The sequence below is a fragment of the Thiomicrorhabdus arctica DSM 13458 genome, assembly GCF_000381085.1.
Lineage (GTDB): Bacteria > Pseudomonadota > Gammaproteobacteria > Thiomicrospirales > Thiomicrospiraceae > Thiomicrorhabdus > Thiomicrorhabdus arctica.
The window spans coordinates 288,357-346,027 of the sequence record NZ_KB905899.1; the positions used below are offsets into that span (position 1 = coordinate 288,357).

Genomic DNA, 57,671 nt, shown 5'->3' on the forward strand with positions numbered 1-57,671 from the left:
CTGTTCTTCCTAAGCCAATTCTTGCGTCAGTAAACGCTCGAAGTATCCGCCAGGGGTTTTCAACGGCTTCATCTGATGTGGTGGGGGGAGTTGATAAAGTTTTAGATTTCATACGCGCCCTTTTGGCAATGATTTTAAAGCGTGCTTAAAGACATTTGGGATGTCGTCAGGAAGAATGACTTGGTCAATATCTCTAAAAATAGCCATATCCATTAACCATTTTTCAAATTCAGGCGCAGCTTTTAACCCAAGCACTCGACGTGCGTAGAGTGCATCGTGAAAAGAGGTGGTTTGATAGTTGAGCATAATGTCGTCAGACCCAGGAATGCCCATTACAAAAGAACAGCCAGCAACGCCTAAAAGAGTAAGGAGATTATCCATGTCATTTTGGTCGGCTTCAGCATGATTGGTGTAGCAGACATCGCATCCCATAGGAAGGCCTAATAGCTTGCCACAAAAGTGGTCTTCTAATCCTGCACGGGTAATCTCCTTGCCGTCAAATAAGTATTCGGGCCCAATAAAACCCACAACCGTGTTCACTAATAGCGGTGAAAATTTACGGGCAACTGCATAGGCTCGTGTTTCGCAGGTTTGCTGGTCGAGCCCATGATGCGCATTGGCTGAAAGAGAGCTACCTTGGCCTGTTTCAAAATACATGACATTATTACCAACCGTGCCACGGTTTAAAGATAGAGCGGCTTCCTGAGCCTCCGCGAGGGTATTTAAATTAAAGCCAAAACTGGTATTTGTCGCCTCCGTTCCGCCAATGGACTGAAAGACTAAGTCTACTGGCGCACCCAGTTCAATAGCTTCTAATGTATTCGTTACATGGGTGAGTACGCAGGATTGGGTTGGAATTTGATAGGTTTGAATGACCTCATCCATGAGCTTCATCAATTTCACTGCTTGCGCAACACTGTCCGTGGCAGGGTTAATTCCGATGACCGCATCACCACTGCCATAAAGCAGGCCATCTAAAATGCTGGCGGCGATGCCATTAACATCATCGGTTGGATGGTTGGGTTGCAAGCGCGTTGATAGGTGATTTGGTAAGCCAATCGTATTACGAAAGGCCGTCGTGACATGGCATTTTTTAGCCACCAGAATTAAGTCTTGATTACGCATTATTTTACTAACAGCAGCGGCCATTTCTGGAGTAACGCCTAAGCAAATCTGTTTAAGAACTTCAGAAGTGGCCTTATCACTGAGCAGCCAGTTACGAAAATCACCAACTGTTAAATGAGAAATTGTAGAGAAAGCCTGTTCATCATGCTCGTCCAAGATTAAACGCGTAATTTCATCCGTTTCATAAGGAATAATAGTTTGGTTTAAAAATGTTTTAAGAGGTAAATCAGCGAGCGCCATTTGAGCTGCTGCACGATGTTCAGCTGACAGAGCGATCACTCCAGCGAGACGGTCTCCAGATCTTGCAGGAGTCGCTTTAGCCATCAAATCGCCAAGGTTTTTAAATTGGTAGCGATGCTTTCCTAAGGTGTATTGGTAATTTTGGCTCATATAGGCTTTACTCGAAAACGTTAAGGGGAATAAAAGTTGCTTGCCTATTTATAAGCGAGAGTTGTTCCTTTTGATTATCGAAATTTGGCAAATGATAAAAAGAATATATAAAACAATAGGTTATTTGGGTAGTATTTGAGACTAAATATTATTGTCAAACATTGCGAGCTATAAAATGAGTAGTGATGAAATAAGTAGTGCACTAAACAGGTGCGTATTGAGAACAGATGATCTGGATCAGCAAGCCGATAGCCTGACAAATTGGTTACAAGAATATGATCAAATGAGTGAAGGCTGTTTTTATGGTAGTGTGGACAAGTTAACTAGCCATAACTTTCATGTTTTTAAAGAAGAAACCAGCAGAGCATTACGTCAGCAATGTCAAATATGGACAGATGCGATTTGGTTTGGTATTCCACTAGAAGAGGATTTGAGTTTTCGGATTAACGGGCAGAATTTAATGCCAAATAATTTGGCAACTCGATCAGGAGATCAAGCCTTTGAGTTGGTTACTCCCGAAAACTTTCAGATTTATGGAGTGGTTCTTGAAGGTGAGCTATTAAACCGAATGGCTACTTTACAAGGAGTTGAATTAAGAGAATGGGATGTTTTTAAAAACCCAACGCTTGAACTGGCACCTCAAAAACTGATGATGTTAAAGTCATGTTTGGGCACCATTATGGATGATTCCTCTCATAAAATGGATTCGTATGTTCGAGAAGACTTGTTGATGACCTGCCTACTTCATGCTCTGCCTAATGAATCAAGCTCGCCAAAACTCCTTCCTAGCTATCAGCATCGTAAAGTGGTCGTGGAACGTGTAAAAGAGTATATGAAGAGTCATCAACAATTACCGGTCACGATTACAGAGCTATGTCAAATTGCTTATGTGAGTCGTCGCACATTGCAATATAGTTTTGAAACTATTTTGGGGTACAGTCCTTTACAGTTTTTGCGGTTGACACGACTGAATCAAGTTCGAAGAGCCCTAAAAACTGCGGATAAAGATAGTACGGTGACCGAAACTGCTGAAAAGTGGGGGTTCACCCATGCTGGACAATTTAGCCATGATTATAAAAAAACATTTGGGGAGTCTCCATCACAAACTCTTCGAAAAGCCTTATAAATTTTGATGATAATCCAAGTCGAAAAGGTAATATTCTTATTCATTATGAGTTTTGAAAATGTCCTTATAATTTATAAATGGGTGCGGCCTTTATGATTAGTCATGTCTAAGCTGCCATTTGTCATTTTTGGGAATGTTGTAGAAGGGGTTTTTGGACTCTTATTTACATATTGCTGTAGATGCTGATGGGTAAAATGATCGTAACGCTTAACCATCTTGTAGTCAGACCATCTACCCCAACTCTTGAAGTATCTCTAAAGGCGTTCCTCTTTGGACATGTCAGGATTTGCCCAAGTATGTCGTAAGTCATGTCACAACAGCTTCTCATCACCTATCTTTAGCCCTTTATTAGGTAAGATTAATGATTCTAAATACGTAACTTTACAAGTTAGCTGTTTGTAAGATATTATAAGAAACAGGAAAACAAAATGGAGTTACATAATCATGCCCTTAAACGTCGCACCGATTGTAGATAACTGGTACTGTCATCTGGACAAAGGTCAGCGCTTTCGCGTGGTGGCCATAGATGAATCTGCACGCACGGTGGAGATGCAGGATTTTGAAGGTACATTGTTTGAGTACGACTTTGATATATGGTATCAGGAGGATCTGGAATTTTGCGAGGCACCACTAAGTTGGGCCGGTGCTGAGGACGTCGGTAATATCGACGACTACGGTACTGAAATCACTGATACAAAAGCTTCCGACTGGACTGAAGCTGCAGATGACTTTTCACCGAAATCGCCACACCGAAAATAGATGCTAACCCGTGTCAAGTTCTGTACCAGGAAGGCAAACCTTAGTTGACCGAGCTTGCATCAGCGCCATGGAGTTGCTTACGGTTGTGACCGGAGGATCTGGTGTTTACTTTTTGTCTTCTAATGACATCTATTGCTACTTGAGAGAGCGGAACGACAAAAGATTGTTCACTCTTCAGAAAGGTCATCTCCTTCGATATAGATAATACCCTGTGAGAGATCAGCTTGTGCCCAATGAAGTAGGGTGGTTATTGATTTTCTAACTCCTTCCACTCGCCACGTTATCCTTCAGGTCTACGTCGGTCATGAATAAGAATTAATTTATTGTTTAAAAATGTATATATTTTTATTTGAATCTTTATAAAAAAACTGCAAAACAATAGCGTCTGGGATTATTTACAAGAATGCGTTTTTATCTATTGACAGGAAGGGGGGTGGCCTATAAAATACGCCACTTCTCGGAGTGTAGCGCAGCTTGGTAGCGCACCTGTTTTGGGTACAGGTGGTCGGGGGTTCAAATCCCTCCACTCCGACCATATTCTTATCAGCATGTATAAAAATAAACTTTTTCTGCAAGCTGGTATACAAAAGGTTCCACAAAACGTCTAGTGCTCAAAGCTGTTGAGCATCGCCTTTCTAAGGCGAATGGACGGAACCCTATCTACAGTTAGTATCTACTATGGCGGGCGTAGCTCAGTTGGTAGAGTCCCGGATTGTGATTCCGGTTGTCGCGGGTTCAATCCCCGTCGCTCGCCCCATTTTATTCTTTTTTTTATTTCCATTATTATTTTTACACACATTCTGTGCTGTATTTCTATAAATCCAATTCTACTGTTTTTGCCGTTAAAATTTAACTAAGATCGCTTATCAGAACCCCTGTATTAGAATGTCGTTTCATGAATGGTGTATGTTGAAGTTTTTCTACTGGATCTTTAGTATAGTGAGTGCACCGTGTTTGTGTAAATTCAAAATGCGAGATAGCCTTTTAAAGAGTCCAATTTTAACCTCAGCGCAACTTGGGAAATCTGATGCAAGAAAATATGAATTTTGATGAATCTATTGTCATACACACAGCAGAGATGGAATGGCTTGGTAGTCCTTCAGAAGGGGTATTACGCAAACCTTTAGAGCGAGAGGGCACCGAGTCAGGGCGTACGACCAGTCTTGTTAAGTTTATGCCTGGTGCGGCCTTTTCTCCGCATAGTCACCCATTAGGCGAAGAGATACTGGTTTTAGAAGGTGTTTTTTCGGATGAAACCGGTGATTTTCCCGCAGGTACTTATTTTAGAAATCCGCCAGGTTCAAAACACCAGCCGTTTTCCAAAGAGGGATGCATTTTATTCGTAAAGCTAGACCAGTTTGATCCATTAGACTTAGAGCCTGTGAAAGTCCAAACGGATTTTAATCCTTTGAATCAAGGATTAGGCGGCTTAAAAGTGATGGGGTTGCATCAGTTTGGGTCTGAAAGTTGTGCGTTGGTTTTTTGGCCAGCAGGTGAACATTTTCAGCCACATACTCATTGGGGTGGGGAAGAAATTTTAGTCTTAACGGGTGAGTTAATTGATGAAAACGGCCATTATCCAAAAGGCACTTGGTTACGCAGCCACATTTAAGTAAGCATTATCCTTATGTAGAACAAGACACGCTTATCTGGGTGAAGACAGGGCATTTATAGTGCATGATAGGTGGAGTGAGTGTGAAGTTTTTTTAAGGTTTTGCGGTTAATGATGAGTACTAAAATGTCTTATAAATGTTTGCGAATTGAAGTAAGGCCTGATGATAGAACTCTAATTTCACCTCTGACTTCTATAAGCGCCTGACCTTCTGAATTAATGCCTAAATAAAGCCCTGTGGTTTCCTTTTCGGGTGAGATGAAGCGAACGGTTTCATTCACTTCAAATAGGTCATGTGCTTGCCAGTGTTCATTGAGTTCAAGCTGCGAGTAATTTTGTAACCCCGCTTGTTGGATTTTATGAAAGAAGCGTTCAAATAACGCATCTAAATCAAACGGTTCAACGCTGCTTGAACCGTCTATCACACCTGATCTGCCTCGATTAATGCCAATGCCGATTATCAGCGCACGGTAGTCCTTTTTTAAGACTTGTTCAATCAACATGCCCGCTACTTTCCCTTGATCGTTAAAAATATCATTAGGCCATTTCAAATAGAGAGGGGCAGTGGTGAGTTCATTCAGACTTTGATGCAGTAAAGCTGCAATATGTAAGCTTAAAAGACCTGACAGTTCAAAACCCGCCTCCAGCGGGTAAGCTAAAGAGAATATGGCAGAATCTTGATTTGTGACCCAACGACGTTTTTGTTGGCCATAGCCTGAGGTCTGAATTTTGGTCGTGCAAAAAATAGGCTTAATGGGTCTGTTTTCAGTAACGTAATCTTTTAAGTATCGACTGGTTGAATCGACCGTTTCCAGCGAAATAACTTCATAGGAGGCTTGCATAAGGTTCAACTTAACGTGGTTGCTTTTAGTGTGTGCTTATTCTGTGTAATTCGTCTAAAGAAGGTTGTTCGATGATTATCATCGAACAATGAATTAGTTTATCCATTCTACCAGGCCTGGTAGTTTTAAGGCTCTTCGTTCAAGTTAAGGTTAGATTGTAATTGCTTTTCATGTTGCTCAATATCCCAAGGTAATAACTCCGCAGAATGATGCAGTTTGTGCAGGTAGTGTTCAAAGTGATTCAATATATCTGTAATCATATTGTGACGACTGTAGCCGTATACATCATAAGCTTCACTGCCTCCTCTTAAAAAGACCTCTGCACGGTAATAATATTCATGATCATCTTCAGCTGCGGCTTCGGTTGCTTTTTCTGAAACTGAGATGGATGCCGTTTCCATTGGAAGTTCCGATAAAGCAAATCCAGGGATTATGAATTCAGATAAACGGACTTCATAAATAAAGGCCATTTGCTCTGACTTAATGACTTCTATACGGGTTCTCAGGGGATCGTTCTCCATATAAACGTTTGACTCCCAGCCACGACGTTTGAGTTCGGCTTGAACCGTTTCCATGCTTTTATGAACAACGTCTTTAATAAAGCTTGAAACATCCTCTTTATCAGGGTAGTCCACAAGCTTTGCAAGGCGATCCTTCCAATTTGTACCTTCTTTTTCTAAGACTTTACCACTATTACGCACCGCGTTTTTTAAACTCATTTCTCGATGGGTTTCAAGAACGAGTGCACGCCACATGCCTATCATGGCAATGATCATAATAATTGCAAAAGGCAAAGCACTGACAATGGAGGCAGTTTGTAGGGCTTTGAGTCCACCAGCCAAGAGTAAAACCGAAGCCACTGCACCTAACAGGCTCGCCCAGAATACACGTTGCCAGATAGGCGTGTTAGAGCTGCCGCCAGAGGCAAGCGAATCAAGAACCAAGGCTCCTGAGTCGGCTGAGGTGACAAAGAATGTGATGATTAAAATCACCGCCAAAGTTGACATAATACCACTGAGCGGTAAGTGCTCGAATAGCTGGAATAGTGCGATGGCATTATTGTTTTGAACAGCCTGAATAAAACCATGGTACCCCTCTTGCATGATTAAGTGTAAGGCGGTATCTCCAAACACCGAAAACCACAGAAAGGTAAACAGGGTGGGTACTAACATTACGCCCAGGACAAATTGACGAATGGTGCGCCCTTTACTTATTTTGGCAATAAATAAACCAACGAAGGGAGCCCAGGCAATGGTCCATGCAAAGATAAATATGGTCCAGTTTCCAATCCAATCGCTTGATGAGTAGGCTTGCAAGTTAAAGGTACGCTCAACGATATTACTGAGGTAACTGCCGGTATTTTGCAAGAATGTCTCTAAGATGAAGATAGAAGGTCCTGCCATAAACACAAATAACATTAGGGCAACCGCTAAGCCAATATTGATTAAAGAGAGTCGCTTAATACCTTTATCCATGCCTGCCACAACCGAAATAACGGCCAAACCGGTAATAATGATGATCGCTAAAATTTGGACAGAGGTGGAGATTGGAACGGATGGAATAAGATAATGAATTCCCGTGTTAATTTGAGTTACGGATAAACCAAGCGTGGTTGCAAGTCCAAAGACGGTTCCCAAAATAGCAAAGGTGTCCACGCCATGTCCAATAGGACCATAAATCCGGTCACCAATTAATGGATAGAGCGTTGAACGCATCGAAAGCGGTAAGTTATGTCTAAAGGAGAAGTAGGCTAAGCTTAACCCAACGAGGCCGTAAATAGCCCAAATATGAAAACCCCAATGGAAAAAGGCAATTTGCATCGCTTCCTTGGCAGCATCTACCGTTTCCGCAGCACCGTTTGGTGGTGAGGCAAAATGTAAGACGGGCTCCGCAACCCCAAAGAACAATAGGGCAATACCATAACCCGCAGAAAACAGCATCGCAAACCAGGCCAGAAAGGTGTATTCGGCTTCAATATGGTCTGGGCCAAGTTTAATTTTACCCCATGGCGAAAGTGCAATGACAACAATAAAGACCAAAAACATGGCGACGGCCAGCATATAGAACCAGCCAAAATTTTGAGTAATGCTGGCCAAGATGCTTGCAAAGAATGTGCCAGCCAATTCAGGGTTACTGAGTGTGCCAATTAGGAATAATAATATGACGACAATCGCTGGAATAAAGACAGGAAGCAGTAAGGTTGATGCAAAAGCTGGTTTTGAAACAGACATATGGATGCGCGCTCTTTTAACGAAAGTAACCCTAGCCTAACAAAAAAAGTCGATTTACCCTAGTAAATATTGTGTTAAATTACGAGCTTATTACTGAAAATTACCTCTTTAACTAAGATAAAATCCTCGTTTTGAACCAACAAAGCCTGGCTATTTTGTACGTGGCCGACGTGGTTGTATCGATCTGCCTGGTTTCTCTTCAAGCGGTTTTTCTGGCCAACGGTGTCTGCGGTATTTACCGCGCATCTCTTTGGCGACCTCTATATACGAGGTGTTCCAAAAGTTGGCTAAATCGGCGGTGATTTGAATGGGTTTTTGAGCGGGTGACAGCAAATCAAACGTGAGGGCGATTTGGCCATTCGCCAGTTTGGGAGATGAGAGTTCACCGAACAGCTCTTGCAGTTGAATCGCGACTTTAGGTGATTTTCCCATTTGATAGTCAATGGCCACTCGTTTACCGGATGGCGCGGTGTAATGCGTGGGGGCGTATTGTTCTATTGCGTTTAATTCGGAATAACTGAGTCTGGCTTGCAATAGACTCAATAAATCCAATTTTGCTAAATCTGACCACTGTGTGACATGGCTTAGATAGGGCAGACACCACTTTTCAAAATCATTCACTAGCTCCTCTGTCGAAAATAGGGCGTATTCTGGCAAGTATTGGCCTAACCAGGACACGCGATCTAACCAGGCCTGGTTGGTTTTATTCCACGGTAGTTTTTCTAAATTTGAGGCCAAAATGACCTGTGTCATACAGGTCTGAACGTCGGTTGGCTTGAGTTTTTGGGTGGAGGTTTGCTGTAGACTTAGTGCACCGAGTTTTCGAAAAGTGGTGCCTAAAATACGCTGTTTTTTGTCATCAAAAGTGACACTGGTCTCGGTGGTGATTTGCGTGGCAAAGAGTGATTCTATATCCTCTAGGGTAATCGGTGCCGCCATAAAGACTTTACCATCTCGACGTTGGCCATCTAAATGGGCGACTACTAACCAGGCCTGGTCATTTAAACGATCTTCAGGCGTCAGAAAACAACCTTTGCCATTGCTTAGTTGATAACGGCCGTCGGCATTTGAACGACGTTTGGCGACTCTGTCAGGATAGGCTAAGGCTAGCATCTGACCTATTGAAAGCTGGGTAGTGGATGTTTCTGACTTTAAAGTATTCGGCAAACCAAGCACTCGTTTTTTCCACTGCTGGCTATTTCTAATGGCTTCTCGCGTCGCCGACAGTACGAGTTGTGAGGCGTTTGATGTTTTACTGTTTTGACGATAAGCCTGTAAAGCCTCAACCCTATCCTCTAAATTAACTCCATAACCACGTTTGAAAATATCCCGTTCACTCAAAATGGCGGCGATGTCACAAGCCGTGGTGAGAGATTGCTCTCCAGTTTGTGCTGCAATCAAAAGCATCTTTGCTAAACGTGCCGAAAGGCCGAGTTGACTCGCTTGCTCTCCTAAGGGCTTGAGAGAACCATTGGTTTTTAAAAAGCCTAGCTGGATTAACAGCGCTTGCGCGATTTGGTAGTGTGCTTTTGGCGGTGGCGTTAACCAGCGTAAATCTTCTAAATTAGTCACGCCCCACATGGCCATCTCTAAACTTAAGTCTGTCAGATCGGAGTTTAAAATCGATTCGGCTGTGAAGGCTATACGGCTTTTGTGATCGGATTCTGTCCATAAACGATAAGCATGACCTTCAGCCAATCGACCTGCTCGACCTGAGCGTTGTGTGGCGGACGCTTGCGAGATGTTTTGGGTCAGCATGCGGGTCATGCCGCTACTGGCATCATAAGCCGCGTGACGGACTAAACCGCTGTCGATGACAATGTGAATGCCTTCTATGGTTAAACTGGTTTCGGCAATATTGGTCGAGAAAATGACCTTGCGACGATGTTTAGCATCTTTGAGCAATACCTTGCTTTGGGCTTCAGGCGTGAGTCCACCATAGAGCGGAATCAGAGCTACTTCCGCAGGGTTGATACTTTCGGAGGCATGTCTGATAGTTTCTAGAATTTCTTTTTGACCCGGTAAAAAAATCAGACAGTCTCCACTATGTTGCTCAAGTGTCTTGAGTAAAGCCTGAGTAATCACGATATAAAACGGGTGTCCATAGAGTAGCGATAATGGTTTCGGTGGTGCACTGGTTAAGTAATGGATATTGACGGGGAAGGTCCGACCAGGGCATTGAATAACGGGCGAATTGTCCAAAAACAGACTTAATGAGTCGCTTGCAATCGTGGCGGACATAATCAAAATCTTTAGATCTTCTCGCAGTGCAGATTGGCTGTCTAAACATAACGCCAGGGCTAAGTCTGAATCCAAGGAACGTTCATGAAATTCATCAAAAATAATCAAGGCCGTTTCACTGAGTTCCGGATCGTTTTGCAGGCGTCTGATTAAAATCCCTTCAGTCATGATTTCAACCACCGTCTCTTTGGATATTTGACGGTCATTGCGAACTTGATAACCAATGCGCTGGCCGACTTTTTCACCGAGTTGCTTCGCGAGAAAAGCCGCAAGGGAACGCACTGCCAATCGACGAGGCTCCAGTAGGATGATTTTGCGACCTTGTAACCATTCAGCTTGCATCAATGCTAAAGGCACTTGCGTTGATTTACCTGCTCCTGGCTCAGCTTGGAGTATGCAGGCCGAATGTCCAGCTAAACAGTTCTGAATCTGTGGGATAAAGGCATGGATCGGTAACTCAGTGGTTGCAGACATAGAAAGTGGAAAAGCCCTTGGTAAAAAATGAAATAATAAAGATTAATGTCTAGAGATGCTTGCAAGAGTCAATCGTCGTTTAATAAAGAGTTAAAATGACGCTTCTTTTCGTTTAAATAATGGGCAGTAACTCATTATTACGAGCCCAATCAACCTAGATTTCCCACATTGCGATCTCGACACATAACGCCTGTCATGAAATAGTCTCTATCGCCTATTTTAATCGTCTTTGGAGGGTATACAATATTTTCTGCCGTTTATCTCGTGCGTGAAGATAACATTCGGATGAACTAAGCTAGAGGTGCACGATATGCTGTTACGTTTAAGGATATATTTTCATCAATTGTTGTGTGAAATATGACAATACTCACGGACCATCGTATGTCACCATTGTGGGGAGGCAGATGAATGTTTCATTCTGTACCGTATTCAATCGTCTTGCATGATTGCTGCAAAACCCAAAATTTAGGAGATTCAAAGGGCACGATGCAGCTTTAAGATATGCTTTGCTTTGCTTGAATATGTTCAACGGTCATGTTATTCGTTCAAGGCATAAAATGGTTACCAGTGTGGTATTTCAGCATGGCAACATGCAATATTTAAGGTTAATTTTTTTGTTTGGGGTGTTGGACGTATACCACTAGAACAAGTCTTTCCTATGGTGGGATAAAGAGAATCTGCATGTAAACTGATGTGTGAACTGAACATAGGGTTATACTTGATTTTAAAGAGTTAAAGAGTTAAAGAGTGAGAAGTGGCAAAGCGATGTGATGGCTTTCAAGCCAACAGCCTTTGGCATTTAATCGGATGTGATCATATAACGAATCGAATTGCCCAAAGAGCGTCTCCATTGCGCTCAGTTTTCCCCTATTTTGCTGCCGGACAACACCATGAGTGTTGTACTGGAAGTTCCTTAGCTCACTTAGATGCAAGTTTTAAATGAGACTGTTTTGTAAATGACCGTCAAAAAAGATGCTTTATTTAGTTTTTAAAAGGATAAATCCGTTATGTTTAATTTCCGTCATGTGCTTATTTCAATCGGTTTGGCAGTCTCTTTTACGGCTCAGGCGATTGATACTATGCGTATTGGTACGAATGTTTGGCCGGGTTATGAGCCGTTTTACTTAGCTCAAAGCCTTGAAGGATGGGATAAGGGCAATAAGATACAGCTGGTTGAATATGCGACTGCAACAGAAGTGTTACGTGCATTTAGAAATAAAACAATTGAAGCCGCTGCTTTGACCTTGGATGAGGCATTATTGCTACGTGAATCAAAGATGCCCATTCAAATAGTTTTAGTCACCGATATTTCAAATGGTGGTGATGTCATTATGGCAACACCAGACATTCAGACATTTAGTGATATTAAGGGTAAAAGAGTTGGAGTTGAAGGGGGAGCTTTAGGCGCTTATGTTTTAACGCGTGCTTTAGAAGTACACGGACTGGCTTTGGAAGACATACAGATAATTCACGTTGGCGTAGACGCTCATGAGTCAGTCTACCGTCAAGGGAAGGTTGATGCTGTTGTGACCTTTGAACCCGTACGAACCAAATTAAAAAACCTTGGAGCTCAAGAAATTTTTTCCAGCCGTGAAATTCCTGGCGAGGTCGTCGACGTATTGGTTGTGCATGATGACTACTTAGCCAAATCTCCAGAGCGGGTAAGAACGTTGATCAAAGGGTGGTATAACGCTTTAACTTACCTTAAAAAACAGCCGGAATTGGCGGCCAAGGTCATAGCTCAACGCTTAAAGGTCACTCCCCAAGAAGCATTAGATAGCTTTGAGGGCTTACATTTACCTTCATTGGCTGAGACACGAAAATTATTGGGTGGCGTGGAGCCTAAATTAAATCCGGTTTTACAGCGTATGCAAAAAACCATGTTAGAGCAGGAGTTATTAATTGATTCAGTCAGTCTCGATAGGCTACTCAATCCAGCCTATTTAAATATACCAACTCGAGCCAGCAAAAAGTAGAGTGTTATGACGTTAAGATTTTTTTTACCTAGCCTGTTTGTGGTTTTTATTACCATTACAACGATCTTTTCATTTTTGACCATTCGCAGTCATGTCCTAATGGAGGTTAAAGCAGATCAGTACAGTCGAGCGATGAGTTCTTTGAATAGTTTGCAAGGTAATGTTGAACGTTTTTTATTTTTGGGTGATATTGAAGGGGTAAAAAAAGCCATTGCGTCTTTAGGGGCTCAACCAGATTTAAATGTTATTTTTGTGACGGATAAAAGAGGCAAAGTGATTGCTTCGACGCACCAAAGAGCGATTGGACAGCAATGGGATAAGTTGCACTATTTGTTTGATGCTGGACTCATTTATGAGGTCCCTCGAACCAAAGTAACTCAAGTGCTTTATTCCGAAGAAAATAATCTTATCACGGGCTATACAAGTGTGTGTAATGCAGAGGCGAGTAATAGTCTGCGCCCACAGCGTTGTGGATTTCTCTATTATTCGGTAGATGCACTCTATTTACAAGATAAGGCCATGACTTCACTGCTGAATTTGATAGGATTGAGTTTGCTCGGATTTCTTTTAAGTGCGTTCCTCTTTTCAGTCTCTGTCTATTATAGAGTGACAAGACGAGTTATGCGTTTAGTGGATGTTTTGCAACGTTTTTCAAAAGGTGAGCATTCGGTACGTGCTCATGTTCAGGGTGCAGATGAATTAGCTCAAATTGGGCAATCAATTGACTCTTTATTCGAACAGATGACTGAAGAGCGTGGAGAATTGATCGCCAGTGAGCAGATGCAGAAGGCCATTATCAATAGTAGCAGTTATTCTATTATCTCAACCACCCCAGAAGGCATGATTAAGAGTTTCAATAAAGCTGCAGAAAAAATGCTTGGTTATCAAGCACAAGATTTAATTGATAAACAAAGTCCGGCTTTATTTCATCTGCCTGAAGAGGTGGTCGAGCAAGCCAAAACGTTATCAATGGAATTAGAAACGCAGATTGAACCTGGTTTTGAAGTCTTTATCGCCACAGCAAAATTAGGTCAACTCTATGAACGTGAATGGACTTATGTCCATAAAAATGGCGAGCGTATACCAGTCATGCTGTCAGTGACTGCTGTCTATAATCACCAAGGTGATATTACTGCTTATCTAGGGGTTGCTAAGGATTTGACTGAACAAAAAAGAGTTGACAAGATAAAGAGTGAATTTATTTCGACTGTCAGTCATGAACTGCGTACCCCTTTAACTTCTATTAAAGGTTCGTTGGGTTTAGTTAAATCGGGCATGCTGGGTGAGCTGCCTGAAAAACTCGTTAGCATGTTGGAAATTGCTTTTAACAACAGTGAGCGCTTAATTCGCTTGATAAATGATATTTTGGATATTGAAAAAATTGCGGCGGGAAAAATGGATTTTAAAATGTCCGAGTTTTCTTTAGACCGTTTATTAGAGCAAAGTGTTGTCGCAAACAAAGGGTATGGAGAAGAGAAAGGCGCTACCTTTAAAATCACCGAAACGATTGAAAATGCACAGGTGGAAGCAGATCATGATCGCTTGATGCAAGTGATGGCAAATTTGATGTCAAATGCTGCGAAATTTTCTCACGAAGGGGGCGAAGTTGAAATAAAGTTGACTGAACAGGATGAACATTATCGGGTTTCAGTGATTGATTTTGGAATCGGAATTCCAATTAAGGTTCAGCCAACGGTATTTGATCGTTTTATCCAGGGGGATTCTTCCGATACTCGTCAGCAAGGTGGAACGGGTCTAGGGTTAAGTATCACTAAAAGCATTGTTGAAAGTCATCACGGCCACATTGATTTCATCAGTACGCCTGAAGGGACGACTTTCTATTTTGAAATACCCAAAATGCAACAGCCAATCGCACGGGCGTTACCTCAATTAGTGCCTGATAAATCCGGAATTTCTGTTTCTTTAGATGTGTCAAATGTTTCTGCTCAGGCGGGTGAAAAGAACGAGTCTGAGTGTTTTCGAATCCTTATTTGTGAAGACGATAAAGACATCACCACCTTATTGTCGCTCATGTTACAACAAAATGGTTATGAGACAGATATCGCCTTTGATACAGACGATGCAAAAGCGTTATTAGCCAAAAACCATTACGATGCCATGACCTTAGATTTAGGTTTACCGGGTCAGGATGGAATCTCTTTTATTCATGAACTACGTCAAACGCAAGACTTCAAAACCCTACCTATAGTGGTTGTTTCAGCGAATGCAAATCAAGGTAGAGAGAGTATTAAAACTGAAGATATTGGTGTGATTGATTGGCTGCAAAAACCGATTGATCAGGATCAATTAGCGAATAGCTTACAGTTAGCCGTTAACAACTTGCCAAGCACGAAACCGCATATTTTGCATGTAGAAGATGATGCTGATATCACGGCAGTGACCCGTTTGGTATTAAGGGACTTTGCTACGGTGACTTCGGCTGCCACGCTCGCTGAGGCAAAGCAACACCTAGAAAAAACGGACTTTGATTTAGTGATACTTGACTTAGCTCTACCAGATGGTAATGGTGAGAAACTACTCCCTATGCTAAAAACAGGTGACAAGACCAGTATCCCCGTCGTGGTATTTTCAGTTCACAAACTCACCCAAGATGATACAACTCACATTAAAGCGGGACTGATTAAATCTCAAACGACTAATGAAAATCTACTTGAAACGATTCGTAACGCGATACAAAATAAAGCTCGGGAGTGATTTCTATTGTTCCATGAGTAGGGATATAAAAAGAATGACTGCATGGAATATCATAAACAATAAAGTCATTTACATGCAATAAAAAAGCCCAGACCCTCATTTATAAAGGGCTGGGCTTAGGTATTGGTGGAGGTGGGCGGATTCGAACCGCCGTCCAGAAAGCTTCCACTTAGAACTCTACATGTTTATTTAGTCTATTAGTTTAACCCGACTGTTGCCCGGCTAGCAGGGATCACAGAGGGCGAGTTTGTAAAGTTTAGGCAGGGCCATCCAAACACATGACACTGACGATTCCGTATGAGTCGATACAGACTAGGGGCTACGAACAACTGGCCAAGCCTGCACTAACAGCCTAAGCTGCTAGGGAGTAGTTATTGTCGTTTGCAACTATAACATTTGAATCAAGATTTACGTGCGGTGATTCAAGCACGACATGCATCCTAAATTTCCATCTCCCTGTCGAAACCAAAACACCCCCATAATGGAAAGTTCGTTTGACACGAAAACTGATGAAATTCAGTTCTACCAGGCCTGGTCAGTTCTAATTTACCAGGCCTGGTGGCTTTTAAAGCCAAATAAATTGATTGTTTAAATTTACTGACAATCTCTTTATAAGGCCGATAAACTCTTTTTCAAGGGGTTTATCTAAAGCAAGGTTATTATAGCGTTTTTATAAAAGAACTCATCGTCTTATTTAACTTGAATTCATGTAATCGTGAATTTAGCCGTTCTTAAAAAGAGATTAACGAGTCAGTTTCATAACCCGTTCTTTATCACGACTCCACTCACGTTCTTTTTCTGTGGCACGTTTATCATACAGTTTTTTACCTTTGGCAAGGCCAATGGTGAGTTTGACTTTGCCACTGTCACTCCAATGCATATCCAACGGCACAACGGTTAAACCATCTTGATCTACCTTAGAGGTTAAAAGCTCAATTTGCTTACGATGTAACAGCAATTTTCTTAAGCGTAACGGATCGTGGATGGTATGGGTTGAAGCGGTTATGAGTGCTTGAATCTGCGCGCCAAATAAAAATGCTTCATGATTCTTTAAGAGAATGTAGCTCTCTTTAATATTCACTTTGCCTTCACGAATACTTTTGATCTCCCAGCCTTCTAATGAAATACCTGCTTCAAAGGTTTGGTCAATCTGAAAGTCAAAACGCGCTCTTTTATTTTGCGCAATGGTCTTCTCAAGCGCTTTATTTTTAGGTTTTTTTGCCATATCTTTTTAGTCGAAACCGACCCTTTAAACAGATTATTTTAAACTATTGTTATTATAACAAAATCGCTACAATGATTTACTATCCAAATGCGGTAATGCCTGACTGGCGTGCCTTCATTCGTTTATTTCCCAGCAGAATGCTGAGTTGTCTATCTTAAACGCCTGCCGGTAAAGCAGTAGTCCATGACTTTTTTAGGCACAAACTGATTCATACGCTTTACGTCTAATGAAAAACGCTGTGTATGGCCTTCACTGCTTTCTAACTCAAAATAGAGTGGGTTTTGCCCCGTCAATGCAGGTTTAAGCAGATTAAAGAACGCTTTAACATCCGAACTGTTACTGTCGGTTTTAAAGCTAGGCATCTCCTGATAGGTAAAAGAGGTGTGAAAGCTCATGCCAAGTAGGCCAGGTTGTTTTTCAACATCGGTTTTAAACAGTTTAGATAAAGCCCTATTCTGTCCGCCCACAGAAATATCAAATGAGGTGGTGTCTGAACCGGATTTAACCCTCAGACTCTGTGTATCATCATAAACATAACCGTGTTTAATAAAGCTGGGCGAGGCATTCGGTAGAGTGCCATCACTCTCCTGTAAAAATTTCTCTTTATCCAGATACTGCACACTAAAGTTGGCAAAATAATCTTGGCAGCGCATAAAAAATGCTTTTTGGGTACTGTAATCTTGTGGAATATACAGTACAGTGGCCTGCTTGACGGTATCGGTAAAGTCATCAGTTTTATAATCAACAATCCAGGTGTCTTTCAAAAAAGTGCCTGCTTGACTAGATTTAGCAGGGTGCTCAACGTCGTGGTATTCGGTTGCGTTTACTTGCCCAGATATCAAGAGTGGCAAGACCCAAAATAATGGAAACGCTTTTTTAAAGCAGAATATATCGGCCATGAAGTGACTCCTTAAATTAGACAATTTTTTATTCTAGCATGAATCCGTACTCAACGGATTCATGCTCTAAAATAGCCTCTTTGAAAGGCATTGAAAATAATCGGCCATTGGCACATTCACTCCATTGGCTACCGTTTAAAGAGCTTTGTTATAATGCGCCATAAAACGCACGTTATAATAGTGTAATCAATATCGACACAGGTGTGTCTAGTGTTCAATTAATCACTTAAATGTTAAAGATAATCGTTAGCCTTAAACCTTATGAAAAAAATATCCAGAACAGCTCTGTTACCTTATTCAGCCAAACAAATGTATGACATTGTCAATAACATCGCGGACTATCCTAACTTTCTACCTTGGTGTGGTGACTCCGAAGTTGTGTCGGAAACGGATTTAGAGATGATTGCTAGTGTGACCATTGCTAAGGCTGGAATTCGCCAGACGTTTAAAACCCGTAATCATTTAGTGCCTAATGAACGTATTGAAATGCATTTGGTAGAAGGTCCATTTAAATCCTTGAAAGGCGAGTGGAGTTTTAAAGTATTGGATGTGGATGCGTGTAAAATCAAGTTCGAAGTCGAGTTCGAAGTCAGTAATGGTTTGTTTAATGTCGCCATAGGACCTATTTTTGAACATATCGCCAGTACATTAGTAGACTCATTTTGTGAGCGAGCCAAGCAGATCTACTCTTAAACCGGTGGCTTTAATCAGTAACTCACTTTCGATTAGCTTTTATGCACGTTTTATTAAGGGTTTATTATGAACAATAAAATTCAGATAGAAGTGGCCTATGCGTTACCAGAAGAACAGTTTTTATTCACTGAAGAAATTGCCCAAGGGTCTACCGTCGCTCAAGCTCTAGCGGACTCTAAACTCTTGAAGGAATTTCCAAACTTGAATATCGATAAAGTCGGGATTTTTGCTAAGTTAGTCGACAGCAATACTATTTTACGCCCTGGGGATCGTATCGAAGTCTACAGACCTTTAAAAGTCGACCCTCGTGATCGCCGTAGAGAGAAGGTAGAAAAAGAGCGTAAAGAAGCGAAGTAGTTCATCTCAGCTAGTTTGCATGATGATCGTTAATCGTTCGTGATGATTGCAAAGGCTTAGGGGAGTACGGATACATGTTCGTAGTCCTAAAAAAGACCTGAAGTTTCAGGTCTTTTTTAGGTAATTGATATCTTTAGAGGTTAGAACCAATCCAGTCCTAACCAAGAGTCATCGTGATTTAGGGTGACATTGGTGGGTAGCGCTTTCCAGTCTTTTATCATTCCATCTTCATCAAAATTGATGACCAAATGTTTCGTAGAATCGGTATGTAAGGTGGTGTTTGAGCTGTAAAAAACATATTCCCAATGATTTGGGTTAAATGGATCTCTACCTTGTGGCGGTCCAATTAACTCACGAACTTGTTCCTTGGTCAGCCCTTCCTGTATATGTGAAACCGATTCTTCTGTCATCACATTGCCTTGCGTTAAAGGTGCTTTGTAAGGGGCAAGGTAAGAGCAACCACTTAATAGGCACACTGAAAGCGCTAATGACAGCCCCAGCGTTTTGTTTTTAAGTTGGCAGTTAATAAGAGGCTTTTGTTTTAAATTTAAGCCTGATTTGCACGCGGTCAGCTTCAATGTTTTCATACTCATTTAGGTGTCTGTGATGGATGATTTAAGGTATTATACACACTAATTGAGATTGTGAATCTCACAACAAAAATAAAATCAATAAAGCAACTGAACATGTTCTAAGACAACGAAATCGCGGTTTGTAAAACAAAATTCGCGACCTTTCCTGTGATAGAACATCGTTACAATGTGTTAAAGACCAGAGGATTCCATGAGCGGCGCAGAACTTAAGAAAGTGGGCTTAAAGGTTACTTTACCGAGATTAAAAATTTTAGAAATTCTTGAGAGTTTAGGGGATCAGCATCACCTTACGGCAGAGGATGTTTATAAGATTTTGTTAGAACAGGGCGAAGAAGTAGGGCTTGCAACCGTTTATCGTGTTCTGACACAGTTTGAACAAGCAGGTATTGTTCGCCGCTTGAATTTCGAAAACAGCATCTCTATTTTTGAGCTGGATACCGGTGATAACCATGATCACCTTGTGTGCGTTAAAAATGGTACGGTTAAAGAGTTCGTTGATCCTATTATTGAAGAGCGTATTAAGGAAATTGCCAAAGAAAATGGTTACGAGTTAGCGAGTCATAACCTTGTAATCTATGGTTCTTTAACCGAATAAAGAGCTGTTTAACGTTGTTAAAACTTTTTCCAAATATAAGAAATAGGCCGTTCAAACACTGATTTGAATGGCCTTTTTTGTGTGTTTTCCGCTAATATTTGCTTCACGCTAAGAAGGGGGGTTAATCTTGAATCAGTTGGATATCTACTTGAGCTGATTCTTTATCGATTTTAAAAAGGCATTCACAAAATTCAGCCTGACTGTTCATTGGAGTAGGGTCATCAGCACAGCTGCAACCAGCGATCAGGCCACTGTAAAACAGACCTGTTTTGATCTCTAAATAATTGTCTGTCTCTTGAATTGAGATAATCATGACTTTAAAGTCGTCTAGCATGGCATAGTTCGATTGCTGCAAAGCGGCTTGCAGAGGCAAAATATCGCCGTCTAATTCTTCCACTTCATGAATGAAAATGGCTTTAAAGTCGGCAAGGTTTTGCTTTGTTCTATTGTTCCAGGCCTGTAATGACTTTAAAAAAGTAATCAATTTATCTTCCTAAATTTTGTTCTGTAAACGACTAAGAATTGAATTGTTGAGCACTGCTAAACATCTCTTTCGCATGTTCCAGGGTTTGTTGACTGATGGTTAATCCACCCATCATACGCGCCAGTTCTTCAATACGTGCCGCTTCATCAAGCTCGATGACTTGAGTAAATGTTAACTCATTTTCAGTCCGTTTTTCAATCTGTAGGTGAGTATGACCATGCGATGCAACTTGTGCTAAATGAGTGATGGACAATATTTGTTTGTGTGCACCTAATTGCTGCATTTTTTTGCCGACGACTTCAGCAATTGCACCGCCGATACCAACATCAACTTCATCAAATATGAGCGTGGGTAGACTCGTCACTTCTGCGGTGGCAACTTGAATCGCTAAACTGATTCTTGATAATTCACCACCAGATGCGACTTTGGCTAAAGGCTGTAAAGGTTGGCCTTTATTCGCAGTCACATGAAAAGCGACCTTATCTAAACCACTGGCGTTGACGCTCTCCAGAGCTGAAATTTGGGCTTCAAATAAGCCATTAGGCATGCCTAGTGAGTGCATGCCTTCGGTCACAATCTTAGAGAGTTTTTCGGCGGCCTTACGACGTGATTTACTTAAGGCCGAACCACTGTTTTGAAATGTTGACCAGGCCTGGTCAATTTCACTTTTAAGGGTTTCTAAAGAGGCATCTGACTGCGTTAGACTAGTTAAGTCATCTTTAAGTTGTTGGTGTTTTTCAACCAGGGTCTCGGGCTCTAAATTGTATTTTTTGGCGAGGCCGAACAATAAAGCTAAGCGTTCTTCAATCCGGCTGAGTTGGTTAGGATCTAATTCTATGTCACTCGAGTGTTTATGAATCTCCGCAGCGGCTTCTTGAGCTTCAATGAGAGCACTGTTGAGTTGCTCAATAGTGACTTGCAAACTTGGGCTGTAGCTCACTATGGATTCAATAGCGTGAATAGCTTGATTGACTAAATCTGCCGCACCTGAACTCCCCTCGATCGCTTCATAAGCATTTTCACAGGCCAGAATAATTTCATTGGCATGTGAGAGTTGACTCTGTTCTTCCGAAAGTTCTTCAAACTCTTCTTGAATAGGCTGAACGTCATCAAATTCACTGTTTTGAAAAGACAAAAGTTCAAACTTACTTTGAAAGTCAGCTTGATTGGTCAGTAGCGTATCCAATTGGCGATTCAAAACCTGCCAGGCCTGGTAATCTTGGCGACAGGTTTTGATTAACTCTGGATGAACGGCGTAAGCGTCTAACAATCCTAACTGTTTATGATTTGAAAGTAGCGATTGATGTTCGTGTTGTCCATGAATATCAATCAGCATGCTGCCTAGAGATTTTAATAGGCTAGAGGGGATGGGGCGGCCATTGATATACGCTTTAGAGCGGCCTTCTGAAGTGACGGTTCTACGTAGGTAGCAATCACCGTCATCGTCGAGCTCCTGATCAACTAACCAGGCCTGTACATGCGGTAACTGTTTGATATCAAATTGGGCACTTACTTCGGCTCTTGGCGTATTATGGCGTACTAGACTGCTGTCTGATCGATCTCCTAAAGTGAGACCTAATGCATCCAGTAGTATGGATTTACCGGCACCGGTTTCACCGGTTAAGCTGCTAAACCCCTTATTAAAATTGAGTTGCAGTTTTTCGATTAGAGCCAGGTTTTGAATGGAGAGTTCTTGTAGCATGTTTACTCTTTTTCGTTAATTTATCGCGTATAAATAGTTTGAGGCTAAATTGTGAAAGGTTCGACATTGAACATTTTACAGTTTATCACCCCAATGCAATTTGGCTCTGAGTAACTCAAAATGATCATGTCCTTTAGGATGAATCATTTTAATAAAATTAGGATGACGTGTCACAATCGTTCGGTAACCGGCCGAAATTAGGTAGGTGATTTGGCCATCACAGATGATTTGCGCCGTGCTATGACAATCTTCATGCGGACGTAATTCAACGACGCTTTTCCCAGAAATAACATAAGGACGATTGCTCATTGTATGGGGATTAATGGAGACTAAACTTAACACATCTAATGCAGGGTCGAGAATGGGGCCACCTGCAGAAAGGCCATAGGCGGTAGAGCCCGTCGGTGTTGAGATGATCATGCCATCAGAACGTTGGCTATTAAAGAAACGATTGTCAACGAAGGTTTCAAATTCAATCATTCGCGGCGAATCGGTTTTATGGATCACCACATCATTAAAGGCGAGTTGATCGAATAGAATTTCATCATCTTTTTTAATAATGACTCTAATTAAATTGCGTTCTTCGCTCTCATAAATCCCTTCCATGACGTCGTCTAAAATAGAGATCATCTCTTTAGGTGAGATGTCGGTCAAAAAACCTAATCGCCCGAGATTGATGCCGAGAATGGGGATGTTTTGGTCAACAATAGTGCGTGCAACATCTAAGAACGTTCCATCACCACCGACTACGATGGCGACATCAATATGCTGTGCCAGTTCTTGACGGTCAATGATTTCGATACCATAACATTCATACGGACAATCGTGACAGGATGCAGCATCCAAAAAAACCGTTTTGGATTTGCTTTGCAGGTGTTGAATTAGGGTATCAATACTTTCCCAAGACTGAATACCATTGTATTTACCAAAAATGCCTATTTTCTTAAACATTTATTTCTCTCACTCTTTCCAATATGGGAGAGATCTTTGTACGAGTCGATTGTTGGCTAAAAATGGTTAAAACTCCGCTGCTTTTGGTTAAAAAAGTTGCAAGTTTTATCTGATTTTTATTTTGATTCGGACTCATAGAATGATCTCTAGACGCTAAAAATTCTTGTATAACTGGGCCGGAAACATATAATTTAGCACTCAAGGGTTGAGAGTGCTTATTTTAATACTATATAACACTTGAGGCAGGCCGGAAGATCCGCCACCAAATGCCATTTTGACACTTACGATACATACTCTTAGGCTAGCAGATGTTAAGCGACCGTTCACAGATTTTATTTAAAAACTTAATGGGATTATACCTGAATGAAGGTAAGCCGGTAGGATCTACCACCTTGGCTAAATGCCCAGAAATCGACCTAAGCTCTGCGACAGTACGTAATGTGATGGCGGATTTAGAAAAGCTGGGATTGATTCATGCACCCCATACTTCTGCAGGCCGTGTGCCAACCGATAAAGGTTATCGCCTTTTTGTCGATTCAATGTTGACCTATCAGCCACTGTCTATTCAACGTGAAGCTCAGATTCGCCAGAAATTATCACCTAACTTAAACCCCGATGCTTTGATGCTCAACGCTTCGACTATGCTCTCTGGTATGACCGGTATGGCCAGTTTAATACTGATGCCCAAAAAAGAGCGAGAAATTCTTAAACATATCGATTTTATTGCCCTAGGCGAAAATCGCGTTTTAGTGGTATTGGTATTTAATGATCAAGATGTGCAAAATAGGGTTGTTGAATTAGAAAGTGCTATTACGAGCAGTGAGTTGATTAAAATCGCCAATTTTTTGAATGAACAGTGCGCTGGTAAAAGTCTTGCCCAGGCGCGAACGACTTTAGTCGAACGTCTAAATCTGATTAGAAGCACTACGAATGAATTCATGTCGTCAGTGATCGAGGCAACAGACAGTGTGCTTTCCGAACAACTACAGCAAAAAATACCTTTTTTAGTGTCGGGTCAAACCAACTTGTTGAACTACCAAGAGTTAGCGCATGCGGATAAGTTAAAGTCACTGTTTCATGCTTTTGAACATCATTCAGAAATGCTGAGTGTGTTGGATAAAAGCATGGATGCACAAGGAGTACAGGTATTTATTGGTGCAGAGTGCGGTAATCCAATCTATCAAGATTGTAGTATCGTGACCACTCCTTACGAAGTGGAAGGTGAAGTCTTGGGTGTTTTGGGTGTTGTTGGCCCCAGCCGGATGAATTATGGAAAAGTCGTGCCTAAAGTGGATATTACTGCAAAAATTTTAAGTTCGCTCTTGAAAAAATAAGCCTTAGTCCCAATGATTTGGGTATCAGCATTTTTAAAGTTAAGTCGTTTGCCTTGTTTAAGGTAAACCAACTCAAATAGGAAGAAAAACGTGTCAGATTTTAAAGCAGATAATCAAACAGCTGAAGAACAAATCCCAACGGTAGAAGAAGAGATGAAAAATGCCGAAAAAGCCCTAGAGCAAGCGGAAGAGACTGTGACAGAAGATATCACAGCATTGTTGGCCGAGTCTCGTATTGAAGCAGATAAACATAAAGATATGGCATTACGTATTCAAGCCGACATGGAAAATTTGCGTCGTCGTACGCGTATTGACATTGAAAGCGCGCATAAATATGCCTTAGACAAATTTGTAAATGCATTGATTCCTGCGATGGATTCAATGGAAATGGGCATGGATGCCTCTTCTAAAGAAGAAGCTTCTATTGAAAGTATCCGTGAGGGTATTGATATGACCTTTAAGCAAATGTTAGATGTTTTGGGCCAGTTCAATGTAGAACGTGTTGACCCAAAGGGAGAGAAGTTTAACCCTGAACTGCATGAAGCTTTAACGATGATTCCATCACCAGATCACGAGCCGAATACCGTGATCGATGTCATCCAAAAAGGGTATACGCTTAACGAGCGTTTAGTCCGAGCAGCGCGCGTTATTGTTGCTCAGTAAGTAAGTGTGTGACGAATTAGATAAAAAACAGAAAAAAATTTTATATGGCTTGAAAAACAAATTTACAGCCCTATAAAGTTTGCAACATTAAATTAAAAACTCTTGGAGAATATTAAGATGGCTAAAATTATTGGTATCGATTTAGGAACAACAAACTCTTGTGTTGCTGTTATGGAAGGCAAAGAAGTTAAGGTTATTCCAAACGCTGAAGGCGCGCGTACAACCCCCTCTATCGTAGCTTACACAGCAGACGGTGAAGTGTTAGTTGGGGATTCAGCAAAGCGTCAAGCGGTCACTAACCCTGAAAACACAATCTTCGCGATCAAGCGTTTAATTGGTCGTCGTGCAGATGATAAAATTGTTGCCAAAGATAAAGACATGGTACCTTATGCCATTGTGGCCGCAGATAATGGTGACGCTTGGGTTGAGGTAAATGGAAAGAAATTATCGCCACAAGAAGTCTCTGCAAAAACATTGATTAAAATGAAGAAGACAGCGGAAGACTACCTTGGTTATGAAGTGACGGAAGCGGTTATCACCGTACCTGCCTACTTCAATGATGCACAGCGTCAAGCGACCAAAGACGCGGGTAAAATTGCAGGTCTAGATGTTAAACGTATTATCAACGAGCCAACAGCTGCCGCACTTGCTTACGGTATGGATAAAGTCGTAAAAGACAGCGTTATTGCTGTTTACGATTTAGGTGGCGGAACATTCGATGTTTCAATCATCGAAGTCGCTAACCTAGATGGTGAGAAGCAAGTTGAAGTATTGTCTACCAACGGTGATACCTTCTTAGGGGGTGAAGATTTCGATAACGTGATCGTTGAGTACATCGCTGAAGAGTTCATGAAAGATCAGAACGTTAACTTGAAGTTAGATAAGTTGGCTTTACAACGTGTTCGTGAAGCGGCTGAAAAAGCGAAAATCGAACTATCTTCACGTGAACAAACAGATATCAACTTACCTTACGTCACCGCAGATGCAACTGGCCCTAAGCATTTGAACATGAAAATCACACGTGCTAAGTTTGAGTCTTTGATTGAAGACTTAGTTAAGCGTTCGATTGAGCCTTGTAAGATTGCTTTAAAAGATGCAGGCCTTACGGCTTCGCAAATCGACGATGTTATATTGGTCGGTGGTTCAACACGTGTACCAATGGTTCAAGCCGCTGTTAAAGAGTTCTTCGGTAAAGAGCCACGTAAAGATGTAAACCCTGATGAAGCAGTTGCCATGGGTGCCGCGATTCAAGGGGGGGTACTTTCTGGTGATGTAAACGACGTTCTTCTATTAGATGTAACGCCTCTATCTCTAGGTATCGAGACAATGGGTGGCGTTATGTCTAAGTTGATTGAGAAAAATACTACGATTCCTACTCGTAAATCACAAGTATTCTCAACGGCTGAAGACAATCAGTCTGCCGTAACCATTCACGTGGTTCAGGGTGAGCGCGAAATCGCATCTGGTAACAAGTCATTAGGTCAATTCAACCTAGATGAAATTGCACCAGCACAGCGTGGTCAGCCACAAATCGAAGTAACGTTTGATATTGATGCCAACGGTATCCTAAACGTTTCTGCTAAAGATAAGTCGACTGGTAAAGAACAGCACATCACTATTCAAGCCTCTTCAGGTTTATCAGAAGAAGAAGTTGAAGCCATGGTTAAAGATGCTGAAGCACATGCAGAAGAAGATGCCAAAATGAAAGTATTGGTTGAAGCTCGTAACCAAGCAGATGCAATGGTTCACTCTACGCAGAAAATGGTTAAAGATGCTGGTGACTCTGTTGATGCGGCTGAAAAAGAAGCAATTGATACGGCCATTACGGCTGTCAATGACGCAATCAAAGGCGACGACAAAGATGCAATTGAAGCAGCGGTTGCAAAGCTTGCTGAAGCAAGCCAATCGGTTGCTCAAAAAGCACAGGCTAAGCAGGCGGAAGGCGGTGAAGATGCGCAACAGCAAGGTGAAACAAACGAAGCGGATGACGATATTGTCGATGCAGAGTTTGAAGAAGTGAATGACGATAAAAAGTAATTTTTAGGAGGCATCTTGCCTCTTAAAGCGCCACTTCTAGGTTAAGAAATATTAATGACATATCAACTCGTATTTCTTGCCTTGGTCTGACACTTTATAGGCACAAGCTGTTTCCTTACTATTTTTATTGCTAGCCAAACAGATGCACGAATATCTTAGGTTTCTAAGGCATTTGTGCATTTTTATATGCTTAACTTAAGTCTCTATTTAAAAATCACCAGGCCTGGTCCGGTTGTTTTTAAATAGACATTAATCACGCGCTTAGCGCAAATACGAGAGATCGATGACCCAAACCTGTTATTACGAAATTTTAGCGGTTACTAAAACTGCATCAGAAGGCGAAATTAAAAAGGCCTACCGAAAAATGGCGATGAAATACCATCCAGACCGTAATCCAGATGACAAGACTTCTGAAAATAAATTTAAAGAAGCTGCTGAAGCTTATGAAATTTTGTCAGATTCGCAAAAACGCGCGACCTATGATCAGTTTGGACACGCCGGTTTAAATGGGCAAACGGGTGGTCACGGCGGTTTTGGTGGCGGTTTTGAAGGTGGTTTTGGTGATATCTTTGGTGACATGTTCGGTGGCGGTTTCAGTGGACAACGCGGTCCTCAACCCGGAGCGGATCTTCAATATGAACTAAAAATTAATTTAGAAGATGCCGTTGCAGGGACTTCTGTTGATATTCGTATCCCAACTAAAGATATTTGTGAAAGTTGCGATGGAACGGGCGCAGAACCGGGGAGTAAGATAGAAACTTGTCCGACCTGCCAGGGAGCGGGCCAAGTTCGAATGCAACAAGGTTTCTTCGCTGTCAATCGTGCTTGTCCTAGCTGCCATGGAACAGGTCAACTCATTACAACGCCTTGCAAAACTTGCCGCGGTGAAGGGTATACTCATAGCCACAAAACACTGACGGTTAAAATTCCAGCAGGGGTTGATACGGGTGATCGTATTCGTCTTCAAGGCGAAGGTGAAGCGGGCGAATCTGGAGCACCACGCGGTGATTTGTATGTACGTATGCAGGTTCAAAAGCACGCTATCTTTGAACGTGATGGCAATACTCTGTATTGTGAGTTGCCAATGAGTTTCGCAACAGCTGCTTTGGGTGGCAGTGTCGATGTGCCCACCTTAGGTGGTAAAGCCAGTTTAAAAGTTCCTGCGGGAACGCAGTCTGGTCAACGTTTTAAGTTGACGGGCAAAGGTGTTAAATCAGTACGTTCCTCTCGTGTTGGCGATATGATTGTAGAAGTTCATATTGAAACGCCTGTGAAGTTAACAAGTCGCCAAAAAGAGTTGTTGCAAGAATTTGATGAGAGTCTAAAAGGCAAACATCATAAACAACACAGCCCAAAAGAGCACAGTTTCTTTGATTCGGTAAAATCCTTCTTTACCAGTGACGATGATAAAAAATCTGACCAAGAGAATGACCCTTGGAAATAGAGCCAAGAGACGGTTAAGATCGGGTAGTAAACCTAACGTTTTTACAAAGGATTCACGATAATGAGAGTTGCAATTATTGGCGCTTCGGGCCGAATGGGAAAGAACTTAATCGATGCGGTCAATCAAACTGAAGGATTAACCTTTGCTGCGGCTATTGAACGTCCTGATAGTAGCTTATTAGGTGCTGATGCTGGTGAGTTGGCGGGCCTGGGTAAACTAGGTGTGAAGATTGTCGGTTCACTTGAAGCCGTCGTCAATGACTTTGATGTGTTGATCGATTTCACCACGCCTGAAACTACGGTTCATAATCTTGAAGTCTGTCTTGCCAATACTAAAAAAATTGTGATTGGCACAACGGGTTTTGATGAAGTCGGTTTAGCAGCCATCGATAAAGCGGCTGAAAAAATCGCTATTATCTTTGCGGCAAACTACAGCGTGGGTGTGAATCTTTGTCTTAAATTACTGAAGCAAGCCGCTGAAGTTTTGAATGAAGGTTACGATATTGAAATCATCGAGGCTCATCACCGTCATAAAGTCGATGCTCCTTCTGGTACAGCGTTAAGGATGGGTGAAGTGGTTGCCGAAACCTTAGGTCGAGACTTAAAGGAATGTGCGGTCTATGGTCGTGAAGGTATTACCGGTGCTCGCGATCCGAATACCATCGGTTTTGCAACGGTGCGTGCGGGTGACATTGTGGGTGATCATACTGTGTTGTTTGCGACTGAAGGTGAGCGAGTTGAAATCACTCATAAAGCCTCAAGTCGTATGACTTTTGCCAATGGCGCTGCACGTTCATGCCGTTGGTTGGCGAATAAAGAGCAAGGACTGTTTGACATGCAAGATGTTTTAAACCTGCGTTAAAATGTAGTTATAAATAAATCTAAAAGGCGTACTCATAAATGAGTGCGCCTTTTTTGTTTTACGGCCTAAATAAATGAATGAGCTTTGTTACTATTTCATTTATTTTTCGTCATATTAGTCTCTAAAATAAATGCGTTTAGTAGGGTTAAAAGGTGTTTTTAGGTTCTTTTTTTATGATTTGACGTGAGTCAAAATGAAAGCGTTTTTAAACATAAAATAAGTTGTAAATTGAATCTATACCCTATTGTTATTGTCATTGTACAATAGACGTACTCGATGTTGTTTCTTCGGGAATACGGTATGATTAGGGTTAATTTTTCATACGATTAACGTTATAAAATTAGGTAACAGGATTGAACATGGCAAAATCTTCAAAGAAAAAGCGAGATACAAAGTTAGAAACGACAAAACAGGAAGAGAAGCTAGAAAAGCAGTTGGCTAAAGATGCTAAGAAGGCTGAGAAACTCGCTAAAAAAACAGAAAAGAAATTAGCCAAAAAGAAAGCTGAAAAGAAAGAAGATAAAAAACCAGATAAAAAAGTTGAAAAGACCTCCTCCAAAAAATCGAAGAAAAAATAGCAAAATTTCTGCTAAATCAGATAAGTTATGGGGAAGGTTTTGTTTGCCAAGGCGAATTTTCTCAAAGAGTGAGTGCACCTTTGCCACTTCAATGAGTTAGGGTAAGTGTCTGAGCTGTAGAGAATATTTTTTAACTTGCTGGGCACTTTAAAACCTCTAAAATAGAGTTAAGCATTGAGTCTATATGGCGATAGTCAATTGGGATGTCATGAAAAACACCCTTATATTCTAAAACTAGGCTAGGAAAGCTAGTCGCCTGAATGCTTTGATTGAAGGCTAATTCCTGCTTGAGTTGTTGCTCTGTTTCAGGTTGTTTAAGCTGTCTCTCGAACTCTGAAGCATTTAATCCTATCTCGTTTGCTAATGAAACAAGCGTATTATTGTCCGACGGATTTTGTGCCTTAAGATAATAAGCTTGCTGAATCGCTAAAATCATTGTTTCTTCATATTCAAGTCCTTGATTTCGGGCGGCAATGACCGCTCGGCACGACGGATAGGTTGAACGTCTTGGTTGGTTTAAATGCCAAAAATCGAAATTAAATTCAGTTTGTGGCACTTTTTGTTGAATGTGGCGCCAGATAGACTGTAATTTTTGTTGAAGCTCTAGCGACATCGGTTCGGTCGTATCGGCTGCCAAACCTCCAAGCGAGTTATGAATTTCAATAGAGCGAGGTAAGGCTTGTTTTAAGGTCTTCCAGACGGGTTGAAACGCCCAACACCAACTGCACATTGGGTCGTGAATGTAATGAAGAATTGCCTTATGGCTCTTATGAGAATCTGTTACCGACATGCTATGACATCTCCCGTGTAATTTATGACTAGAGTGGAGCGAGTTGTTAAATGTATTTAACCAGGCCTGTTTGTGCTAACTTTAAATATGATTAGTGTAACCAAGCTTTAGGCTGGAGCAAAGACCTCTAACAAAAAGAATGGGTATGAAAAAAGTTAATGATTCACCCGCTGTCGTTATGTTAACTATTTTATGGATTGGGTTGTTTTACGCTCAATAACGATGGTGCAAACCAATAAGAGGGTACCTCTGATCGGGGGGTGACCACTGTCGTGAGTAAGGGGGCATGGGTGGTATAGATCAGTCAGGGGAAAACAGTTGTTATCTCTGGCAGCTGATTTTGGATTGGAAGTGTCTATTGGGAACCCTAAAGAGAAACCACCTTCTTTTACCGCTCCATAAACTATAAAATCAAATAGCTAAGTGGTTGTGTTTGCACTTACATTCTCTAATAAGATATTGGATTGGTGCCGCATGTCACGACATTGATGACCTTTGAGGTTAAGTCTTAAAGTGGTTAAAGTGGTTACAGTGGTTACAAAAGTTTATAAAAAAGGCGCCTTCAGAAGGTATCTGAAGGCGCCTTTTTAATTGGGCTGAGTGGTTCTGTTTTGTAAACCTTTTATTTAGAAGGTTCATCCGGAATAAATTTTAGAACATTGCCGTTAATGCAATACCGCTTATAGGTCGGTGCCGGACCGTCGTTAAAAACATGGCCCAAATGAATGCCAGAACTGGCGCTTCGTACCTCAGTGCGTTGCATGCCATGATCATTATCGACATGTTCGGTAATCGCACCCTCAATAGGGTTGAAGAAGCTTGGCCAGCCGCTATTACTTTTGAATTTAGTATCACTTCTAAATAAGTGGGCGCCAGTCACTGGGTCTACAAAGTAACCAGGACGGGTCTCATCAAGGTGAGAACCTGTAAATGCACGTTCAGTACCTTGTTCAAAAGCAATAGCACGTTGCTCTGGTGTCAATAATCTAAAACCTAGCCATTTCCAAAAACGGGGCGTTTCGCCGTTATAACCGGTATAGCGAGAAACTTCTTTGCCATTTTCAAACAGGACAATGGTTGGCGTTGCAAACAACGCTTTTTCTAACTCCCAACCTTTGGGTGGGTTAGGGTTTAAGGTCGCAATAATCGGAGTCTCCGCTTTCCAGGAGTTCAGGATGTCGTGTTTGAATTTCTCACAAAATGGGCACTCTTCAGCTTCAAAGACAATCAGTTGACGGTCCTGATTCAGATTTTTTGCTTCTAATCGAGTATGTTGTTTGGTGGTAGACCCTGGATAGGCCACCCCCGTTCCTCCTAAACCACAGTAACCATTTGGATTCTTTTTGAGATAATCCTGATGATACTCCTCTGCCGCAATGTAATTTTTAAGAGGGGCAATTTCGGTGGTAATCGTAGGCAGACCCGCTTTGGTTAACGCAGGTTGGTAAATATCTCTGGTTTTTTCAGCAAGGATACGCTCTTCTTCGGTTTGGTAGTAGATAGCACTGCGGTAATTGGTACCGATATCATTTCCTTGACGATCACCTTGGGTAGGATTATGGCTTTCCCAAAAGGTGATTAAGATACTTTCCAAATTCACCAGGTCTGGGTTATAGGTTACTTTTATAACTTCTGAGTGGTTGCGTTGAGTAGAGCGCCCCAATTGGATTTTCCTCTCCAATCCGAGTACGTCTTGATACCCCGCATTTTGTGCGTCACCACCGGCATAGCCACTTTCTACGTCGACTACGCCATTGACTTCGGACAGACGTTTTTCAGCGCCCCAGAAACAACCCATACCTAGCACAATGGACTCAGTATGCATTTTGGTAAGGTTGGTATCGTTTTGGTCTGGCATATCAGGCTCCTTGGCACAGCTTTGTAGGCTTAGGGTTAAAGGCAGTAAAAATGCCAAAATCCATTTAGATAGTTTTGAAGTAGGCTGTCGCATAAGATTGTCCTGCTTTAATTTGCATATAAATTCTATAATTGATTATTTAAATCACTCTCTTTAGTAAGAGACACGAAAAGCTGGAAAATCTTTCTTAAAATGAATTTATGACTTGATTATAGTAAAGCCTTACTAAGGCTACATGTGGATTTATTATAAAAGATTCTAGCTTAAGTGTTATTCATAGGCGGTTTGTCATTTTTGTGACAAAATAAGCGGGCATAGGACATGTTAAAATAGCTCGGTCATCGTTTTTAACAGGCCTGGTAGCTTGATACTGAATGTATGCAATAAATGGAAGCTTTAATGAATAGATCAAAACTAAGTGTTTCTAAAGTGCTTATCTTCAATGCGTTTTATGAGCCGCCTTTAAGTCACTTAAAGGCGGCTAAGATTTTATTGAAGTATATGTTGGCGTTGACGTTAGGCACCCTAGTTTTGACAGGTTGCTCTAACACGCCCCAATATGTGAATCAGCCGTTACAGTCCGTGCCGCTAGTCAGTCCTGTAGATCTGGCAAATTCATCTAAAGTTAAGAGCCGTTTACTGCGCCAATATCAAGATTGGAAGGGGACACCGTATCATTATGGTGGTACTTCACGTAATGGTGTGGATTGTTCAGCCTTTGTTCAGAATACCTTTTATTCTCAATTAGGTTATAAGTTACCGCGTACCACGCGTACTCAAATCAAAATCGGAAAAAAAGTCACTAAGTCGAATTTAAAAGTGGGTGATATTGTTTTTTTCAAAACCAGTTCTAGGTCATTGCACAATGGAATTTACATTGGCGGATCCAAGTTTATCCATGCATCGAGTAGTCAGGGAGTAACGATTTCGAGTTTAAATAACCTATACTGGCGAAAGATTTATTTGACCTCGGTTCGAGTTCGTTAACATCTCATAACCCCATATTCAAAACGGTTACCTTAGCAGATTCTTTGGTGCTGATGAGGTCCCGTGACGTTGGATATTAATCCCAAAAAATAGAAAGGTATTTGGCAATACGTGTGATAAGTAACCCATACTCAGTTATAGCCGTTTGATGACTAAATGGAGGAGAAGTAACCCTCGAAACTCAATAAAATATCAACTCTCTCTGTCATAAGGCAGCGGTTGAGATAGGGTGGGCAATGCGTCAAAAGAGCCTTTCATGACATCGTTGTCACATAAAAATTGTTTATTGAATTGTATAAACTAAATACCGATATCACATCTTGAGCGTGAACCCGTCTAGAGTGAAGAGGTCTCATCAAAGCAGCTGAACTTGATGTTACGTTAAGTGAGTTATAAAAACATTGAGAGTGTGTAAGAAAACATAATTAAATGCATGTTGTTTTCAGGTTAAATAAGGCCTGAAAATAAAAATACTTACCAGAGCAAGTCCGTATGTTTATGTCAAAAAAAGCTGACTAAATAGCCATTTTAAACGGTTTTAGTTATAGACAAATCTTGCCTAAACAAGTACAATTCGGGCAATGAATTATTGCGATTAAAATTAAGCACAAGTGGCTTTTACGGAGTATTTGGCAGAGATGACTAAAGTCATTTAGCAAACTAAAAAACGGAGTGAGCCCTCAACGGGGGGCTGGCTCCGTTTTTTTGTATGCGCTGTTAGGAAAATCGTAAAGAAACTTTTTTAGTTTTATCTAACCTGGATGGATGAATCAATGACACAAGCTTTGCTGGCTTTAGAAGATGGAACCCTTTTTTGGGGTGTTTCGTTAGGCGCGGAAGGTGAGACGACTGGAGAAGTCGTCTTTAACACTTCGTTAACGGGATACCAAGAAATCTTAACGGATCCTTCGTATTTCAAACAGATTGTTACTTTAACGTATCCACATGTTGGCAACACCGGCGTGAATACTGAGGATGAAGAGTCCCCTCGTATTATGGCCCAGGGTCTCGTCATCAAAGACTGCCCTGTTCGTATGAGTAACTTTCGTGCTGAGAAAACGTTGCCGGATTATCTAAAAGAGCAAGGCATTGTTGCTATTGCTGATATTGATACCCGTAAGTTAACGCGTTTATTACGTAACAAAGGGGCTCAATCAGGTGTGATTGTTGCAGGCGATAATATTGATGCCGAAGCTGCTGTGGCGAAAGCAAAATCTTTCAGTGGTCTGAAGGGTTTGGATTTAGCGAAAGAAGTGACAACGCCTGAGACATATAGCTGGACAGAAGGTTCTTGGAAGCTGGGTCAGGGGCACGCAGATTGTTCAGCGAATAATGGCTTCCACGTAGTTGCTTACGATTATGGCGTAAAGCGTAACATCCTGCGCATGATTGCAGATCGTGGTTGTAAGTTAACGGTTGTACCAGCAAAAACAACTGCGGCAGAAGTCTTAGCCATGAATCCAGATGGGATCTTCTTATCAAACGGTCCAGGCGATCCAGAGCCATGTGATTATGCAATCACAGCGATTCAAGACATATTGAAAACAGAAGTGCCAGTCTTTGGTATCTGTTTAGGGCATCAGTTGTTGGCTTTGGCCAGCGGTGCGAAAACCCTTAAAATGAAGTTTGGTCATCATGGTGCTAACCATCCGGTGCAAGATTTAGAAACCAAAAAGGTTATGATTACTTCGCAAAACCATGGTTTTGCCGTGGACGGTGACTCACTGCCGTCAAATTTAATTGCAACACACAAGTCATTATTTGATGACTCATTACAAGGTATCTCGCGTACAGATAAGTCAGCATTCAGTTTTCAGGGGCATCCAGAAGCAAGCCCAGGTCCACACGATGTTGCCCCTTTGTTTGACCAATTCATCGAAAACATTAAAACCGCTAAAAACGCGTAACGGATAATAGGAAATAGAATGCCAAAAAGAAGTGATATAAAAAGTATTATGATTATTGGTGCTGGCCCTATTATTATCGGCCAAGCATGCGAATTCGATTACTCTGGAGTACAAGCGTGTAAAGCGCTTAAAGAAGAGGGTTACCGTGTCATCCTAGTCAACTCTAACCCAGCTACGATCATGACGGATCCTGATATGGCTGATGCAACCTATATTGAGCCAATTGAGTGGCAAACGGTTGAAACCATCATTGCGAAAGAGCGCCCTGATGCGATTCTACCGACAATGGGTGGGCAGACTGCATTGAACTGTGCGTTAGATTTAGATGCGAAAGGTATTCTAGAGAAATATAACGTTGAGTTAATCGGTGCCAATGCTGACGCGATTGATAAAGCTGAAAACCGTGACCGTTTCCGTAAGGCGATGACTAAAATCGGTTTAGATATGCCGACTTCCGATGTTGCACATAACATGGAAGAAGCTTGGAAAATTCAAGCGCAAGTTGGTTTTCCAACGGTTATTCGTCCATCGTTTACTTTAGGTGGTTCTGGTGGCGGTATTGCATACAATAAAGACGAATTTGAACAAATCTGTAAATTTGGTTTAAACATGTCTCCGACCAGTGAACTATTGATTGAAGAGTCAATTGAAGGTTGGAAAGAGTACGAGATGGAAGTGGTTCGCGATAAAAATGATAATTGTATTATCGTTTGTTCAATTGAGAACTTGGATCCAATGGGCGTTCACACGGGTGACTCAATAACGGTTGCACCCGCGCAAACATTGACGGATAAAGAGTATCAAATCATGCGTAATGCTTCTATTGAAGTTTTGCGTGAAATCGGTGTAGAAACGGGCGGTTCTAACGTCCAGTTCGCCATAGAGCCTAATACAGGTCGTATGATTATCATTGAGATGAACCCACGAGTCTCTCGTTCATCGGCTTTAGCGTCTAAAGCGACCGGTTTCCCGATTGCCAAAATTGCAGCGAAGTTAGCGGTTGGTTATACGCTCGATGAACTTTCAAATGATATTACGAATGGTGCAACTCCGGCCTCGTTTGAACCGACAATTGATTACGTTGTCACTAAGATTCCACGTTTTACATTCGAAAAGTTTCCACAAGCGCAAAATCGCTTATCTACTCAGATGAAGTCTGTTGGTGAAGTGATGGCGATGGGGCGTAACTTCCAAGAATCTATCCAAAAAGCGCTTCGTGGTTTAGAAACTGATAAGAATGGTTTTGATGAAATCATGCCATTGGCAACCATGGAAGAAAAAGAGATCAAAGACAAGTTACGTCAAGAATTACGTAATCCTGGTGCTGAACGTTTATGGTATGTCGCTGATGCGTTTCGTGCGGGTTGGGATTTGGATGCGGTTTTTGAAAGTTCTAAAATTGATCCATGGTTCCTTGCACAAATTAAAGATTTAATCGACATTGAAGACAACGTTAAACAACGTGGGCTAGATGCGCTAGACGAAGTTTATTTACGTAACCTTAAGCGTAAAGGGTTTTCGGACAACCGGCTTGCTAAATTATTGAATACCGATGCCGCGTTTATTCGTAAATTCCGTCACACGTTAAATATTCGTCCTGTCTTCAAGCGGGTCGATACTTGTGCCGCAGAGTTTGAAACCAGTACGGCTTATTTGTATTCAACATACGATGAAGAGTGTGAAGCCATGCCTACTAATCGTGACAAAATCATGATTTTGGGTGGCGGACCTAACCGTATTGGTCAAGGGATCGAATTTGATTACTGTTGTGTTCACGCGGCAATGGCCATGCGTGAAGATGGTTATGAAACCATTATGGTCAACTGTAACCCTGAAACGGTTTCGACCGATTACGACACCTCTGATAGACTGTATTTTGAGCCGTTGACGTTAGAAGACGTATTGGAAATCGTTGAAGTTGAAAAACCAAAGGGTGTAATTGTTCAATACGGCGGTCAAACACCATTAAAGCTTGCAGTCGCGTTAGAAGATGCGGGGGTACCAATTATAGGAACCTCTCCTGAATCAATTGATTTGGCGGAAGATCGAGAGTGTTTCCAAAAAATTCTAAATGATTTGGGGCTGCTTCAGCCACCTAACCGTATCGCAACCAATGCCAGCGAAGCGGCTGCATTAGCGAAAGAAATTGGTTATCCATTAGTCGTCCGTCCATCTTATGTTTTGGGTGGACGTGGTATGGAAATCGTTTATGACGAAATTCATTTGAATCGTTATATGCAAGCTGCCATTGATGTTTCTAACGAATCACCTGTCTTACTAGATCGCTTTTTAGATGATGCGATTGAGTTAGATGTTGATGCCATTTGTGATGGTGAACAGGTTGTTATTGGTGGAATCATGGAACACATTGAACAAGCTGGTATTCACTCAGGAGATTCAGCCTGTTCTTTACCTCCATATAGTATTTCAGAAGAGATTCAAGACCGTATTCGTGAGCAAGTAACTAAAATGGCGTTTGCTTTAGGGGTTGTTGGTCTGATGAATACACAGTTTGCCGTTAAAGGTGATGATATCTATGTATTGGAAGTGAATCCTCGTGCATCACGTACCGTGCCATTCGTTTCTAAAGCGATTGGACATCCTTTGGCGATGATTGCGGCTCGTTGTATGGTCGGACAAAAGCTTGAAGCTCAAGGTTTTACTAAAGAAATTTCTCCCGTTCATTACTTTGTCAAAGAAGCGGTCTTCCCATTCATTAAGTTTTTGGGTGTGGACCCAATTCTTGGGCCAGAGATGAAGTCAACAGGGGAAGTCATGGGGATTGGCGTTAACTTTGCGCAAGCTTATGCAAAAGCTCAGTTAGCGGCGGGTACGATATTACCTCGTTCTGGAACAGCCTTTTTGAGTGTGCGTAAAGCAGACCGAGTACAAGTTATTGACCTAGCGAATCAGTTGATTGCTAAAGGCTTTAGTGTGGTTGCTACGCGTGGTACAGCCTCTTCATTAACGGAAGCGGGTGTGGTATGTAAAATAGTCAATAAGGTGACTGAAGGTCGTCCTAACATTGTCGATTCAATTGTTAACGAAGAAATAGCATTAATTGTGAATACCTCTGATGGTTCAGGCAGTATTCAAGACTCTTCGAGTATTCGTCGTGAAGCATTGATGCATAAAACATGCTATACCACGACGATTGCTGGCGCTTTCGCAATGGTTTCCGCAATGGACTATTTAGATGATCAGCCTGTAACGCGTTTACAAGATATTCACTAAATTCATTTAGTACCAAAGCGCCGAAGCCTTTTTAAATAAGCTTTGGCGTTTTTTTAATTTGGCTTTCTTGTCGTGTTTGGTATAGAAAATAGATAAAGGAATGGGGTTATGCAAAAGCATCCTATGACAAAAGAAGGCGCTGATGCGCTGCAAACAGAATTAACAAAACTTAAAAAAGAAGATCGTCCGAGAATTACCGAAGCGATTGCGACGGCGCGTGAACATGGCGATTTAAAAGAGAATGCGGAGTATCATGCGGCCCGTGAAGATCAAGGTTTGATTGAAGGCCGTATTCAACAGATTGAGGCCGTTTTAAGCCTTGCTCAAGTGATTGATGTGACTAAATTAGCTGCAAATGCGAATGGTAAAGTCATTTTCGGCGCAACCGTGACGGTTTTAAATGTTGATACTGATGAAGAGTTAACTTACAAAATTGTCGGTCATGACGAAGCGGACATTAAGCACAATAAAATATCCGTTAATTCGCCTATTGCGCGAGCCTTAATTGGTAAGCAAGAAGAAGATGAAGTCATTGTTGCTGCGCCAAAAGGGAATATTGATTATGACATTCTAAAGGTTCAATACATCTAAACTTTAGACGTACTCAACCTCACAATAATGCCTGCTGCAATGCAGGCATTATTGTTTTAAGGGGTAAATCGATGCCTTATGTGGTCGAGAAGATTGGTTAAGTAAGGAGTCAAATTTTGAAAACTAATGATACTCAATTACCCTATTTTAAGTTAGCGTCAGTATGGGTAATGGCTTTAGTCAGTCTCTTGGTGACGATTGGTTATTTAGTGACGCCGATTTTATTTTCAGCATTGCCTCAACATCAAGCAGGAGAACTCGCTGGACTTCTATTTAATGTGGCTAGCTTGATTGTTTCTGGGAGTCTTTTTTTATTGATTGCATTTTATGCATTTTACAAAAAAAAACCAAAAAACGTTAAAAGTTTAGGCTTGAGTTTAGGTTTGTTAATGACATTGCGTTTTTGGATCTCGCCTTGGATGGCTGAAATTAAAGCGCATAATCCTTTAGGTATTGATCATAATTCTGCCGATTGGTCTTTATTTGCAAGTTTACATGGTGCCTATCAAATGGGCTATTTGTCCATTATTTTATTGCTGTTATATTGGAGTTTAAAGACCCTTTTTGGGAGAGTAATAAAACCCTTTAACAAATAATGATTTAGCTATAAAAAAAGCTTATAAGCATTTCATTATTTTCTAACTCGATTACGCTTGCAATTTGGCATAAAACCAGTCAAAATTATCTGGTTAAAGAAACAAATTAAAACTTCGGAGTTTATTTTAAAATGAAAAACTTAACACTTAAAGCGCTATTCATTTCTGCAATTGCAGCTCTATCAATGAATGTTCAAGCTGAAGCTACAACTTACGACCAATGTATTACTGATAGTGAAAATCTGATTGCTCTTGCAGTTAAAGAAGGTTCAACTGCAGCACGTGCATTTGAGCAAAAAACTGAAGTTTCAGCTTGTATGGCTGAACTTTCTAAAATTGAAGCTAAATATGGCGACAAAACTAAAGGTGTTAACCCTTCTTCAGTGATGACTCCAGCAGATCGTAAAAAGTGGTCAACACTTTTTGATGCGATTGATACTAAAAAATACAAAGGTGTTCGTTTTTTACAAGCGACATACTACCGTTAATATAACGCTGTAGTTTTTGGTTCAAAAAAACCGGTCTTAGACCGGTTTTTTTGTTTTTGAGAAGCATAAAATACAATGGAGCCGTTAAAAAAACGGTTAGGTTGATCAGAGTTGAATCCAAAGTGAAGCAAAATAAGAATATTTTTACATCGGTCTATGAATGTTTAATGGAAACCGACTTAGACCTTAAAATATCAAAAGTCGCGCAGTTGCAAATCGATTGGGCTGATGAACAGTTTGAATTTTCTTCGAGTGAAACGGTTCTTCGAGTTTCTGATCCTGGGCGCCCTAAAAAACCTTTACTGGTTTCTCCCAAAGAGTTACCAAAAAGACGCCTGGGGTCACCTGAAGGTCATGCGGCGTTAATGCACTCAATCGCGCATATTGAATTTAATGCAGTCAATTTGGCTTTGGATGCAATTTATCGTTTCCAGGACATGCCTAAAAGATTTTACTTGGACTGGTTGGGAGTCGCGGGTGAAGAGTCCTATCATTTTCAAATGATTCGTGAGCACCTCTATCATTTAGGTTATGAATATGGCGATATGGTGGCGCATGATGGTTTGTGGATGACGACCTATGAAACTGATCATGATCCATTGGTGCGAATGGCTTTAGTGCCGAGAACATTAGAAGCGCGTGGTTTGGATGTCACGCCGCCCATGATTCAAAAGTTACGCTCTATCGGCGACAAACGTGGCGTCGAAATTTTGAAAATTTTATTGCAAGATGAAATTGGTCATGTTGAAGTCGGCAGTCGCTGGTTCCGTTATATTTGTGAAGAGCGCCATTTAAATCCTTTCAATACCTTTCAAGCGATTATTGAAAACTACTATCATGGCGACTTGCGCGGACCTTTTAATTACGAAGCGCGTGCACAGGCCGGATTTTGTGAGCAAGAGATTGCTTGGCTTAAAACCCTTAATCAGCCTTAATCAACTCAATAACAACGCCATGATGGCCTACAGACCTTTAACCGACTATGACCCCTAAACTGACAGCAATTCAACGCCTGCGTATCCAAACTCGGCATCGAGTCTCTATTGAAAATTATGGTTATCAACCGCAAGCTTTATTTTGGAGTAGCCAAGAAATCCAAGAAATTCGCTTTCAGAAATTGATTGAAATACTGCCACAAAATTATTTTAAATTGGGTTCATTTGAAGATAACCAAGCCTGGTCATTATTGGATGTTGGTTGTGGTTTTGCAGATTTACAGCGTTATATGCTAAAGCGGGGCCTATTTTCTGATTATTCAGGGATTGATGTCTCTGCGGATATGGTGCGTGGTGCGAAAGGTATGGCACCAGAGCTAAATGTATTGGAAGGTGAACTGTCTGATTTTGACTATGTTACTGAGCAGTTTGATTATGTCATGCTCTCGGGGGCGTTAAATGAAGTGGTTGAGACGGAAGTCGAGGGTTTAGCCAATCAACAGGGCCGTTATGCTCGAAGCGTGATCGCGAGAATGTACCAACTTTGCCGTTACGGTGTCGCGTTTAATTTACTGGATCGACGCTTTGCATGGCATGAGACTCGTACGGATTTACAAAGTTTTTATCCGCAAGAAATTATGGAGTATTGCCATAGTTTTGCCAATCAGGTGACTTTGGTTGAGGGGTATCTTGAAAATGACTTTACCGTTTATTTACATAAGCCACCTAGTGGTCAAAGAGGTTGAGTAGGGTATGAGTCTGATTCGTTTTGGTATTGATTTGGGTGGGACAAAAATCGAAATTATCGCTATTGACGCGTCTCAAGAAGCAGGTCTTTCTGGCAATGATAATGTTCTATATCAAAAACGGATAGAGACACCGAAAGGCGATTACGTCGCCACATTGAATGCCCTCAGCCAACTAGTTTTAGAGGCTGAAGAGATTCTTTCCCAAGTCGGCTCAGTGGGGATAGGCATTCCGGGCTCCATCTCCCATAAAACGGGCAGAATCAAAAATGCCAATTCGACTTGCCTAATCGGCCAAGATTTACAGGGCGATCTTCAGCAACGCTTAAATCGTCCCATCGCTTTAGCCAACGATGCCAACTGCTTTGCCTTATCAGAAGCTGTAGAAGGTGCAGGTCAAGGGGCTGAAATGGTGTTTGGTGTGATTCTCGGGACGGGGTGTGGCGGCGGTATTGTCGTGAATGGTCAAATACTCAATGGCATAAATGCCATCGGTGGTGAGTGGGGGCATAATCCACTGCCATGGTTAGGAGCAAATGAATGCCAGTTGCCTTGTTACTGTGGTCTAAATGGCTGTAATGAAACCTTTCTCTCCGGTTCTGCTTTAGAAGCTCATTATTCAATGCGAATGCACTTAATAAACTCAGTGGGTCGGATCAAAACGGCAAAACAGATTGTAGCGTTGAGTTTACAGGGTGATGAAATTGCTCGAAAACTTATGCATGATTACACGATTTGGTTAGCGAAAGGCTTGGCCAGTGTGATTAACGTGATTGATCCTGATGTGATTGTTCTGGGTGGCGGAATGTCGAATATTCATAGCTTATATACAGATATTCCTAACATATGGGCTGAATGGGTTTTTAGTGATCAAGTTAATACGCGTTTAGTGGCTCCTAAGTTTGGCGACGCCAGTGGTATACGTGGCGCCGCCTGGTTGTAAGCTTTGATTAATGTTTAGAATAATTGAATATCGATTACCAACCAAGCATATCTTTCATTCTTTGCTGGAATCCTCGAGTATCTTCATTAGGTTGAGGCCTTTTGTCTGACCCTTCGCGGGTGTAACCTCCGTCACGGTCTTCATAGCGATCATTATCACGTTGTTTATCGTGTTCATCGTCACGGTCTTCGTAGCGATCATCATGCCGTTGTTTATCATGGTCTTCGTCACGGTCTTCATAGCGATCATTATCACGTTGTTTATCGTGTTCATCGTCACGGTCTTCGTAGCGACCTTGCTTATTATCATATTCACGATTGTGTTTATCATAGGCTGACCCACGTTTGTCCTGCATTGTGGATTTATGCATTTCTTTTTGCTCATAAGTCGGCGCTTGGCCTTGACCTGCCCATTGAGGCTTGTCAGCATATACTGGCGCTGAGGCAAATGTGACAAACAATGTAGAAGTCAAAAGTATTGATAAAAGCGGTTTTTTCATTGGGATATTTCCTGAATTTAAGAATAAAGTACTCTAAAAAGTATTCAACTTATCATGCTTATGCGAATTAGCACTGATTTTAATTTTACACTTTGGTTATAAAAAAACAATAGAATGAGTAAGCGAGATGATATCAAAAGTGATGTTGTCATTTTTTGCAAAGGTTTCAGCTTTTGAAACGATCTCACTGACTTGTTGTCGAAGAGTTTGCACAGTAGGCTAAGCGACAAACTTATGTGGAGTTTAAATAGGAGTGAACATGGAGAATATTGAAACCTTAGAAGCCCTTGATGCCTTAAAGCAATCAGAAGAAGGCTTGTTGATTCTTTTTGGGGGTAAGGAGTGTAACGTTTGCCATTCCATTAAGCCTAAGTTGATTGCACTCATGCAAGAAAACTATCCAAAAATCAAAATGGTCTACGTAGATTGTCATGTGGTGATAGAAGTTTGTTCACAAAATGGTGTTTTATCGTTGCCGACCTTACAGGTGTTTTTTACAGGACAGCGATTTATTGAAGAGGTGCGTACCTTTAGCTTACAGAAAGTCATTCAAGAAATTGCACGACCTTATTCAATGGTTTTTGCAAATTAACGTTTACCATCACCACCCGCTTTAATGAGTAGAAGGTCTAAAACACGGTTCGGTAATAGTCGTTTTAAAATGGCAAAGGCAATGGTCGGTACCGTCACACGATAGCGAATTTTAGGTTTTTGCTTTTGCAAAACGTGCAACACACACTTGGTCACGGCTTCTGGCCCTAACGTAAAGGGGGCACTCGGTCCAACGGTTTCTAAGCGAGCCAGCATAGCTATATAACTGGCTTGATGGGCACTACCTTGCTGAGGAATCCAACGCTTAAACTGTTCGAAGGCATTTTTTCTGAAGTCAGAAATAATCGGCCCTGGTTCAATCAAACTTACCTGAATATTATCTTTTTTAACTTCGAGCCTTAAGGTGTCTGCAAAGCCTTCAATCGCAAATTTGCTGGCATTGTATGCACCACGATACTGCATGGCTGCAAAGCCTAAAATAGAGCTGTTATAGATGATTTTCCCGCCTCCTTGCTTGCGCATAATCGGGACGACTAAATTGGTTAGCTCCTGGGTACCAAATACATTAGTTTGAAACTGATATTCCATTGCCTCACGGCTTAAATCTTCCACTGCGCCCGGTAGTCCAAATGCTCCATTGTTAAATAATAGATCGATTTTGCCTTGGCTTATTAAGAGTGCTTGATGTAAACCGGAATGGATTGATTGGCTATCTGCCAAATCGAGTTGTAAGCAGGTGAGGCCATCTTCGTTCAATCGTTTGACATCTTCCTCCTTTCGACAGGTGGCAATCACCTGATACCCCATAGAGTGTAGGCGTTTGGCACAATGATAACCCATGCCCGTTGAACACCCTGTGATTAGGATTTTGGTGGAAGATGGTGAGTGTGTCGTCATATGTAAGGCTCTTCATTCAATTGGATATATTGATTATAGGAGGTTTAACCTATAACGGTTTAATTTACTCAATACTCAGTTCTTGACCATTACAGGACGACGTCAGAACTCTATATGAGTTTAGCTGAGCGTTAAAAAAATCTTAGAAGCTGATATTATCATTAGCTTAATCGAGCAATCCTCGATGCAGTTTGATACCGTATGTTTACGTACGATGGTATCAAGCCATGACTAAAGCTCTTAATGAGGTATTTTGCAACGCGGGTTATTTTTGAATAAAAGTACGATATAGAAATCGACCAAAGATAAACAGTGATAAGGCCATCCAGGGATAAATGAAAAACAGCATCATTTCATAAAATGACGTTAAAGGTGCTTCTAGGTGTTGCAGACCTTCAATCGTGAGCATGCCATCTTGAGCATTCGACAATACAATGAGAGCGACCAGTAAAACGACGGCACCGATCGCGGCGCTTGAGTAAAGAAACAGTTTTGACCAAATGTCCATGAGCTACCTTTTAAAGAGAAGAGAGGAATAAGTTGTTAGTGATTTTACCGCTAAAGTGATTAAATAAGAAGCGAGTGTTGGGTTTGAATGATAGCGATATAAACCGTGACGTAGCAAAAATTTTGTGTGTTTAGCCTGGTCTAGTCAACGTATGAATTAGAGGGGTCTCAAACCTTTTCAAATGGTTTATATTGGATCGCATTAATGAACCAGTTTTGTTTACCAACGGGTGTTTCAACCGTTACTTCATCATCGACTGCTTTACCTATCAGAGCTCGTGCCATGGGCGAATTGACACTGATGGCATTTTTCTGTGGATCAAATTCATCGGCCCCGACAATTCGGTATTGAACGACTTTTCCAGCCTCATTTTCCAACTCAACCCACGCTCCAAAAAAGACCTTGCCATCTTGTTGCGGAGAATATTCCACAATATGCAAAACATCCAAGCGTTTTCTTAAAAAACGTATACGTCGATCAATCTCTCGTAAACGGCGTTTGCCTTCCTTATATTCGGCATTTTCAGAACGGTCACCATGGGCTGCGGCTTCCGTGACGGAAACAGTGGTTTCGCGGCGTTCGACCCGCCAAAGGTAATCAAGTTCTTTTTCAAGCTTGGTGCGACCTTCTCGGGTAATTAAATTGGCTCGGCTAGTCATGGGTAATAGATTCTATTGGTGGACGGTGGATAAATAGGACTGTGAATAAAGATGAGTTATTCAGGATACCAAGGTAACTTGTCAGACTCAGCTTGTTCATATAGGCGTTTAAAATCTGGTTTTAGCTGTTTTACCCACTCCTGTGACTCGGCTTTTTCGCAACCACCTATTTTTGCTAACAGTTTATTTATGGTATGTTCGCGCTCTGTTTTAAAGGCTCTAACATCTTCATTAATATAGTCTTTTATAAAGTTATTGGCGGTAATACTGTATTTAGTGACATATAAACGATTTACTTCATGAAGATTTGTAGCCGTACTAATGCCACGGCAGCGTTTATTATAAGAATCTGTTTTAAGCGCGACTTCAATTAAATCTATATGCAGTTGCAACGCAGCATCTGTTTTCATAAGTGTTTCAGACGCCTGCGCTGAACTGAATAGATTGAACATTACGCTAAAAAATAGTAGCGTAATGGCTGGAATAACGCGAGAGCGGTCGAACTGATTCGGCATGAAATTTCCTTTATAGGCTGTGGATATGAACAGCAAACCTGAACAAAAAGCCCGAATATAAACTTAATGAGTATATTGGTAGTGTAAATCAATGGCTAGAAAAACGCAGAAGGATTTAAGTCTTCGAAGTCAGATAGCTTTAACCCAAGTCATAAAAAGTCCTTGAGGGTTGATGGTTTAAATAGGGTCGGTGACGTCGTAAAGTGAACAATGAACTGATCAGCTAAGTCGATAATGACTTGAACGATCGAAAACAGTGATTCATGTCGAGTGAGTTCAAGCGAAAATAGGACACTTTTCTTTAAACAGATCTCTATGGCATCGCAAGTCTCTAAAAGAGTATGAGTAAGGGTTATCGATACTGACGTAAATACAGCCATTCGAAAGCACGTTTGGCATAATGCAATACACGACAAGGCGGCAGTAAAGTGGCACCTTTTTCAGTACGTCGAATCAAAATTCCATGTTTTAGGGTATCAACGATGCAGAAAAGTTCGTGTTTAAACGGTTCAAAATCAGATTGACCGTTTAAAGATTTTACTAAGTTTTTAGAGGCCGCCACCGCTTGTAAATCTGCGGCATGGGCTTGTTTCGCTTGCCAGTCTGGGCCAGGGAATGATCCCGCATCTCCAGCGACATATACATTGTCATAGCCTTCGACTTTTGCATTCATGTCGGCGGAAATCATACCTCCAGCCGACTTGGGTAACTCGGAATCAGCTAGCCACAAAGGACCTGTCATGCCAGGCATAAACAGAATTAAATCTGCGGAAAACTCACCCCCTTCTGTTTTGACGAGCTTCTCTTCAAAACCAATCATTTTGTGACCTAAGTGCAGCTCAATGCCTTGTTTCGTCATTATTTTGGTTAGGTTAGCAGGTACTTTTGAGCCTAAACGTTTTCCAGGTTCTGGAGCCGGATTGAAAAACACAATTTTGAATTTATCACGACGACCTTGCTTACGGAGCAAGTTATCAATTCCAAAGAGGAATTCAAACATGGGTCCGCCCCGCATCGCGGATGGTTCGTTTGGATTTCCACCAAAACCAATGGCAATGGTGCCACCACTCATACCGTCTATGCGATCACGAATTTTCTCCGCCGCCGGAATGCCTTCACAAGGGGTAATGGCATATTCTATGCCTGGTAGTTTTTTAATGAAACGACCACCCGTGGCAATAATAAGTCCGTCATTATGATATTCACCATCCTCCGTTACGACGGTACGACCACTATGAATAACATTCTGCACGCTACCTTCCACAAATTGAACATTCTGACGATTAAAGAAATTATGTAAATTAACCCGTAAATCATCGCCTTTTCTTAACCCCGAAGGAATCCAGATAAGGCTTGGATAATAGAGCATCTCTTCTTTTGGTGAAATGACTGTAATGGTGGCTTTTGGCGCATGTTTACGGGTTTGTTTAATCGCGGTTAAAGCTGCAAAGCCTGTGCCTAGGATGGTAATATTCATAGTGTATACTCAACAAAATAATCATTAATTTGATTTAGGTGGCTGTCAGAAATGTCTATATAGGTGAGTTGTATAGGAGTCAGAGACGAGAAATCAAGGGTAAAAAACTTAACTGACTAAGATGACAACTTGTACATAGCAGGCTTAACGAGTGATCATTTATCGCAATCACCCAGGGTACCTTGGGAATGCAACAAATAACAGCGATATTTTGGCCATTTATATCCGTTTATGGTCTCGTGCAAAAGACTGACTATAAAGGCATTTCAATTTTATCTTTGAATCATAACAAAAATAACTTATCTCTACGCTAAAATAGCCGCTTAAAATAATTAATTAATAAGTCTCTTTTGAGGAGAAAAGTTTGGTGCGTTTTATATTAGGGGGTGCTCGGTCTGGCAAAAGTCGTTATGCCGAAAGCTTGGCAAAAACGGCTGAAGAATCAGGTCAACAGGTGTTTTATCTCGCAACGGCGACGAGTTCTGATCGGCAAAATCACGCGGATACGGAAATGTTGGAGCGCATTAAACGCCATCAAAGTGATCGCCCTAGTCATTGGCAAACCATTGAGGTGCCGATCAAATTGGCTGAAGGTTTAGTGGCTTTGGATGATAAAAAAAATTGTATTTTGATCGACTGCTTAACCTTGTGGACCCTTAACTTACTCGAAGAAGAGTGTTTCCAGGTTGAAAAGAAAGCGCTTCTGAATATTTTGCCAAATTTAACCGCAGACATTATTTTGGTGAGTAATGAAGTTGGCCTTGGCGTTGTGCCAATGGGCAAGTTGACGAGATGTTTTGTCGATGAATTAGGTTGGCTACATCAGGCCGTTGCAGAACAGGCAGAGACCGTGACTTTTGTCACAGCAGGACTGCCAATGCATCTCAAATAGTCGATTGACTGAAGTTAATATGCCGCGCAAAACAAATCTCAACTCCCTTTAAAACACTGTTAACGTAAATTAAAAAATGAGTCTCCATTAATGAATGACCACAATTCTTGCCTTGAAATCAAAGCCATTGACACTCTCGCGCAACAAAATGCAATACAACGACAGAGCCAGCTTACCAAACCTCCGGGTTCTCTAGGTGTATTGGAAAGTATTGCGATTCAATTGGCGGGACACCAAGGGTTAGTTTGTCCGCAAATAAATCGTCCTTGGGTTACGGTATTTGCCGCGGATCATGGTATTGCCAATGAAGGCGTCTCGGCTTTTCCTGCGGTGGTGACGCAAGAGATGGTGAAGAATTTTTCAGCAGGTGGTGCAGCCATTACTGTTTTGGCCAAAGCCAATGACGCGGCTTTTGAAGTCGTGGATGTAGGCGTATTGGCCGATGTGACAGAAGAGGGTAAAAAGCCATTTCCCAACCTTATCTCTTGCAGAGTGGCGGCTGGGAGTTTTAATTTTTTGCATCAAGCAGCAATGAGTAATGAAATGCTTTATAAAGCACAGAATGCAGGATGTTTAGCGGTTGAAAGGGCTTTAGAACAGGGTGCTGATCTGTTTATTGGTGGCGAAATGGGGATTGGTAATACAACCTCTGCAACGGCCATCATCGCTCAGATATGTAATGTTGCCGTGACGGATATTGTCGGTATTGGCACAGGCATCCATTCCGAGCAAAAGTTGCACAAAATTAAAGTGATTGAGCGTGCTCTGCAAATACACCAAGCCGATATGACTTCACCGATGCAAGTACTAACCTGTGTGGGTGGGTTAGAAATTGCAGCTTTAGTCGGGGCTTATTTGACTTGCGCTGAGCAAGGTTTAACTATCGTGGTTGATGGCGTGATTGCTTGTGCTGCCGCATTAATCGTATGTGAAGTTGCACCTCAAGCAAAAGGTTGGATGATGTTTGGTCATCAGTCGATAGAGCCGGCCCAGCAAGCTGTGTTTCACCATTTGGATGTTAGGCCGATATTAGATTTATCAATGCGTCTAGGAGAAGGGTCTGGAGCCGCCATGGCGATTCCCGTGATTAAGATGGCGTGCCTATTGCACGCGCAAATGGCCACCTTTGATGAAGCGGGCGTCTCTGAATCAGACGAGGTTATGGATAAGAATGGATAAAATAGATGCGCATTGATCTGATTCGCCATGGAGAGTGTAACGATCAAGCTTTTTTAAGAGGTCAGACGCATTCAATCTTAAGTGACGAGGGTCAGCAGCAGATATTGGCTGTCTTGGATGCTTTAACATTCGTTAAAGCCGTCAATAAAACGGGCAAAATAAAACGACCAGGCCTGTTCATATCTTCACCCGCTAAACGCTGTGCTGATTTTATGAAGTCTTATGTTCAAGCAGATTTAGAGATGTTACAAATTTGGCCAGAATTTCAAGAACGAAATTTTGGTGTTTGGGATGGACTGACTTATGAAGCCATCCAGGCTCAAGACCCGCAAGGACTTGAATCATATCTTCAGAGACCATTCAGCTTTAACATTCCTCAAGCGGAGTCTTATCTTGACTTTGAACAACGTGTTCAGAGTGGTTGGGACAAGTTACTGCTCGAAATGAATTCACCAGATATTAATGTCGAGCAGGTGGTGATGATGACGCACGGCGGGGTGATCAGAACATTGTTAAAACAGTTCTTAGGTTTAAGTAATGAGGCTTTGTTTCAACTAGAAATAGGCTATGGTGCTCGTATTCGTTTAGAGGTTTTTGCGACCACATCCACACCTTTTATTCGCTTGGTAGAGATGGTACAAAACCCACTTAATTGTACGTCCCTTAGTCAAACTCAATCATCAAACTCTCGGGTTTAAACCGATCAAGACTTGTCTAATTTACAGAGGTGTTCAACATTATGTTTAAAAACTTTTTCCTGTCAGTTCAGTTTTTGAGTCGTTTTCCGACACCACAATATACCTCTATTACAGCAATGGAGATGGGGCGATCCGTTAGTTGGTTTCCAGTCGTCGGAGCCTTGATTGGAGCAGTGTTAGTGGCTGTGGCACAACTCCAAGTTTGGCTACCACCAGAGGTCGTTGCTGGGGTGGTGTTGGCGGTTTGGATTTTGAGTACCGGAGCATTACATCTAGATGGGCTGGCAGATACTGCCGATGGGTGGTTAGCGGGAGGAGATCACCAACATGTTTTGGAAGTCATGAAAGACAGTCGAATTGGAACGGGCGGTGGCGTTGCGTTGGTGGGACTGTTGTTATTAAAGTGGAGTCTAGTCGTCGTCTTAATTGAGTATCAGGCCTGGTGGTTTTTATTGGTTGTACCAATCGTTGGTAGAATTTCATCTATTGGACTGATGACTGTGACTCGATATGTCAGTGTAAATGGTGTTGCTGAACAGATGTTTTTGCATCTGAGTAAACCTTTTATTTGGCTTTGGGTGTCTGCGTTAATCGTCGGTCTATTATGGGTTTCTCCTGGGCTATTCATTGGGCTTTTACTGGCTTGGTTTTGGATGCGTTGGGTGATGATTCGGATGACAGGTGGGATGACTGGGGATACCGCAGGTGCTATGACAGAGGTGATGGAGTTGGCATTTATGCTCGGTTCAGCCGTCATCTTGATAAACTAGATTAAGTTGTAAATATAGTTAACATTGCTTTTATATTCAACTAGATGTGTTGCTTCTTTAAGGTGAGTTATCATTTATTTACCTCGTCTTCAATAACGGATAGAATTGACTTTAAATGTGTAGACTCTTTTGAACCAGTGTGTATTCTCTGATTTTTTTCAATTACCCTGTAAGCCGCCTGTGTGCAACAGAACGATTTTTGAACCGGGTTTGAGTAATTTTTTTTGTAATTGATCATAGAAAGCCATCACCATTTTCACGGTGTAAATGGAGTCTAAATCAATTCCAAATGTGTTTTTAAAATCAGTGAGCTGTTTGAATAATTCAGGTGTTTTTTTGGCATAACCTCCCATATGATATTGCGTGAGAAGATGCCAATGATTGACGGGCTTCTGTTCTGTCGTTTGAAGAATCCATTGAGCAATGATGGGCATTAAATAGTCCGCATTTTTTAAAGTAGCAACCCCCAAAATACTGCGATGTGACTTGAATTTTGCAAAAGTTACCAGGCCTGCTAAAGTGCCTCCCGTACCAACGGCAGTATAAAGGTGTGACCAATCTGGACATTGGCTTTCAATGTCACTCATAAGCGATTCAAACCCTTGTACGGCTAATATGTTTGACCCTCCCTCAGGAAGGATGTAAGCCTGAGGGAATGCCTGTTGTAACTTTTGCAGAGTATCTGGTCGGTTTTTCTCTCGGTAATCACTGCGGCTTATAAAATGTAACGTCATACCATTTTGGTGGGCTCGCTTAAGAGTTGGACTCCACTTGTCCGGGGTGAGGGCGAGTTCGTCACCGCGAATAAAACCGACGCTCTTCAATCCAACCTGTTTAGCAGCGGCTGCAGTTGCCGCAATGTGATTTGAATAGGCGCCACCGAAGGTCAGTAGAGTGTCTTTCTGCTGTCGTTTCGCTTCCTGAATATTGACCTTAAGTTTGTGCAGTTTATTGCCTTGTACCGTAGGATGATTCAGCTCTTCTCGTTTCATCCATACCTCTACCTGACATTCATCGAACAAAGGGCATAAAAGTTGGGTCATTGGTGTGGTTTTTACAGAAAACATCGCTTTCATTCTGGTACAATTTTCCGAAATATATTTATTTACAATTAACCACTAGTGAAAGTTACTAGACTCATCGAGGCGCACAATGGAGCAGCTAACAACCAGTTTAGATGTCTTATTTATTTTACTCGGGGCTATTTTAGTCCTCTTTATGCATGCGGGGTTTGCTTTTTTAGAAGTGGGTACCGTTCAACATAAAAACCAAGTTAATGCCTTGGTCAAAATCATGAGTGATTTAGGCGTGTCCACAGTGGCTTATTTCTTTATCGGTTACGGTGTGGCTTATGGCGTTTTCCTAGGGTTTAACATTGATGGGCAATTGACTCAAGCAATGACCGAAAAGTCGGGATATGATTTGGTTAAGTTTTTCTTCTTGATGACCTTTGCGGCGGCTATCCCGGCCATTGTTTCGGGTGGAATTGCCGAACGAGCACGTTTTTACCCGGTATTATTGTCAACCTTCTTGATTGTTGCATTTGTATACCCTCTTTTTGAAGGGTTGGCATGGAATGGTAACTTTGGTGTGCAGGCTTGGTTGGAAGCTGAATATGGTGCAGGTTTTCATGATTTTGCAGGTTCTATTGTGGTGCATGCTGTCGGTGGTTGGATTGCTTTAGCAGCCATCTTGGTTTTAGGTGCACGTACTGGTCGTTATGATAAAAATGGCAAAATCAAACATGCTCACCCACCGTCCAGCATTCCTTTTCTTGCATTAGGTGCTTGGATTCTGACGGTAGGTTGGTTTGGTTTTAACGTCATGTCGGCGCAGCAAGTTGGTGGTATTCAAGGTCTAGTGGCGATGAATTCACTGATGGCCATGGTTGGAGGTATCTTAGCGGCCACTTTTGTAGGTAATAAAGATCCAGGTTTTGTTCATAATGGACCTTTGGCCGGCTTGGTCGCGATTTGTGCTGGTTCAGATGTGGTGAGCCCGTTAGGTGCGTTAGTCATCGGTCTCGTAGCGGGCGCGTTGTTTGTTAAGGCCTTCACCTGGACCCAGAAGAACCTAAAAATGGATGACGTGTTAGGTGTTTGGCCACTGCATGGTCTTTGTGGGATGTGGGGAGCGATTGCCGCCGGTATTTTTGGCTCCACGGCATTAGGTGGTTTAGGCGGGGTTTCATTAATGTCTCAAATCATCGGTACCGGGATTGGTATTAGCATTGCATTTGTGGGCGGTTACCTGGTTTATGTCATTGTAAATAAAGTCTCCGGGCTTCGTATGAGTGATGAGGAGCAGTACCAAGGTGCTGATTTAACTTTCCATAAAATACATGCAAACCCACCACGCGAAGACTATTAATTTTAAAATGCCTTAAAAATGCTGTTCTCAGTAAAAGCCCACTCTTAATAGTGGGCTTTTTTGTTATAGTGAATGCTTAATGGATGGAATGTCCAAGTCAAACTTAAAGAGTAGAAAATCTCCCTATGGAAAAACTATCCGCTTCTCAGTTATACCGTTTCACGCAATTAGACTCATCGGCTTTTTATCCAGAAAAAGCAAAGTGTAAAGACTCAGAAATTCTAGATTTTATGGAACATTTTCATCCTCGTGCTTACCAGTCTCTTAATTTTGGACTGCATTTAAAGCGTAACCATAATCATATTTTTATTATGGGTGAACCCGGTGTTGGTCGGATTGGTATGACTAAGGCTATGTTGAAAAGGACGGCGAGTCAAATGCCTTTACCGTCAGATGTTGTCTTGGTTTCCGACTTTACAGAGTCAAATAAAACCCAGTATCTGTATTTTCAGGCAGGTCTTGGCTATCAATTCAAAAGTGCCTTAGAGACGTTTGTAACCCAGATTAAAACTCAGCTACCAGTCTTGTTTGATGGTCACGCTTATCAGCTTAGAAGTCAGCAGTTAGAAAATGATCTTATTATTAAGCAAGAGAATATTTTAGAGCCAGCCTATAGTTTGGCAGAAGCTCTTAATATTGAAATAACTCAAAGTGATAATAGCTTTATTTTGACCGCATTGATTGGTGGAAAACAGTATCGTGCGATAGATTTGAAAGCGTTTGATGAGATCACACAAAAGCAGTATACGGATGCATTTGATCAAGTAGAGACCGCTTTAAACAAAGGCCTCACTCACTTCCCATTTTTACAGCATGAATATTTGGATACAGGTAAACGGTTAAACACCGAAGTTGCGAATGAGCATCTAACCCCTTTGGTAGAGGCTTTAAAATCAGAGTTTGGAAAAACGCCTGAAATTATCCATTATTTAGACGCATTGCAAAATGCAGTGGTTTCAAAATTACACCTTTTTTGGGATCAAACAGGTGACCAGGTGACGGCTGGTACACAGTCGAGTGTCGAGGATCTGTTTTCAGAGCAACAAGGGATGGCGATTTTTGAAGTAAATTTATTGGTTGATCATCGCGGTTTAGAGCATGCGCCAATTATCTACGAGCAACATACCACCAACCCCAAGTTGTTTGGTTATACCATTAATTCGGCGACCGCTAACTCGGTCGATACGGTTTCTTTGGCGATGAACCATCAGGCCGGTTTATTACAACAGGCGAATGGCGGATATCTGATTATTAATATTCAGGCCTTGTTAAAAGATCCTGAAATTTGGTCAAATTTAAAAGCGGCTTTAATGAGCAAAAAGCTTAGTTTTGAGATCCCTTCCTCTAGTAGTGTCGTGCCTTATCATCTGCCGGACTTTCCTTTGAGTCTAACGCTTATTCTGGTCGGACAATCCTCTCATTTTTATGCATTACAGGAAATTGATGCTCAATTTGATCGCTTATTTAAAGTGCAGGTTGAGTTTGAAGTTGAACTGTCACGTACACTTGAGCACGAAATGACCCTGGCCAAACAGTTGGCTGCGGAAATTGTTGAATGGGATGATTTGCCTGTGGAGATTTCAGCTTACGAGCGACTGATTGAATACGCCTCTCGCATGGTAGAGGATGAAAGTCGTCTCTACACGAATAAAGCGATATTAAGAGATGTTTTGGCAGAATCCAATGCCTTTGCTCGCGCTAATGGACAGGAAAGTGTCAATCGTGAAACCATTGAATCGACTATTTTGCAGCGTGACTTTCATACAGGTCTGATGGAAGAGTATTATCATCGCGCTATTACAGAGCAACAGGTACTGATTTCGACGGATGGTGTGCATGTCGGCATGGTGAATGGAATGACGGTTTTGACGGTGGGTCGACAATCATTCGGTCAGCCTGTACGCATTACGGCTCAAGCTTCTGCAGGAGATGAAGGGGTGTTGGATATTGAGCGCGAAGTTGATATGGCAGGACCGATTCACTCTAAGGGGATGTTGATACTTTCCGGTTATATTCGTGGTCGTTATATGAAGCGGAAAGCACTCGGCTTCAGTGGTTCGATTGTTATGGAGCAATCTTATAGTGGTGTAGAGGGGGATTCAGCATCATCCGCAGAATTATTGGCGTTATTGTCTTCTCTTGCACAAGTTCCAATGCGTCAAGATTTAGCGATTACGGGTTCGATAAATCAGTTTGGTGAAATTCAGCCCATCGGTGGGGTGAACGAGAAGATTGAAGGGTATTATAAAATTTGTGATGCACGCGGTTTGACAGGCAAGCAAGGGGTCGTTGTGCCACAATCGAATGCCAGTCACTTAATGCTGAATGCCGAAGTCAGAGCGGCCGTGGAAAAGGATCAATTTCATATTTATACTATAAGCCATATTGATGAAGCTTTAGCGTTGTTAACCGGATTGTCTGCAGAAGAGGTTAATCAGAAGGTAATAGAAGCGTTAGAGCTTATGAATGAGAAGTCTGATTAGTTAAAGCAGCAAGTGTGAAAAGGGTTTGCTTTGAGTAAATCCTTTCCACGCTACATCGTGTAAACATTTAATGAAGGCTGAAGCTTTAGCATTTAATTTATGCTTTTAGGGAGACAATAAAAAAGGGCAAGTCCATTTGGACTTACCCTTTTTACTTTCAACTCTCAAAGAGAGAAGAGGCAATGGTTTGAATTAACAAGCCATATCGTGTCTAATTAAAGAGCAACGATGTTTTCTGCCTGAGGTCCTTTTTGACCTTGAGTTACTGTGAACTCAACTTTTTGACCTTCAACTAGAGTCTTGAAGCCACCGCCTTGAATAGCGCTGAAATGTGCGAACACATCAGGACCAGACTCTTGCTCGATGAAACCAAAACCTTTAGACTCGTTAAACCATTTTACTGTACCAGTAGTAGTAGACATATTTTTGTATCCTATTTATCATTTGTAATTAATTGTATTCTTATTATTAAGAGTACAAGTTGGGCTGAAATGTGTTGCGATTACTTAATGAAGAACAGGACGAAAACTATTACTAGGCTTCGACATTGTGCATAAAGATAAAACGAACTTTCAAGCTAGGAGTGATTATAGCCCTTTAAATATGTTTGTCAAACTATCTTTGTAAATAAGTTTAATTAATTACTGCTTAAGTGATTTTAGACTCTTGAGTCAGGTAATTCGCTAAGGATTAGAGTGCCTAGTATCGGTGCTAAAGTAGTGTCTTTTGAAATTTAACATGTTAAAACGATTAAATTTTTAATGATTCTCTGAATTGTGACACAGCCATTAAATTCTATCGCAGGTGAGATAAACAAGCCTTTTGTAAATAATTACTTACGATTTTTTCTGATTACACTGCGTTCTTTCCAGTGTTTAATCACATGTCGGCGCCACAGTACATGGATCACAAAATAGGCGAAAGCGCCTAGGGAAAGGCCGACAACAACACTGCCTAAATAAAGAGGTTGCCATAGGTCCCCTAGTACATTGATAATCCAATGCCAACTGAGTTCGAAAGTTAAATCTTCACTCGCATCTTGTCCTAATATGTAAGTACCCACGACATAATTGAAATAAAAAATAGGTCCCATGGTGAGTGGATTGCTAATCCAACACAAAGCAACACTGAGCGGTAGATTGGCTCTCAAGAAGATGGCAAAAAGTGCAGCGACAAGCATTTGACCAGGA

General features: G+C 41.6%; 51 protein-coding genes, 2 tRNA genes, 1 other RNA gene and 1 pseudogene (2 of these 55 cut by a window edge). 32 read left to right on the top strand and 23 right to left on the bottom strand.

Annotation, left to right across the window (positions count from 1 at the left end; all coding sequences use genetic code 11):
• Positions 1-112: the start of an ethanolamine ammonia-lyase subunit EutC gene (gene eutC, locus F612_RS0101320; RefSeq protein ID WP_019555938.1), read on the bottom strand. Its footprint begins 737 nt before the window's first position; only the first 112 of its 849 coding nucleotides appear in the window; the start codon lies at positions 110-112; the stop codon falls past the left edge of the window.
• Positions 109-1,515 (bottom strand): ethanolamine ammonia-lyase subunit EutB, encoded by a 1,407-nt coding sequence (locus F612_RS0101325; protein WP_019555939.1) that lies wholly within the window; start codon positions 1,513-1,515, stop codon positions 109-111. The genes eutC and F612_RS0101325 overlap by 4 nt, the downstream gene beginning before the upstream one ends.
• 175 nt (positions 1,516-1,690) lie before the next feature.
• Here F612_RS0101325 and F612_RS0101330 point away from each other — a divergent pair, with 175 nt between their 5' ends.
• The 5 genes from F612_RS0101330 to F612_RS12760 all read left to right on the top strand — a co-directional run bounded on the left by F612_RS0101330 (position 1,691) and on the right by F612_RS12760 (position 5,012).
• The gene (locus tag F612_RS0101330) at positions 1,691-2,641 is read left to right on the top strand and encodes a helix-turn-helix domain-containing protein (protein WP_026329556.1); all 951 of its coding nucleotides are present in this window, start codon (positions 1,691-1,693) and stop codon (positions 2,639-2,641) included.
• Positions 2,642-3,085: 444 nt separating this feature from the next.
• Positions 3,086-3,400: a DUF6763 family protein gene (locus F612_RS11925; protein ID WP_019555941.1), complete on the top strand. Its 315-nt coding sequence runs from the start codon at positions 3,086-3,088 to the stop codon at positions 3,398-3,400.
• A 458-nt stretch (positions 3,401-3,858) separates the two neighbouring features.
• Positions 3,859-3,935: transfer RNA gene (locus tag F612_RS0101340), tRNA-Pro, on the top strand.
• A 146-nt stretch (positions 3,936-4,081) separates the two neighbouring features.
• Positions 4,082-4,157, top strand: a tRNA-His gene (locus tag F612_RS0101345).
• 270 nt (positions 4,158-4,427) lie between these two features.
• On the top strand, positions 4,428-5,012 hold the full coding sequence (locus tag F612_RS12760) for a cupin domain-containing protein (RefSeq protein WP_019555942.1): 585 nt from the start codon (positions 4,428-4,430) through the stop codon (positions 5,010-5,012).
• A 131-nt stretch (positions 5,013-5,143) separates the two neighbouring features.
• On the opposite strand, the gene F612_RS0101355 is transcribed toward F612_RS12760, so the two are convergent.
• The 3 genes from F612_RS0101355 to hrpB form a co-directional block, all read right to left on the bottom strand.
• On the bottom strand, positions 5,144-5,854 hold the full coding sequence (locus tag F612_RS0101355; protein ID WP_019555943.1) for a biotin--[acetyl-CoA-carboxylase] ligase: 711 nt from the start codon (positions 5,852-5,854) through the stop codon (positions 5,144-5,146).
• A 125-nt stretch (positions 5,855-5,979) separates the two neighbouring features.
• Positions 5,980-8,085, bottom strand: coding sequence for a BCCT family transporter (locus F612_RS0101360; protein ID WP_019555944.1), 2,106 nt, complete (start codon positions 8,083-8,085; stop codon positions 5,980-5,982).
• Positions 8,086-8,235: 150 nt separating this feature from the next.
• Positions 8,236-10,800, bottom strand: coding sequence for an ATP-dependent helicase HrpB (gene hrpB / locus F612_RS0101365; RefSeq protein ID WP_019555945.1), 2,565 nt, complete (start codon positions 10,798-10,800; stop codon positions 8,236-8,238).
• 1,007 nt (positions 10,801-11,807) lie between these two features.
• Here hrpB and F612_RS11935 point away from each other — a divergent pair.
• Positions 11,808-12,776 (top strand): ABC transporter substrate-binding protein, encoded by a 969-nt coding sequence (locus tag F612_RS11935; RefSeq protein WP_019555946.1) that lies wholly within the window; start codon positions 11,808-11,810, stop codon positions 12,774-12,776.
• Between the two features lie 6 nt (positions 12,777-12,782).
• On the top strand, positions 12,783-15,491 hold the full coding sequence (locus F612_RS12810) for a response regulator (protein ID WP_019555947.1): 2,709 nt from the start codon (positions 12,783-12,785) through the stop codon (positions 15,489-15,491).
• A 124-nt stretch (positions 15,492-15,615) separates the two neighbouring features.
• On the opposite strand, the gene ssrA is transcribed toward F612_RS12810, so the two are convergent.
• The 3 genes from ssrA to F612_RS0101385 form a co-directional block, all read right to left on the bottom strand.
• Positions 15,616-15,969, bottom strand: a transfer-messenger RNA (tmRNA) gene (gene ssrA, locus F612_RS13100).
• A gap of 264 nt (positions 15,970-16,233) precedes the next feature.
• Positions 16,234-16,716: an SsrA-binding protein SmpB gene (gene smpB, locus F612_RS0101380; RefSeq protein ID WP_019555948.1), complete on the bottom strand. Its 483-nt coding sequence runs from the start codon at positions 16,714-16,716 to the stop codon at positions 16,234-16,236.
• Between the two features lie 149 nt (positions 16,717-16,865).
• Positions 16,866-17,615 carry a hypothetical protein gene (locus F612_RS0101385; protein ID WP_019555949.1) on the bottom strand — a complete coding sequence of 250 codons (750 nt, stop codon included), beginning with the start codon at positions 17,613-17,615 and terminating at the stop codon, positions 16,866-16,868.
• Positions 17,616-17,876: 261 nt separating this feature from the next.
• On the opposite strand from F612_RS0101385, the gene F612_RS0101390 reads away from it, so the two are divergent.
• Complete coding sequence (locus F612_RS0101390; protein ID WP_019555950.1) at positions 17,877-18,308, top strand: type II toxin-antitoxin system RatA family toxin; 432 nt, start codon at positions 17,877-17,879, stop codon at positions 18,306-18,308.
• A 66-nt stretch (positions 18,309-18,374) separates the two neighbouring features.
• Positions 18,375-18,665, top strand: a complete 291-nt coding sequence (locus tag F612_RS0101395; RefSeq protein ID WP_019555951.1) for an RnfH family protein — start codon at positions 18,375-18,377, stop codon at positions 18,663-18,665.
• Positions 18,666-18,805: 140 nt separating this feature from the next.
• On the opposite strand, the gene F612_RS0101400 is transcribed toward F612_RS0101395, so the two are convergent.
• Positions 18,806-19,258, bottom strand: a complete 453-nt coding sequence (locus F612_RS0101400; protein ID WP_019555952.1) for an outer membrane protein assembly factor BamE — start codon at positions 19,256-19,258, stop codon at positions 18,806-18,808.
• Between the two features lie 190 nt (positions 19,259-19,448).
• Between F612_RS0101400 and fur the strand changes: the two genes are divergently transcribed.
• The gene (gene fur / locus F612_RS0101405) at positions 19,449-19,853 is read left to right on the top strand and encodes a ferric iron uptake transcriptional regulator (RefSeq protein WP_019555953.1); all 405 of its coding nucleotides are present in this window, start codon (positions 19,449-19,451) and stop codon (positions 19,851-19,853) included.
• 121 nt (positions 19,854-19,974) lie between these two features.
• On the opposite strand, the gene F612_RS11945 is transcribed toward fur, so the two are convergent.
• The 3 genes from F612_RS11945 to F612_RS0101420 all read right to left on the bottom strand — a co-directional run bounded on the left by F612_RS11945 (position 19,975) and on the right by F612_RS0101420 (position 22,990).
• Positions 19,975-20,337, bottom strand: a complete 363-nt coding sequence (locus tag F612_RS11945) for a hypothetical protein (protein ID WP_019555954.1) — start codon at positions 20,335-20,337, stop codon at positions 19,975-19,977.
• 31 nt (positions 20,338-20,368) lie between these two features.
• Positions 20,369-22,039: a DNA repair protein RecN gene (recN, locus tag F612_RS0101415; RefSeq protein WP_019555955.1), complete on the bottom strand. Its 1,671-nt coding sequence runs from the start codon at positions 22,037-22,039 to the stop codon at positions 20,369-20,371.
• A gap of 75 nt (positions 22,040-22,114) precedes the next feature.
• The gene (locus F612_RS0101420; RefSeq protein ID WP_019555956.1) at positions 22,115-22,990 is read right to left on the bottom strand and encodes an NAD(+) kinase; all 876 of its coding nucleotides are present in this window, start codon (positions 22,988-22,990) and stop codon (positions 22,115-22,117) included.
• Positions 22,991-23,298: 308 nt separating this feature from the next.
• Between F612_RS0101420 and hrcA the strand changes: the two genes are divergently transcribed.
• The 6 genes and pseudogenes from hrcA (at position 23,299) to F612_RS12815 (ending at position 29,907) form a co-directional block, all read left to right on the top strand.
• Positions 23,299-24,324 carry a heat-inducible transcriptional repressor HrcA gene (hrcA, locus tag F612_RS0101425; protein WP_019555957.1) on the top strand — a complete coding sequence of 342 codons (1,026 nt, stop codon included), beginning with the start codon at positions 23,299-23,301 and terminating at the stop codon, positions 24,322-24,324.
• 87 nt (positions 24,325-24,411) lie between these two features.
• A pseudogene (gene grpE, locus F612_RS0101430) lies at positions 24,412-24,987 on the top strand (nucleotide exchange factor GrpE); the annotation flags it as partial.
• 117 nt (positions 24,988-25,104) lie between these two features.
• Positions 25,105-27,024, top strand: a complete 1,920-nt coding sequence (gene dnaK / locus F612_RS0101435; protein ID WP_019555959.1) for a molecular chaperone DnaK — start codon at positions 25,105-25,107, stop codon at positions 27,022-27,024.
• A 283-nt stretch (positions 27,025-27,307) separates the two neighbouring features.
• Positions 27,308-28,468 (top strand): molecular chaperone DnaJ, encoded by a 1,161-nt coding sequence (gene dnaJ / locus F612_RS0101440; RefSeq protein WP_019555960.1) that lies wholly within the window; start codon positions 27,308-27,310, stop codon positions 28,466-28,468.
• A 60-nt stretch (positions 28,469-28,528) separates the two neighbouring features.
• The gene (gene dapB / locus F612_RS0101445) at positions 28,529-29,329 is read left to right on the top strand and encodes a 4-hydroxy-tetrahydrodipicolinate reductase (RefSeq protein WP_019555961.1); all 801 of its coding nucleotides are present in this window, start codon (positions 28,529-28,531) and stop codon (positions 29,327-29,329) included.
• 359 nt (positions 29,330-29,688) lie between these two features.
• Positions 29,689-29,907, top strand: coding sequence for a hypothetical protein (locus tag F612_RS12815; RefSeq protein ID WP_019555962.1), 219 nt, complete (start codon positions 29,689-29,691; stop codon positions 29,905-29,907).
• Positions 29,908-30,037: 130 nt separating this feature from the next.
• Here F612_RS12815 and F612_RS0101455 read toward each other — a convergent pair whose 3' ends face one another.
• Positions 30,038-30,697, bottom strand: a complete 660-nt coding sequence (locus tag F612_RS0101455; protein WP_051080286.1) for a DsbA family protein — start codon at positions 30,695-30,697, stop codon at positions 30,038-30,040.
• Positions 30,698-31,319: 622 nt separating this feature from the next.
• Positions 31,320-32,648 carry a peptide-methionine (S)-S-oxide reductase MsrA gene (msrA, locus tag F612_RS0101460; RefSeq protein ID WP_019555964.1) on the bottom strand — a complete coding sequence of 443 codons (1,329 nt, stop codon included), beginning with the start codon at positions 32,646-32,648 and terminating at the stop codon, positions 31,320-31,322.
• Between the two features lie 306 nt (positions 32,649-32,954).
• Here msrA and F612_RS0101465 point away from each other — a divergent pair, with 306 nt between their 5' ends.
• The 9 genes from F612_RS0101465 (at position 32,955) to F612_RS0101505 (ending at position 42,982) form a co-directional block, all read left to right on the top strand.
• Positions 32,955-33,542 (top strand): NlpC/P60 family protein, encoded by a 588-nt coding sequence (locus tag F612_RS0101465; protein ID WP_019555965.1) that lies wholly within the window; start codon positions 32,955-32,957, stop codon positions 33,540-33,542.
• Between the two features lie 773 nt (positions 33,543-34,315).
• Positions 34,316-35,449 (top strand): glutamine-hydrolyzing carbamoyl-phosphate synthase small subunit, encoded by a 1,134-nt coding sequence (gene carA, locus F612_RS0101470; RefSeq protein ID WP_026329561.1) that lies wholly within the window; start codon positions 34,316-34,318, stop codon positions 35,447-35,449.
• Positions 35,450-35,467: 18 nt separating this feature from the next.
• Positions 35,468-38,683 carry a carbamoyl-phosphate synthase large subunit gene (gene carB / locus F612_RS0101475; RefSeq protein WP_019555967.1) on the top strand — a complete coding sequence of 1,072 codons (3,216 nt, stop codon included), beginning with the start codon at positions 35,468-35,470 and terminating at the stop codon, positions 38,681-38,683.
• 108 nt (positions 38,684-38,791) lie between these two features.
• On the top strand, positions 38,792-39,274 hold the full coding sequence (gene greA / locus F612_RS0101480) for a transcription elongation factor GreA (RefSeq protein ID WP_019555968.1): 483 nt from the start codon (positions 38,792-38,794) through the stop codon (positions 39,272-39,274).
• 116 nt (positions 39,275-39,390) lie between these two features.
• Complete coding sequence (locus F612_RS0101485; protein WP_019555969.1) at positions 39,391-39,870, top strand: DUF4149 domain-containing protein; 480 nt, start codon at positions 39,391-39,393, stop codon at positions 39,868-39,870.
• 131 nt (positions 39,871-40,001) lie between these two features.
• Positions 40,002-40,358 (top strand): hypothetical protein, encoded by a 357-nt coding sequence (locus F612_RS0101490; protein ID WP_019555970.1) that lies wholly within the window; start codon positions 40,002-40,004, stop codon positions 40,356-40,358.
• A 167-nt stretch (positions 40,359-40,525) separates the two neighbouring features.
• Positions 40,526-41,293, top strand: a complete 768-nt coding sequence (locus F612_RS0101495) for a ferritin-like domain-containing protein (RefSeq protein ID WP_019555971.1) — start codon at positions 40,526-40,528, stop codon at positions 41,291-41,293.
• A 47-nt stretch (positions 41,294-41,340) separates the two neighbouring features.
• On the top strand, positions 41,341-42,039 hold the full coding sequence (locus F612_RS0101500) for a class I SAM-dependent methyltransferase (RefSeq protein WP_019555972.1): 699 nt from the start codon (positions 41,341-41,343) through the stop codon (positions 42,037-42,039).
• 7 nt (positions 42,040-42,046) lie between these two features.
• A complete protein-coding gene (locus F612_RS0101505) occupies positions 42,047-42,982 on the top strand; it encodes an ROK family protein (protein ID WP_019555973.1) in 936 nt (311 codons plus the stop codon).
• A gap of 34 nt (positions 42,983-43,016) precedes the next feature.
• Here F612_RS0101505 and F612_RS0101510 read toward each other — a convergent pair whose 3' ends face one another.
• Positions 43,017-43,481: a hypothetical protein gene (locus tag F612_RS0101510; protein WP_019555974.1), complete on the bottom strand. Its 465-nt coding sequence runs from the start codon at positions 43,479-43,481 to the stop codon at positions 43,017-43,019.
• 259 nt (positions 43,482-43,740) lie between these two features.
• Between F612_RS0101510 and F612_RS0101515 the strand changes: the two genes are divergently transcribed.
• Positions 43,741-44,073: a thioredoxin family protein gene (locus tag F612_RS0101515; protein ID WP_019555975.1), complete on the top strand. Its 333-nt coding sequence runs from the start codon at positions 43,741-43,743 to the stop codon at positions 44,071-44,073.
• Here F612_RS0101515 and F612_RS0101520 read toward each other — a convergent pair.
• From F612_RS0101520 to F612_RS0101540, 5 genes are all read right to left on the bottom strand, one after another.
• Complete coding sequence (locus F612_RS0101520) at positions 44,070-44,930, bottom strand: SDR family NAD(P)-dependent oxidoreductase (RefSeq protein ID WP_019555976.1); 861 nt, start codon at positions 44,928-44,930, stop codon at positions 44,070-44,072. The two genes, F612_RS0101515 and F612_RS0101520, sit on opposite strands and share 4 nt — an antisense overlap.
• A gap of 265 nt (positions 44,931-45,195) precedes the next feature.
• The gene (locus F612_RS0101525; RefSeq protein ID WP_019555977.1) at positions 45,196-45,438 is read right to left on the bottom strand and encodes a hypothetical protein; all 243 of its coding nucleotides are present in this window, start codon (positions 45,436-45,438) and stop codon (positions 45,196-45,198) included.
• A 167-nt stretch (positions 45,439-45,605) separates the two neighbouring features.
• Positions 45,606-46,097, bottom strand: a complete 492-nt coding sequence (gene greB / locus F612_RS0101530; RefSeq protein WP_019555978.1) for a transcription elongation factor GreB — start codon at positions 46,095-46,097, stop codon at positions 45,606-45,608.
• A 56-nt stretch (positions 46,098-46,153) separates the two neighbouring features.
• Entirely contained in the window at positions 46,154-46,612 is a 459-nt protein-coding gene (locus F612_RS0101535; RefSeq protein WP_019555979.1) for a hypothetical protein, read from the bottom strand.
• 352 nt (positions 46,613-46,964) lie between these two features.
• Positions 46,965-48,089, bottom strand: a complete 1,125-nt coding sequence (locus tag F612_RS0101540; protein ID WP_019555980.1) for an NAD(P)/FAD-dependent oxidoreductase — start codon at positions 48,087-48,089, stop codon at positions 46,965-46,967.
• A gap of 367 nt (positions 48,090-48,456) precedes the next feature.
• Between F612_RS0101540 and cobU the strand changes: the two genes are divergently transcribed.
• The 4 genes from cobU (at position 48,457) to cobS (ending at position 51,628) form a co-directional block, all read left to right on the top strand.
• Positions 48,457-48,981 (top strand): bifunctional adenosylcobinamide kinase/adenosylcobinamide-phosphate guanylyltransferase, encoded by a 525-nt coding sequence (gene cobU, locus F612_RS0101545; RefSeq protein WP_019555981.1) that lies wholly within the window; start codon positions 48,457-48,459, stop codon positions 48,979-48,981.
• A 90-nt stretch (positions 48,982-49,071) separates the two neighbouring features.
• Positions 49,072-50,160 carry a nicotinate-nucleotide--dimethylbenzimidazole phosphoribosyltransferase gene (gene cobT / locus F612_RS0101550; RefSeq protein WP_019555982.1) on the top strand — a complete coding sequence of 363 codons (1,089 nt, stop codon included), beginning with the start codon at positions 49,072-49,074 and terminating at the stop codon, positions 50,158-50,160.
• Between the two features lie 5 nt (positions 50,161-50,165).
• Complete coding sequence (locus F612_RS0101555) at positions 50,166-50,858, top strand: histidine phosphatase family protein (protein ID WP_019555983.1); 693 nt, start codon at positions 50,166-50,168, stop codon at positions 50,856-50,858.
• A 41-nt stretch (positions 50,859-50,899) separates the two neighbouring features.
• Positions 50,900-51,628 (top strand): adenosylcobinamide-GDP ribazoletransferase, encoded by a 729-nt coding sequence (gene cobS, locus F612_RS0101560; protein WP_019555984.1) that lies wholly within the window; start codon positions 50,900-50,902, stop codon positions 51,626-51,628.
• A 158-nt stretch (positions 51,629-51,786) separates the two neighbouring features.
• Here cobS and F612_RS0101565 read toward each other — a convergent pair whose 3' ends face one another.
• Positions 51,787-52,704 (bottom strand): 1-aminocyclopropane-1-carboxylate deaminase/D-cysteine desulfhydrase, encoded by a 918-nt coding sequence (locus tag F612_RS0101565; protein ID WP_019555985.1) that lies wholly within the window; start codon positions 52,702-52,704, stop codon positions 51,787-51,789.
• Between the two features lie 76 nt (positions 52,705-52,780).
• Here F612_RS0101565 and F612_RS0101570 point away from each other — a divergent pair, with 76 nt between their 5' ends.
• Positions 52,781-53,998: an ammonium transporter gene (locus tag F612_RS0101570; RefSeq protein WP_019555986.1), complete on the top strand. Its 1,218-nt coding sequence runs from the start codon at positions 52,781-52,783 to the stop codon at positions 53,996-53,998.
• Between the two features lie 125 nt (positions 53,999-54,123).
• Positions 54,124-56,481: a Lon protease family protein gene (locus tag F612_RS0101575; RefSeq protein ID WP_019555987.1), complete on the top strand. Its 2,358-nt coding sequence runs from the start codon at positions 54,124-54,126 to the stop codon at positions 56,479-56,481.
• Between the two features lie 215 nt (positions 56,482-56,696).
• Here the strand turns inward: F612_RS0101575 and F612_RS0101580 are convergent, their stop codons facing one another.
• Together F612_RS0101580 and F612_RS0101585 are read right to left on the bottom strand one after the other, a co-directional pair.
• Entirely contained in the window at positions 56,697-56,903 is a 207-nt protein-coding gene (locus tag F612_RS0101580) for a cold-shock protein (RefSeq protein ID WP_019555988.1), read from the bottom strand.
• Between the two features lie 410 nt (positions 56,904-57,313).
• Positions 57,314-57,671: the 3' portion of a DUF2062 domain-containing protein gene (locus F612_RS0101585; RefSeq protein WP_019555989.1), read on the bottom strand. The gene runs 170 nt beyond the window's last position; the window shows 358 of its 528 coding nt (coding positions 171-528); its start codon lies beyond the right edge, outside the window; the stop codon is at positions 57,314-57,316.

Bases quoted from the DNA above. Each gene is read 5' to 3' on its own strand.
- F612_RS0101540 (WP_019555980.1), bottom strand. From the start codon at position 48,089: ATGAATATTACCATCCTAGGCACAGGCTTTGCAGCTTTAACCGCGATT.
- F612_RS12760 (WP_019555942.1), top strand. From the start codon at position 4,428: ATGCAAGAAAATATGAATTTTGATGAATCTATTGTCATACACACAGCA.
- F612_RS0101575 (WP_019555987.1), top strand. From the start codon at position 54,124: ATGGAAAAACTATCCGCTTCTCAGTTATACCGTTTCACGCAATTAGAC.
- recN (WP_019555955.1), bottom strand. From the start codon at position 22,039: ATGCTACAAGAACTCTCCATTCAAAACCTGGCTCTAATCGAAAAACTG.
- hrpB (WP_019555945.1), bottom strand. From the start codon at position 10,800: ATGTCTGCAACCACTGAGTTACCGATCCATGCCTTTATCCCACAGATT.
- F612_RS0101360 (WP_019555944.1), bottom strand. From the start codon at position 8,085: ATGTCTGTTTCAAAACCAGCTTTTGCATCAACCTTACTGCTTCCTGTC.
- F612_RS0101385 (WP_019555949.1), bottom strand. From the start codon at position 17,615: ATGGCCGATATATTCTGCTTTAAAAAAGCGTTTCCATTATTTTGGGTC.
- carA (WP_026329561.1), top strand. From the start codon at position 34,316: ATGACACAAGCTTTGCTGGCTTTAGAAGATGGAACCCTTTTTTGGGGT.
- F612_RS0101525 (WP_019555977.1), bottom strand. From the start codon at position 45,438: ATGGACATTTGGTCAAAACTGTTTCTTTACTCAAGCGCCGCGATCGGT.
- F612_RS0101515 (WP_019555975.1), top strand. From the start codon at position 43,741: ATGGAGAATATTGAAACCTTAGAAGCCCTTGATGCCTTAAAGCAATCA.
- F612_RS0101495 (WP_019555971.1), top strand. From the start codon at position 40,526: ATGGAAACCGACTTAGACCTTAAAATATCAAAAGTCGCGCAGTTGCAA.
- F612_RS0101510 (WP_019555974.1), bottom strand. From the start codon at position 43,481: ATGAAAAAACCGCTTTTATCAATACTTTTGACTTCTACATTGTTTGTC.
- cobS (WP_019555984.1), top strand. From the start codon at position 50,900: ATGTTTAAAAACTTTTTCCTGTCAGTTCAGTTTTTGAGTCGTTTTCCG.
- F612_RS0101490 (WP_019555970.1), top strand. From the start codon at position 40,002: ATGAAAAACTTAACACTTAAAGCGCTATTCATTTCTGCAATTGCAGCT.
- F612_RS0101500 (WP_019555972.1), top strand. From the start codon at position 41,341: ATGACCCCTAAACTGACAGCAATTCAACGCCTGCGTATCCAAACTCGG.
- dapB (WP_019555961.1), top strand. From the start codon at position 28,529: ATGAGAGTTGCAATTATTGGCGCTTCGGGCCGAATGGGAAAGAACTTA.
- smpB (WP_019555948.1), bottom strand. From the start codon at position 16,716: ATGGCAAAAAAACCTAAAAATAAAGCGCTTGAGAAGACCATTGCGCAA.
- cobT (WP_019555982.1), top strand. From the start codon at position 49,072: ATGAATGACCACAATTCTTGCCTTGAAATCAAAGCCATTGACACTCTC.
- F612_RS0101330 (WP_026329556.1), top strand. From the start codon at position 1,691: ATGAGTAGTGATGAAATAAGTAGTGCACTAAACAGGTGCGTATTGAGA.
- F612_RS0101400 (WP_019555952.1), bottom strand. From the start codon at position 19,258: ATGAGTATGAAAACATTGAAGCTGACCGCGTGCAAATCAGGCTTAAAT.
- F612_RS12815 (WP_019555962.1), top strand. From the start codon at position 29,689: ATGGCAAAATCTTCAAAGAAAAAGCGAGATACAAAGTTAGAAACGACA.
- F612_RS0101395 (WP_019555951.1), top strand. From the start codon at position 18,375: ATGAACAATAAAATTCAGATAGAAGTGGCCTATGCGTTACCAGAAGAA.
- F612_RS0101420 (WP_019555956.1), bottom strand. From the start codon at position 22,990: ATGTTTAAGAAAATAGGCATTTTTGGTAAATACAATGGTATTCAGTCT.
- dnaK (WP_019555959.1), top strand. From the start codon at position 25,105: ATGGCTAAAATTATTGGTATCGATTTAGGAACAACAAACTCTTGTGTT.
- F612_RS0101505 (WP_019555973.1), top strand. From the start codon at position 42,047: ATGAGTCTGATTCGTTTTGGTATTGATTTGGGTGGGACAAAAATCGAA.
- greB (WP_019555978.1), bottom strand. From the start codon at position 46,097: ATGACTAGCCGAGCCAATTTAATTACCCGAGAAGGTCGCACCAAGCTT.
- dnaJ (WP_019555960.1), top strand. From the start codon at position 27,308: ATGACCCAAACCTGTTATTACGAAATTTTAGCGGTTACTAAAACTGCA.
- F612_RS0101465 (WP_019555965.1), top strand. From the start codon at position 32,955: ATGAATAGATCAAAACTAAGTGTTTCTAAAGTGCTTATCTTCAATGCG.
- carB (WP_019555967.1), top strand. From the start codon at position 35,468: ATGCCAAAAAGAAGTGATATAAAAAGTATTATGATTATTGGTGCTGGC.
- fur (WP_019555953.1), top strand. From the start codon at position 19,449: ATGAGCGGCGCAGAACTTAAGAAAGTGGGCTTAAAGGTTACTTTACCG.
- F612_RS0101555 (WP_019555983.1), top strand. From the start codon at position 50,166: ATGCGCATTGATCTGATTCGCCATGGAGAGTGTAACGATCAAGCTTTT.
- F612_RS0101390 (WP_019555950.1), top strand. From the start codon at position 17,877: ATGAAAAAAATATCCAGAACAGCTCTGTTACCTTATTCAGCCAAACAA.
- msrA (WP_019555964.1), bottom strand. From the start codon at position 32,648: ATGCGACAGCCTACTTCAAAACTATCTAAATGGATTTTGGCATTTTTA.
- F612_RS0101455 (WP_051080286.1), bottom strand. From the start codon at position 30,697: ATGTCGGTAACAGATTCTCATAAGAGCCATAAGGCAATTCTTCATTAC.
- F612_RS11935 (WP_019555946.1), top strand. From the start codon at position 11,808: ATGTTTAATTTCCGTCATGTGCTTATTTCAATCGGTTTGGCAGTCTCT.
- F612_RS0101580 (WP_019555988.1), bottom strand. From the start codon at position 56,903: ATGTCTACTACTACTGGTACAGTAAAATGGTTTAACGAGTCTAAAGGT.
- greA (WP_019555968.1), top strand. From the start codon at position 38,792: ATGCAAAAGCATCCTATGACAAAAGAAGGCGCTGATGCGCTGCAAACA.
- F612_RS0101535 (WP_019555979.1), bottom strand. From the start codon at position 46,612: ATGCCGAATCAGTTCGACCGCTCTCGCGTTATTCCAGCCATTACGCTA.
- F612_RS11925 (WP_019555941.1), top strand. From the start codon at position 3,086: ATGCCCTTAAACGTCGCACCGATTGTAGATAACTGGTACTGTCATCTG.
- F612_RS0101570 (WP_019555986.1), top strand. From the start codon at position 52,781: ATGGAGCAGCTAACAACCAGTTTAGATGTCTTATTTATTTTACTCGGG.
- F612_RS0101520 (WP_019555976.1), bottom strand. From the start codon at position 44,930: ATGACGACACACTCACCATCTTCCACCAAAATCCTAATCACAGGGTGT.
- hrcA (WP_019555957.1), top strand. From the start codon at position 23,299: ATGTTAAGCGACCGTTCACAGATTTTATTTAAAAACTTAATGGGATTA.
- F612_RS0101565 (WP_019555985.1), bottom strand. From the start codon at position 52,704: ATGAAAGCGATGTTTTCTGTAAAAACCACACCAATGACCCAACTTTTA.
- F612_RS0101355 (WP_019555943.1), bottom strand. From the start codon at position 5,854: ATGCAAGCCTCCTATGAAGTTATTTCGCTGGAAACGGTCGATTCAACC.
- F612_RS12810 (WP_019555947.1), top strand. From the start codon at position 12,783: ATGACGTTAAGATTTTTTTTACCTAGCCTGTTTGTGGTTTTTATTACC.
- F612_RS0101325 (WP_019555939.1), bottom strand. From the start codon at position 1,515: ATGAGCCAAAATTACCAATACACCTTAGGAAAGCATCGCTACCAATTT.